The 57,671-nt window shown below is 65.6% G+C and carries 27 protein-coding genes and 2 pseudogenes (2 of these 29 only partly in view); 19 read left to right on the top strand and 10 right to left on the bottom strand.

The annotated features are described in order from the left end of the window. Together TX88_RS25235 and TX88_RS25230 are read left to right on the top strand one after the other, a co-directional pair. Positions 1 to 277: the 3' portion of an SDR family oxidoreductase gene (locus tag TX88_RS25235; protein ID WP_044520691.1), read on the top strand. Its footprint begins 503 nt before the window's first position; the window shows 277 of its 780 coding nt (coding positions 504-780); the start codon falls outside the window, past its left edge; the stop codon is at positions 275 to 277. Between the two features lie 12 nt (positions 278 to 289). Then, entirely contained in the window at positions 290 to 1,195 is a 906-nt protein-coding gene (locus TX88_RS25230) for an SDR family oxidoreductase (protein ID WP_044520687.1), read from the top strand. A gap of 118 nt (positions 1,196 to 1,313) precedes the next feature. Here the strand turns inward: TX88_RS25230 and TX88_RS25225 are convergent, their stop codons facing one another. From TX88_RS25225 to TX88_RS25195, 7 genes are all read right to left on the bottom strand, one after another. Beyond that, a complete protein-coding gene (locus tag TX88_RS25225; RefSeq protein WP_244438612.1) occupies positions 1,314 to 2,150 on the bottom strand; it encodes an NmrA family NAD(P)-binding protein in 837 nt (278 codons plus the stop codon). Positions 2,151 to 2,344: 194 nt separating this feature from the next. Further along, complete coding sequence (locus TX88_RS33540) at positions 2,345 to 3,622, bottom strand: histidine phosphatase family protein (protein WP_244438610.1); 1,278 nt, start codon at positions 3,620 to 3,622, stop codon at positions 2,345 to 2,347. A 225-nt stretch (positions 3,623 to 3,847) separates the two neighbouring features. Further along, positions 3,848 to 5,290, bottom strand: coding sequence for a histidine phosphatase family protein (locus tag TX88_RS32925; RefSeq protein WP_049925362.1), 1,443 nt, complete (start codon positions 5,288 to 5,290; stop codon positions 3,848 to 3,850). Between the two features lie 237 nt (positions 5,291 to 5,527). Beyond that, the gene (locus TX88_RS32920) at positions 5,528 to 7,009 is read right to left on the bottom strand and encodes a histidine phosphatase family protein (RefSeq protein ID WP_049925360.1); all 1,482 of its coding nucleotides are present in this window, start codon (positions 7,007 to 7,009) and stop codon (positions 5,528 to 5,530) included. A gap of 199 nt (positions 7,010 to 7,208) precedes the next feature. Then, positions 7,209 to 7,688: a nitroreductase family deazaflavin-dependent oxidoreductase gene (locus TX88_RS25205; protein WP_044520684.1), complete on the bottom strand. Its 480-nt coding sequence runs from the start codon at positions 7,686 to 7,688 to the stop codon at positions 7,209 to 7,211. Positions 7,689 to 7,698: 10 nt separating this feature from the next. Further along, complete coding sequence (locus TX88_RS25200; protein WP_044520682.1) at positions 7,699 to 8,073, bottom strand: DUF8021 domain-containing protein; 375 nt, start codon at positions 8,071 to 8,073, stop codon at positions 7,699 to 7,701. Next, on the bottom strand, positions 8,073 to 9,224 hold the full coding sequence (locus TX88_RS25195; RefSeq protein WP_044520680.1) for a steroid 3-ketoacyl-CoA thiolase: 1,152 nt from the start codon (positions 9,222 to 9,224) through the stop codon (positions 8,073 to 8,075). The genes TX88_RS25200 and TX88_RS25195 overlap by 1 nt, the downstream gene beginning before the upstream one ends. A gap of 167 nt (positions 9,225 to 9,391) precedes the next feature. On the opposite strand from TX88_RS25195, the gene TX88_RS25190 reads away from it, so the two are divergent. From TX88_RS25190 to TX88_RS25155, 8 genes are all read left to right on the top strand, one after another. Further along, positions 9,392 to 10,642 carry a cytochrome P450 gene (locus TX88_RS25190; protein WP_044520678.1) on the top strand — a complete coding sequence of 417 codons (1,251 nt, stop codon included), beginning with the start codon at positions 9,392 to 9,394 and terminating at the stop codon, positions 10,640 to 10,642. Positions 10,643 to 10,678: 36 nt separating this feature from the next. Then, positions 10,679 to 11,683 carry an acyl-CoA dehydrogenase family protein gene (locus tag TX88_RS25185; RefSeq protein WP_044520676.1) on the top strand — a complete coding sequence of 335 codons (1,005 nt, stop codon included), beginning with the start codon at positions 10,679 to 10,681 and terminating at the stop codon, positions 11,681 to 11,683. Further along, entirely contained in the window at positions 11,683 to 12,846 is a 1,164-nt protein-coding gene (fadE29, locus tag TX88_RS25180) for an acyl-CoA dehydrogenase FadE29 (protein WP_044520675.1), read from the top strand. Before TX88_RS25185 ends, fadE29 begins: the two co-directional genes overlap by 1 nt. A 14-nt stretch (positions 12,847 to 12,860) precedes the next feature. Continuing rightward, positions 12,861 to 13,832, top strand: a complete 972-nt coding sequence (locus TX88_RS25175; protein ID WP_044520671.1) for a bifunctional MaoC family dehydratase N-terminal/OB-fold nucleic acid binding domain-containing protein — start codon at positions 12,861 to 12,863, stop codon at positions 13,830 to 13,832. Next, complete coding sequence (locus TX88_RS25170) at positions 13,829 to 14,236, top strand: MaoC family dehydratase (protein WP_044520669.1); 408 nt, start codon at positions 13,829 to 13,831, stop codon at positions 14,234 to 14,236. Before TX88_RS25175 ends, TX88_RS25170 begins: the two co-directional genes overlap by 4 nt. After that, the gene (locus TX88_RS25165) at positions 14,236 to 15,393 is read left to right on the top strand and encodes a 17-hydroxy-3-oxo-4-pregnene-20-carboxyl-CoA lyase (RefSeq protein ID WP_044520668.1); all 1,158 of its coding nucleotides are present in this window, start codon (positions 14,236 to 14,238) and stop codon (positions 15,391 to 15,393) included. The genes TX88_RS25170 and TX88_RS25165 overlap by 1 nt, the downstream gene beginning before the upstream one ends. 75 nt (positions 15,394 to 15,468) lie before the next feature. Continuing rightward, the gene (locus TX88_RS25160) at positions 15,469 to 16,566 is read left to right on the top strand and encodes a hypothetical protein (protein ID WP_044520667.1); all 1,098 of its coding nucleotides are present in this window, start codon (positions 15,469 to 15,471) and stop codon (positions 16,564 to 16,566) included. Positions 16,567 to 16,587: 21 nt separating this feature from the next. Further along, positions 16,588 to 17,379 (top strand): hypothetical protein, encoded by a 792-nt coding sequence (locus TX88_RS25155; protein WP_044520666.1) that lies wholly within the window; start codon positions 16,588 to 16,590, stop codon positions 17,377 to 17,379. 176 nt (positions 17,380 to 17,555) lie between these two features. On the opposite strand, the gene TX88_RS25150 is transcribed toward TX88_RS25155, so the two are convergent. Further along, positions 17,556 to 18,416 carry an enoyl-CoA hydratase ChsH3 gene (locus tag TX88_RS25150; protein ID WP_044520662.1) on the bottom strand — a complete coding sequence of 287 codons (861 nt, stop codon included), beginning with the start codon at positions 18,414 to 18,416 and terminating at the stop codon, positions 17,556 to 17,558. Beyond that, the gene (gene kstD, locus TX88_RS25145) at positions 18,417 to 20,096 is read right to left on the bottom strand and encodes a 3-oxosteroid 1-dehydrogenase (RefSeq protein WP_044521935.1); all 1,680 of its coding nucleotides are present in this window, start codon (positions 20,094 to 20,096) and stop codon (positions 18,417 to 18,419) included. It lies immediately after the preceding gene. Positions 20,097 to 20,169: 73 nt separating this feature from the next. Between kstD and TX88_RS25140 the strand changes: the two genes are divergently transcribed. Genes TX88_RS25140 through dmpG form a run of 3 tightly spaced genes read left to right on the top strand, consistent with a single transcriptional unit; the run spans position 20,170 to position 22,932 of the window. Beyond that, complete coding sequence (locus TX88_RS25140; protein WP_044520660.1) at positions 20,170 to 20,955, top strand: 2-keto-4-pentenoate hydratase; 786 nt, start codon at positions 20,170 to 20,172, stop codon at positions 20,953 to 20,955. 10 nt (positions 20,956 to 20,965) lie between these two features. Further along, positions 20,966 to 21,883 carry an acetaldehyde dehydrogenase (acetylating) gene (locus TX88_RS25135; RefSeq protein WP_044520659.1) on the top strand — a complete coding sequence of 306 codons (918 nt, stop codon included), beginning with the start codon at positions 20,966 to 20,968 and terminating at the stop codon, positions 21,881 to 21,883. Continuing rightward, positions 21,880 to 22,932 carry a 4-hydroxy-2-oxovalerate aldolase gene (dmpG, locus tag TX88_RS25130; protein WP_044520658.1) on the top strand — a complete coding sequence of 351 codons (1,053 nt, stop codon included), beginning with the start codon at positions 21,880 to 21,882 and terminating at the stop codon, positions 22,930 to 22,932. Before TX88_RS25135 ends, dmpG begins: the two co-directional genes overlap by 4 nt. Here the strand turns inward: dmpG and TX88_RS32915 are convergent. Continuing rightward, entirely contained in the window at positions 22,929 to 24,665 is a 1,737-nt protein-coding gene (locus TX88_RS32915; protein ID WP_049925356.1) for an alpha/beta hydrolase, read from the bottom strand. The two genes, dmpG and TX88_RS32915, sit on opposite strands and share 4 nt — an antisense overlap. A gap of 229 nt (positions 24,666 to 24,894) precedes the next feature. On the opposite strand from TX88_RS32915, the gene TX88_RS25120 reads away from it, so the two are divergent. The 6 genes and pseudogenes from TX88_RS25120 to TX88_RS34000 all read left to right on the top strand — a co-directional run. Continuing rightward, a complete protein-coding gene (locus TX88_RS25120; RefSeq protein WP_044521928.1) occupies positions 24,895 to 26,970 on the top strand; it encodes a RecQ family ATP-dependent DNA helicase in 2,076 nt (691 codons plus the stop codon). Positions 26,971 to 28,142: 1,172 nt separating this feature from the next. Further along, positions 28,143 to 28,373 (top strand): MbtH family protein, encoded by a 231-nt coding sequence (locus tag TX88_RS25110; protein ID WP_044520656.1) that lies wholly within the window; start codon positions 28,143 to 28,145, stop codon positions 28,371 to 28,373. Positions 28,374 to 28,422: 49 nt separating this feature from the next. Next, positions 28,423 to 29,667, top strand: a pseudogene (locus TX88_RS35845) (condensation domain-containing protein); the annotation flags it as partial. A 12-nt stretch (positions 29,668 to 29,679) separates the two neighbouring features. Beyond that, positions 29,680 to 31,461 (top strand): annotated as a pseudogene (locus tag TX88_RS35840) (non-ribosomal peptide synthetase); the annotation flags it as partial. A 75-nt stretch (positions 31,462 to 31,536) separates the two neighbouring features. Further along, positions 31,537 to 47,982: a non-ribosomal peptide synthetase gene (locus tag TX88_RS34005; protein ID WP_457920631.1), complete on the top strand. Its 16,446-nt coding sequence runs from the start codon at positions 31,537 to 31,539 to the stop codon at positions 47,980 to 47,982. Continuing rightward, positions 47,979 to 57,671 carry the 5' portion of a non-ribosomal peptide synthetase gene (locus tag TX88_RS34000; protein WP_049925352.1) on the top strand. The gene runs 2,568 nt beyond the window's last position, so the window shows 9,693 of its 12,261 coding nt (coding positions 1-9,693); it begins with the start codon at positions 47,979 to 47,981; its stop codon lies beyond the right edge, outside the window. Before TX88_RS34005 ends, TX88_RS34000 begins: the two co-directional genes overlap by 4 nt.

Genomic DNA, 57,671 nt, shown 5'->3' with positions numbered 1-57,671 from the left:
CCTGGCCGTCGAATGGGCGCCGAAGGTCCGCGTGAACTCGGTGATCGTGGGCATGGTCGAGACCGAGCAGTCCGAGCTGTTCTACGGCGACGCCGAGTCGGTCGCCGCCGTGGCCTCCACCGTGCCGCTGGGCCGGCTGGCCAAGCCCGCCGACATCGGCTGGGCCGCAGCATTTTTGACCTCTGACGCGGCGTCCTACATCAGTGGGGCGGCGCTGCAGGTGCACGGCGGTGGTGAGCCGCCGACCTACCTCGACGCCTCAAGCGCCAACAAATAAGGAGAAACAGCTATGGGATTGCTCGACGGCCGGGTGGTCATCGTGACGGGTGCCGGTGGCGGTATCGGGCGTGAGCATGCGCTCGCGTTCGCCGCAGAAGGTGCCCGCGTCGTGGTCAACGACATCGGGGTCGGCCTGGACGGTTCGCCGGCCGGTGGTGGCAGCGCGGCGCAGAATGTCGTCGACGAAATCGTCGCCGCCGGAGGCGAAGCCGTGGCAAATGGTTCGAACGTCGCCGACTGGGGGCAGGCCGAGGCCTTGATCCAGCAGGCCATAGAGAGTTTTGGCGACCTTCACGTTCTCGTCAACAACGCCGGCATCGTGCGCGACCGGATGTTCGCCAACGCCACCGAAGAAGAGTTCGACGCCGTCACCGCCGTGCACCTCAAGGGGCACTTCGCCACCATGAAGCACGCCGCCGCGTACTGGCGGGCCAAGTCCAAGGCCGGCGAAACCGTCGACGCGCGCATCATCAACACGAGCTCAGGCGCGGGCCTGCAGGGCAGCGTCGGCCAGGCCACCTACAGCGCCTCCAAGGCCGGTATCGCCGCGCTGACCCTGGTGGCCGCCGCCGAGATGGGTCGTTACGGCGTCACGGTCAACGGTATTGCGCCGTCGGCCCGGACCCGGATGACCGAGACCGTGTTCGCCGACATGATGGCCACCCAGGACCAGGCCTTCGATGCCATGGCCGCGGAGAACATCTCCCCGCTGGTGGTGTGGCTGGGCAGCGTCGAGTCAAAGGACGTCACCGGCAAGGTTTTCGAGATCGAGGGCGGCAAGATCCGCGTCGCCGAGGGCTGGGCCCACGGACCGCAGATCGACAAGGGCGCGAAGTGGGATCCCGCCGAGCTGGGCCCGGTCGTCAACGACCTGCTGGCCAAGGCTCGCCCCGCGGTCCCGGTGTACGGCGCCTAGTTTCTCCCTGTTTCGCCGAGACTGCGCTCAGATCGTGAATCCGCCGGATTCGCGATCTGAGCGCAGACTCGTTGTCCTAGAAGCAGGCTCGCCCTTTCCAAGTGAAAAGGGGGACTGCTCACGTCTGGTCGGCGAGCCAATCGCCGAAGCGCTGCCATCCGACCTGCGGGTAGCTGTGGCGCAGACCGTCGATGTCCGCGCTGTAGCCGTGTTCGGTGAGATAGGTGAACATCGCCCGCATGTCGGGGGAGCTGATCTCGGCCGGGTCGGTCGTGACGAGTTCGAACTGGCGACCCAGCGTTTCCTGAAGTGTGGCGGCCATCTGACGCGGTGTCGGCGCGTCGGACGCGACGTCGATACGCGCTCCGATGAAGCGATCCGGAGCGCGCAGAACCGTCGCGGCGAACCGGCCGAAGTCCCGGCGGGAGAGCTGCTGCAACGGGGTGGCGGCCGGAATCGGCAAGCTGAGTATCCCGGACTGTAGTTCGTCGACGCCGCCGAGCATGTTGTCGTAGAAGTAGGTGGGGCCGAGGATTGTGTAGGGCACGCCGGAGTCGACGAGTGCTGCTTCGATCTTCGCCTTGCTGTCGAAGTGGGGGATCCCGGTGTGCCGGTCGGCATTGGCCACCGAAGAGAACACGAGATGCGGTACCCGGGCTTGCGTGGCGGCGGTGATCATGTGAAGGCCCTGCTCCACCTCGGCGTCGGGGCCCTCCTCGAACGGCGTGGTGATTGCGAAAACCCCGGCGACCCCGCTGAACGCGCGCGTCAGTGCGTCCACGTCGTCGAGGTCGGCGGCCGCGACGTCGATTCCAGACTGCAAAAGCTGTTGTGCCCGTGTCGAATTCGGGTTGCGGGCGATCGCACGCACCTGTGATTGGTCATCCGCGAGGGCGGCGGCGACGGCGCCGCCGGTCGCTCCGGTTGCGCCGACGACGGCATATGTGGCTGACACGTGAATGTTCCTTTCGACCGGCCCGCCGGCGTCTCTGCTCAGCGCAGGGGTGGATCCTGCAATCTTGCCGCGCCGCTACTGACAGAGGACGTGGTTCTCCGATCGCCGCCGTCATCGGGCGGTGCTTCGGCCCCCGCAATCAGCGGATTGCGGGGGCCTTCGCGCCTGCTCGTCGGTCAGATGAGGCGGTATCGCTAGGCGGCGTTCTTCGGGGCGGTGTGCCTCTTCTCTGCCTTGTCCTTGGCTTCAACCCGGTCAGAAGCCTTCTTGACCGCGTCCCTGATACTGCGCACCGAGGACGAGACCCGATCACGCGCGTTCTCCACCGCCGCGCGTACCTTGTCACCCGACTCGGTGGCCGCCTTCTTCAGGCCCGGAGCCGCCTTGTTCCCGTCGCTGAGATCCGTTGCGGCAGGACGTGTCTTGGTGACGGTCCGCATTCCAGTAGCGGCCGCACTGACTTGTTGAGTGGCCGTGTCACCGGCGCCCTGAACGTCGTCGGCAGCCGTCTTGACGATGTCGCTCGCTGCGGTCTTGACGTCCTCGATGTCTGACGACACGTTCTCGCGTAATTCGTTCTCGCTCTTCGGGAATGCCTTGTTCACCCGATCGATTACCTCGGCGCCGATCGCCCGGTTGAACTTGGTCACCGAGAAGCTCGCGTCGGCGATGCTCCGGTTGATCGCCGTGGCGATGGCCGCCGGATCACGGGTGGCGAAGGCATCCGTCACCTGCTCGGCCGCGGCGTTGAGCTGCCTCGACAGGGTCCGCACCTGGCGCAGGACCTCGACGTGGAACGGAGTTTCGGGGCCGATCTCGGTGCCGTTCCAGTGCACGACGCGCCAGCCGTCCTCGGGATTTCCCTCCACCACGACGTAACCGGTGTTTCGCAGCGGATTGGTCATCAGCCACATCGGGTCTGCATTTTCCGCATTCAGGAAAACCCAGAACATGATGGCGCCGCCGTGCGAAAATGCCGCCACGTTCCGGTCCCCGTTGTCGTACATGGTCTGAATTGCGCCATCCATACGCGCATCGAATTCCCGCCCGTTGACAGACCCGGGAATGCGGGCGTCGAGATCACCCTGCAGCCATTTCAGCGGCGCCTGCAGGTAGCCTTTGACGGCATCGGATTCCGGGGTTCCCTCGTAGATTCCTGCCTCAATTTCCTGGAGGCCGGGAACGACCTGGATCGGCAGGCCCAGGTACTCCGCCATCGGTGCGGCGGTCAGCTGGGTCCGGACCATCGTGGACGCGTAGATCGCGTCGTAGTTGTTGTCGCCCAGCACGTTGACGATGTCACGGGCCTGCTGCCGGCCCTTCTCCGTGAGGACCGGACCCGGCACGGATGAGTCGGCGACATTCGCCGCATTCGCGGTGGACTCACCGTGACGAATGAACGTGATCCGCATGACTTCCGCTGCGTGGGCGACCGGAATGGCCAAAAGGAATGCCAGGAACATCATTCCCATGCCGGCGAACGTCGCCCGAATGCTCGAGCGTCTCAAATAATTCATATTGCTTCGTTCCTCCAATCATCGATGTGCAGGTGGAGCGAAATGAACGTATGAGTGAATTGGTTGGTCGTGTGTGGATGTCTCGTTGTCCGAGACTGGTTGTTGCACGAATTGCGAATGCGAATGCAAAAGGTGCCCCAGGCCAATTGGCCTGGGGCACCCTTGAACAATGCCGACTGGTTAGGCGGCGTCCTTGTTGGAGGCGGTGTCGCTGCCGGCACCGTCGTTGGCAGCAGCGGTCTTGCCGGCCTTGCTGGTCTGGCCGGTCTGGCCGGTGGCCTTCTTGACCGCGTCGCCGAGCTTCTTGATCGACGACGTCACCTGGTCCTGGGCATCCTTGACGGCGGTCTGAACCTTCTCGCCGGTACGGCTGAGCGACTTCGCGACGCCCGGCACCGCCTTGTTGCCGTCGGACAGATCGGTCGCGCCGCGGGGCTTGACGATGCCGTCGACAGTGGCCTTGAGCTTCGACTTCGCCCCCGCGAGGGATGCGGAATCGGCCGGTTCCGTTGTGTCCGAGACGGTCTCCGTCTCCGGAGCGGACTGGACCTTCTGCTCGACGCTGTCCGTGGTCACCTTCAGCGTGCTCTTGACGTCCTCGACCCCGGTGGACACCTTGTCCTGCAGATCGCTGGTAGTGCCCTGGATTGCATTGCTGACGCGCTTGATGATCTGAGCGTTGACAGCGCGGTTGAACTTGGTGACCGAGAAGGTCGCGTCGGCGACACTGTGGTTGATGGCCGTCGCAATGGTGACGAAGTCACCCGTCTTGAAGGCCTCCTTGACCTGGTCCGCGGCGGCGGTCAGTTGGCGCGACAACGTCCGGAGCTGGAGATTCACCTCGTGCCCGAAGGTCGGTTCCGGGCTGAACTGCTTGCCGTTCCAGTTCACCAGGGTCCAGCCGTCCTCGTTGTTGCCCTCGATCACGACGTAATCGGTGTTGTTCAACTGGGCTGTCTGCAGCAGTTGGAGCTTCTCCATCACGGTGAGGTTCTGAACGTTCATCAACGTCCAGAACATGATGGTGCCGCCGTGCGAGAACACCACTGCGTTGCGGTCGCCGTTGTCATACATTGTCTGCAACGCGCCCCGGACCCGCTCGTCGAACACGTAGCCGTTGAGGTTGGTACCCGGCATGTACGTGCTCTTGTCGAACGGGATCTGCGGGATCACGCCCGGGAGCGCCCATGCGATCGGATACAGGCCGTACCCGCTGGCAGCGTTCGCCTCCGGGGTGCCCTCGAAGGCTCCCGCCTCGATCTCCTGCAGGCCGGGCAGAACCTGGATCGGCAGGCCGAGGCGCTGCGACATCGGTGCGGCGGTGAGCTGGGTCCGCACCATGGTCGACGCGTAGATGGCGTCGTAGTTGTTGTCGCCCAGCTTGTCGGCCACGGCCTGGGCCTGCTGCTGGCCCAGCGGGGTAAGAACCGGACCCGGGGTCTTGGTGTCGATCAGGCCGGAGGCGTTGCCCTCTGACTGCGCGTGACGCACGAATGTCACGCGCATGACCTCGGCGGCATGGGCCACTGGCATCGCCAGGAAGAAGGCGAGGAATGCCAGGGCGACACCCCCTAGTAGACTTCGATACCGTGACGCCGGCGCGTCACCTCTGCGGCGGTTCATGTGCTTCCTCCATTGTGGCTGTTGGGATTTCACGTGACCTGCCGGTGACACTGCGTTGGCCGGCCAGAAATATTGTCTGGCGAATTGCTGTGGGGGCGAGCAGTTATCCCGTTGAGCGGGAAGGTATTTGACAAATTTCAGGCGCTGCTCTAAATCGGGTCAGATACAGGTCGATCCCCCTCCTCATGCGAGGAGGGGGATCGAGCCGGTTGGTATTACCTTGCTGTGACGCCTATTTCACGCAGCGTCCTTCGATGCGGCTTTCGGCTTGCCTGCACTGTTGTCCTTGGCTGCCTTGTTGGTCTTGTCGGCACCCGCGAGCTTCTTGACGGTTTCGCGTGCCTGCTTGACCGAGGACTCGACCCCGCTGCGCACGTCGTCCGCGGCCTGGTTGACCCGGTCGCGAACTGCCGAGACAGCCTTACCCGGCTCCGCCTTGTTGCCATTGGTCAGCTTGGTGGCGCCGTTGGCGGTACGGGCGGCGGTGATCTTGGCCTGTACCGGCTCGGTCACCTTCTCGACTGCCGATGTGGCGTCCTCGGCGACGTTTTCGACGGCGGCCTTGGCGCCATCGGTGGCGCCCTCGACGGCGGTCTTGGCCTTCTCGGCGAGATCGCCCGCTGCCGGGGTGCCGCTGTCGGCGACGACGTTGAGGGTGTTGACCTTCGACACCTGCGATGTCGACTGACCCAGCGAGCCGGGGATACCGGTGATCGCGTTGACGGTGTCGGTGATCGAGTCCTTGACGAACTTCACGCCGGCCCCGGCGACGTCCTGCACACCCTGCGCCCCGGTGGTGACGATGGCTTCCGGATCCAGGGAGAGAACCGGAATGCGCATGTTGTAGACCGCCTTCTGCGGGGCCACGATCAGATCGCGCACGTTGACGAACATCTTGGTCGCGTAGTCGGCGTCGCCGACCTCCTGGCCGTTCCAGCTCACCAGATGCCAACTGCCGTCATCGTTCTTCTTGACCACCACGGTGTCGGTGTTGTCGAGCGTGTTCGCCAGGAGCGCCAAGCTCGGATTGTCGACGTTCATCAACGTCCACATCATGATGGTGGCGCCGTGGGAGAACACTGCGGCGTCGATCTCGCCGTCACCGTTGGTGTCGGTGGTGCCGGATTCAACATCGGCCAGCGCATTCGTGACGCGCTCGTTGAACTCGAGACCGGTCTCGCCACCGGGGATCGGGACGAACTGCAAGCCCATCGTCCACGCCAATGGGGCGAGGATGTAGCCGATGCGGCCGATGCCCTCTTTTTCGGAAAGGCCCTCGAATATGCCGGCACTGATTTCCTGCACGCCGGAGTTCCGCTGCGGGTTGTTCGGATCGTAGGAGCCCAGGATCGTGACCGGCAGCCCGGTCTTGTCGGACAACGGCTTCGCGGTCTCTTGGGTGCGGATCATGGTCGAGGCGTAGAGAGCGTCGAACGGCGCGGCCGTTCCGGTGCAGGAGGTGGCACACAGCGCGTCAGCGAAGTTCTGCGCCTGCTGTTCGCCGGTCAGTCCGCCAGTCTGGTCCACCTCGTCATTGGTCAGGTGGGGTCCGGGCGTGCTCGTGTCGATGTATCCGGAGGCGTTGGCCTGTGACTCGGCGTGCCGGATGAACGTCACGGTCAAGGCGGAGGCGGGCAGGGTTGCGGCGGCGAACAGCGAACACGCGGTCAGCGCGGTCGCGGCGGCGCCGGCAGCCCGGCGGCGGGTGGGTCGTTGCATAGGGTCTCCATCGAGTTCACGAAACTGTGGGCTGCCGCTCACCTGCCGTTCACTGTGGGCGCGCTCACAGAACATAATCGAAAAACTGTTAACCCGTCAATTCTGCTACCGAGAGTTGCGTAATTGGCCAGCTCCAGGACACCTGGCAACGCAAAGCGCCCCCGACCTCGAGGTCAGGGGCGCTTTGGGTGAACGTTTGTTATGCCGGGTCGCAGATCACGATCGGGATCTTGCGGTCGGTGTAGGACCGGTAGTTCACGAAGTCGGCGTACATCGCGTCCAGCTTGGGCCAGTACTCGTCGCGCTCGGCGTCGGTGGCGTCGCGCGCGGTGAGCTCCAGGGTCTCGTGCTTGGTCTGGAACTTCACCCGGGGATTGGCCACCAGGTTCAGGTACCACATCGGGTTGGTGGCCCGGCCGCCCTGCGAGGCGACCAGCACGATGCGTTTGCCCTCCTGGAGGAACAGCAGCGGGCTGTCCCGCTCCTCGCCGGACTTGCGTCCGATCGTGGTCAGGATGCCGACTTCGGCGCCGCGCAGGAACTTGTCCCCGAAGCGTCCGCCCGTCTTCTTGAAGATCCAGGTCTGGGCGCGCGACATCCACTTGATGGCGGTGCCGGTCGATTTCGCGTTGAGGCGCTCGACCTGTTTGGCGTTGAGCGGGCGGGGGGTGTTGGCCATGCGGAGGACCTTAGCGGCTGATGAACGGGGTAAGGGAGGCGCGGATGTGGTGGATCTTTCCGTCCGACGCCGGGATCAGGAACGTCTCGTCGACGTGTGAGCACACCCGCCGCCCGAACAGGCGCGGTTTGGTGAGCACGTCGAAGCGGGCGCGGACATGATCACCGTCGACGGTGAACTCCGGCGGCGTCGTCTCCTCGATCAACTTGAACTGCGGACCGTTGTTCAGACTGCGGCGCAGGTGATCTCCGGAGCGTCCGGTCTTCAGCCCCATCTCGATGCGGATGCAATCCGGCGTGAACGGGACGGCGTCGGCCTGATGGGTCACCAGCGCATCGATGTAGGCCTGTGCGGCCGCGATGCGCTCCGCGTCACTGAAGGTCACTAGAGGCGCTCGATGATCGTGCCGGTCGACAGCGCGCCGCCGGCACACATCGTGATCAGTGCGGTGCTCTTGTCGGTGCGCTCCAACTCATGGAGGGCCGTGGTGATCAGGCGGGCGCCGGTGGACCCGACGGGATGGCCGAGGGCGATGGCACCGCCGTTGACGTTGACCTTGTCCATGTCGGCGCCGTGCACCCGGGCCCAGGACAACACCACCGAGGCGAACGCCTCGTTGATCTCGACGAGGTCGATGTCGCCAATCTTCATGCCGGCCTTTTCGAGGACCTTCGCGGTGGACTGCACCGGGCCGTCGAGGTGGTAGTAGGTCTCGGCGCCGACGTTGGCCTGGCTGATGATGCGGGCGCGCGGCTTGAGGCCGAGGGCCTTCGCCTTGTCCTCGTCCATCCACAGCACCGCTGCAGCGCCATCGGAGATCTGCGACGAGGTACCGGCGGTGTGGATACCGCCCTCCATGACCGGCTTCAGCGCGGCCAGGCCCTCGAGGGTGGTGTCGCGCAAGCCCTGGTCACGGCTGACCGTGTTCCATTCGGCGGTCGGCTGCTTGTTCTCGTCGATGACCGGCGCCTCGATCGGGGAGATCTCGCGGTCGAAACGGCCCTCGGCCCAGGCCTGCTTGGCCCTGGCCTGCGAGGCGAAGCCCAGTGCGTCGATGTCGGCGCGGGTGATGCCGCGGCGCTTGGCGATCCGCTCGGCGGCTTCGAACTGGTTGGGCAGGTCGATGTCCCACGACGCGGCGCGAGCCCCGCCGCCGTTGGCGCCCAGGCCGACCCGGCTCATCGCCTCGATGCCGCAGGCGATGCCGATGTCGATGGCGCCGGTGGCGATCAGGCCCGCGACCAGGTGGTTGGCCTGCTGGGCGCTGCCACACTGGCAGTCCACGCTGGTGGCGCCGACGTGCTCGGGCAGTCCGGCGATCAGCCAGGACTGACGGGTGACATTGTTGGCTTGCTCGCCGTACTGGGTGACGCAGCCGCCGATGACCTGCTCGACACTGCCGGGGTCGATTCCGGCCTTCTCGATGAGGGCCTTCTGGACGGCTCCGAGAAGCTCGGTGGCATGCAGGCCGGACAACCAGCCGTTGCGCTTGCCGATGGGGCTGCGGGTGGCTTCGACGATGACAGGGTTACCCATGAAGCCAGGCTAGAACACGTTTCATTACTCTGACAAGCGCGGATGCATCACTACCTTTGATCTGCGGTCAAGGCGTGTTTCAATGGTCTCAATTGGTACTAGACCACGTTGTTTCAAGCATTGCTGGCTACGCGCACGGCTTGCTACAGACACTAGGAGTTAGACACATGGGCTGCCCGAACATCCCCAAGGATTTCGACTTCCTCGATTCCGAGCTCAACCTCAGGGGCCTGCCGGTCGAAGAGCTCGCCGAGCTTCGTAAGGCCGAGCCGGTTCGCTGGGTCGACGTGCCCGGCGGCACCGGAGGCTTCGGCGACAAGGGCTACTGGTTGGTCACCCGGCACGAGGACGTCAAGGACGTCTCACTGCGCAGCGAGGTGTTCTCCAGCGCGATGAACGGTGCGATCCCGGTCTGGCCGCAGGAGATGACCCGTGAAGCGGTCGACCTCCAGAAGGCCGTCCTGCTCAACATGGACGCCCCCCACCACACCCGGCTGCGCAAGATCATCTCCCGTGGCTTCACCCCGCGTGCCCTGGCGCGGCTCGAGGACGAGCTGAACAACCGCGCTCAGCAGATCGCCAAGAACGCCGCGGCGTCGAACACCGGCGATTTCGTCGAGCAGGTCTCCTGCGAGTTGCCGCTGCAGGCCATCGCCGAACTGCTCGGCGTGCCCCAGGACGATCGCGACAAGCTGTTCCGCTGGTCCAACGAGATGACCGCCGGCGACGATCCCGAGTACGCCGACGTCGATCCGGCCATGTCCTCGTTCGAGGTCATCACGTACGCCATGAAGATGGCCGAAGAGCGTGGCAAGAACCCGACCGACGACATCGTGACCAAGCTGATCCAGGCCGACATCGACGGCGAGAAGCTCAGCGACGACGAGTTCGGCTTCTTCGTCATCATGCTGGCAGTCGCGGGCAACGAGACCAGCCGCAACTCGATCACCCACGGCATGATCGCGTTCTCGCAGAACCCCGACCAGTGGGAGCTGTTCAAGCGGGAGCGGCCGAAGACCGCCGTCGACGAGATCATTCGTTGGGCCACGCCGGTGTCGGCCTTCCAGCGCACCGCCAGCGAGGACACCGAGATCTCGGGTGTCAAGATCAAGGCCGGCGAGCGTGTGGTGATGTCCTACCGCTCGGCGAACTTCGACGACGCGGTGTTCGAGGACCCGTTCACCTTCAACATCCTTCGCGATCCCAACCCGCACGTCGGCTTCGGCGGCACCGGGGCGCACTATTGCATCGGAGCCAACCTGGCTCGCCTGACGATCAACCTGATCTTCAACGCGGTCGCCGATCACATGCCCGACCTCAAGCCGGTCGGTGATCCCGAACGGCTGAAGTCCGGCTGGCTCAATGGTATTAAGCATTGGCCGGTCGACTACACGGGCACTTGCCCCGTCGCACACTGAGCGCACTGTCGTCTAAACGGATCAAGGAGGATTCGGGTGGATTTCACACCGAACCCAGAGCAGCAGGCTGTCGCCGACGTGGTGACCTCTGTTCTGGAACGCGACAACACCTGGGATGCACTGGTTTCCGGTGGTGTCGCGGCGCTGGGAGTGCCGGAACGACTCGGTGGTGACGGTCTGGGCCTGCCCGAGCTGTCGACGGCGTTGACCGAGATCGGCCGGCACGGCACGACCGGTCCGGCGCTGGCCACCGTCGGCCTCGGTCTGGTGACGCTGCTCGACCTGGCTTCTGACGCCCAGCAGGACCGCTACCTCGCCGGTGTGGCGACGGGCGCGGTGCTCTCGGCGGCGCTCAACGAGCCCGGGCAGTCACTGCCGGAACGTCCCGCGACCAACTTCGCGGAAGGCAAGCTCAACGGCACCAAAATCGGTGTGCCCTATGCCGAGTCGGCCAAGTGGCTGGTGGTCACCGCCGACAACGCGGTGGTGGTGGTCTCGCCCGAGGCCGACGGCGTGACGGTCACCAAGACCCCGACCTCCAACGGTTCCGACGAGTACGCGGTCACGTTCGCCGACGTCGCGGTCGACGCCGCCGACGTGCTCGACGGCGCGAGTGCGCACCGGGTCAACCAGTTGGCGCTCGCCGCCACCGGGGCGTTCGCCGCCGGGCTGGTGGCCGGCGCACTGCGGTTGACCGCCGACTATGTGGCCACCCGTGAGCAGTTCGGCCGTCCCCTCTCGACGTTCCAGACGGTTGCCGCACAGCTGTCCGAGGTCTACATCGCCTCGCGGACAATCTCTTTGCTGTCCACTTCGGCTCTGTGGCGGCTGTCCGAGGGGCTCGACGCCGACGAGGATCTGGCAATTCTGGGCTACTGGCTCACCTCGCAGGCCGCGCCGGCCATGCGGCTGTGCCATCACCTGCACGGCGGTATGGGTATGGACATCACCTACCCGATGGACCGCTACTACTCCTCGATCAAGGATCTGACCCGGCTGTTGGGCGGTCCGTCGCATCGCCTCGATTTGGTGGGAGCGTAATGTTCATCGATCTGACGCCCGAGCAGCGCGCGCTGCAAGCCGAACTGCGGGAATACTTCTCGACTCTCATCACGCCCGAAGAGGCCGCGGCGATGGAGTCCGATCGGCACAACGAGGCCTACCGTGCGGTGATCAAGCGCATGGGCAGCGACGGCAAGCTCGGCGTCGGCTGGCCCAAGGAGTACGGCGGCCTGGGCTTCGGCCCGGTCGAGCAGCAGATCTTCATCAACGAGGCCAACCGCGCCGACATCCCGTTGCCGATGGTCACGCTGCAAACCGTGGGACCCACCCTGCAGGCACTCGGCACCGAGGCGCAGAAGAAGAAGTTCCTCCCCGGAATCCTTGCCGGCGAAGTGCATTTCGCGATCGGCTACTCGGAGCCCGAGGCTGGTACCGACCTGGCTTCTCTGCGCACCACCGCCGTCAAGCACGGTGACGAATACATCGTCAACGGGCAGAAGATGTGGACCACCGGCGCCCATGACGCCGACTACATCTGGCTGGCCTGCCGCACCGACCCGGAAGCCGCCAAGCACAAGGGCATCTCGATCCTGATCGTCGACACCAAGGATCCCGGCTACTCCTGGACCCCGATCATCCTGTCGGACGGGGCGCACCACACCAACGCGTCGTACTACAACGACGTGCACGTTCCCGCCGACATGCTGGTCGGCGAGGAGAACGGCGGCTGGAAGCTGATCACCACCCAGCTCAACCACGAGCGGGTCGGCCTGGGCCCGGCCGGCCGCATTGCCGGAATCTACGATCAGGTGCACGGCTGGGCTTCCAAGCCCGGCTCGGACGGCGTCACGCCGATCGAGCACGACGACGTGAAACGCCTTTTGGGGCAGATCAAGTCGATCTGGCGGATCAACGAGCTGCTCAACTGGCAGGTGGCCGCCTCCGGCGAGACCATCGCCGTGGCCGATGCCGCTGCCACCAAGGTGTTCTCCACCGAGCGCATCCAAGAGGTCGGCCGCTTGGCCGAGGAGATCGTCGGCAAGTACGGCAACCCGGCTGACTCGGAGACCGCCGAACTGCTGGTCTGGCTGGACAAGATGGCCAAGCGCAACCTGGTGATCACGTTCGGCGGTGGCGTCAACGAGGTGATGCGCGAGATGATCGCGGCGTCGGGTCTGCGGGTGCCGAGAGTTCCTCGGTAGAGCGAAGGGTTGAGATGAGCGCGAATCTTCAGGCAGGGATCGACCAGATCATCGCGTCCGGGACGAGCCAGCCGACGGTTGCTCGGGACCCGGTGAATCAGCCCATGATTCACCACTGGGTCGACGCGATCGGCGACAAGAACCCGATCTACGTCGACGCGGAGGCCGCCAAGGCTGCGGGCCATCCCGGCATCGTGGCGCCGCCGGCGATGATCCAGGTCTGGACCATGATGGGCCTGGGCCGCACCCGGTCCGACGATGATCCGCTGGGCCGGGCGATGAAGTTGTTCGACGATGCCGGGTACGTCGGCGTCGTCGCCACCAACTGCGACCAGACCTATCACCGCTACCTGCAGCCCGGCGAACAGGTGGTGATGAGCGCCGAGATCGTCGGCATCGTCGGTCCCAAGCAGACCGCGTTGGGTGAGGGCTACTTCATCAATCAGAAGATCCGCTGGCACGTCGGTGACGAGGAAGTCGCCGACATGGACTGGCGCATCATGAAGTTCCTCCCGGCCGCCAAGCAGGCAGCCGCGGAGGCCGCCGAAACCGAGGCGATCCCGGAGGATCTCGACCCGGACAAGCTGATGCGACCGTCCTCGTCGCGGGATACCAAGTTCTTCTGGGACGGCATCAACGCCCACGAGCTTCGGATCCAGCGCCGCCCCGATGGCACATTGCAGCACCCGCCGGTGCCCGCGGTGTGGGCCGACAAAGATGCCCCGGCCGATTACGTCGTGGCGTCCGGCAAGGGCACGGTCTTCAGCTACGTCGTGCACCACGCGCCGAAGGTGCCCGGCCGCAGCCTGCCGTTCGTGATCGCCCTCGTCGAACTCGAGGAGGGGGTCCGGATGCTGGGCGAGCTGCGCGGGATCGCCGCCGATCAGGTGAAGATCGGAATGCCGGTCTCTGCAACCTATCTCGACTTCCCGGACAGTGAGATCAGCCCGGCCTGGACGTTGTACGCATGGGAGCCACAAGCATGAGCCTGACTGTCTCCGACGTTCGAGTCGGCACCACACTTCCCGAACTCAAGATCTACGGCGACCCGACGTTCATCGTCTCCACCGCCATCGCGACGCGTGACTACCAGGATGTGCACCACGACCGGGACCTGGCGCAGGCCAAGGGTTCCAAGGACATCTTCGTCAACATCCTGACCGACACCGGCCTGGTCGGTCGGTACGTGACCGACTGGGCGGGTCCGAACGCGTTCGTCAAGTCGATCAAGCTGCGCCTCGGGGTGCCGTGGTACGCCTACGACACCATCACGTTCACCGGTGAGGTCACCGAGATCGAGGGCGACCTGGTGACACTGAAGGTGGTGGGCAGCAACAGCCTGGGCAACCACGTCATCGCCACGTCCACACTTACTTTGGGGGACAACTGATGCTCTCCGGCAAGGCAGCCATCGCCGGTATCGGCGCCACCGATTTCTCCAAGAATTCCGGTCGCAGTGAGCTGCGGCTGGCCGCCGAGGCCGTGCTCGACGCCCTCGACGATGCCGGCCTCAAGCCGTCTGATGTCGACGGCCTGGTGACGTTCACGATGGACTCCAACCTTGAGACCGCCGTGGCGCGGTCCACCGGGATCGGGGACCTGAAGTTCTTCAGCCAGATCGGCTATGGCGGCGGCGCCGCAGCCGCGACCGTGCAGCAGGCGGCTCTCGCGGTCGCCACCGGTGTGGCCGAAGTCGTTGTGGCATACCGGGCTTTTAATGAGCGCTCGGAGTTCCGGTTCGGTCAGGTGATGACGGGCCTGACCGTCAACGCCGACTCGCGCGGCGTCGAGTACAGCTGGTCCTACCCGCACGGGCTGAGCACCCCGGCCGCTTCGGTGGCCATGATCGCCCAGCGGTACATGCACGAATACGGCGCCACGAGTGCGGATTTCGGTGCTGTGTCGGTGGCCGACCGCAAGCACGCCGCGACCAACCCGAAGGCGTTCTTCTACGGCAAGCCGATCACCATCGAGGATCACCAGAATTCGCGGTGGATCGCCGAACCGCTGCGGCTGCTCGACTGCTGCCAGGAGAGCGACGGCGGCGTGGCCATCGTCGTCACCACGCCCGAGCGGGCCAAGGATCTCAAGCACCGGCCGGCGATCATCGAGGCTGCCGCCCAGGGTGCAGGCACCGACCAGTTCACCATGTACTCGTACTACCGCGACGAGCTCGGTCTTCCCGAGATGGGCCTGGTCGGCCGTCAGCTCTGGGAGCAGAGTGGTCTGTCGCCCGACGACATCCAGACCGCGATCCTGTACGACCACTTCACGCCGTACACGTTGATACAGCTCGAGGAGCTCGGCTTCTGCGGTAAGGGCGAGGCCAAGGACTTCATCGCCGGCGGCGCCATCGAGCTCGGCGGCCGGTTGCCGATCAACACCCACGGCGGTCAGCTCGGCGAGGCCTACATCCACGGGATGAACGGCATTGCCGAGGGCGTCCGCCAATTGCGGGGTACCTCGGTCAACCAGGTCGACAACGTCGAGCATGTGCTGGTCACCGCGGGAACCGGGGTGCCGACTTCGGGATTGATCCTCGGATAAAGGTGCATCGCCACCCCCGATCGGCACGGTAATGTTTGCTCCGGATGTGCATCACGCGTAGAAGGGGGCCGTGGCATGGGGATGCCGCGCGACAGCAGCCCGTACGGGTCGCAGACGTTGCAGGGACCGGCTTGGCCGAATATCGATGAAGACCAGTTGACCGCTGCTGCGGCGTCGTACACGAAGGTCGCGACCAAGATCAGCGGCCACGTCGTCCCGCAGCAGACCAACCAGCTCTCGAAGCTGACCGGTGAGTGGCAGGGCGGCGCATCGGTGGCGGCATCGGGTGAGGCGACCACGATGATCGCCGGCCACGAGGCGAATGCAGCTCAGGCGCAGGCCATCGCCACCGCGTTGACCACGATGGCGGCTTCCGTGGTGCAGACCAAGACAACGCTCAACGCGGCCGCCGAAGAGGTCCAGCAGGAGGTCACCGCCCTGCAGGCGTTGCCGTTCAGCAACAAGCAGGAGCTGATCGAGAGCCGGATCAAGATGGGGCTGTCGCAGAACATCGCGACGGTCTCGGCCGCCAGCAGTGAGATGGCCAGCAGCCTGGGCACGATAGCCAACCTCCCGCAGGTCGGCACCCCACCGACGGCTCAGGCGACACAAGCGGCCCAAAAGGGCAGCGAGCAGATGATGCAGATGATCAGCCAGCTCCCGCAGATGCTGGGCCAGATCCCGCAGATGCTCGGGCAGATTCCCCAGCAGCTCTCCCAACCGCTGCAGCAGTTGTCGCAGCCCCTGCAGCAGCTCACGCAGATGCTGGGCTCGGGCGGCAAGGGCACCGGCGGCGGGCCCAGCCCGTTCTCGGCGTTCTCGAACCACCCGCTGGCCGGGGGTTCCGGGCCGAGCAGCGGCGCGGGGATGGTCAAGGCGGCGGGATTGCCCGGTGGCTCGGGTGGCGGGAGTCCGCAGACACCCCTGCTGTCGAAGATGGTCGGTGGCGGTACCGCACCGGTTTCCGTCGACGCCGGGGCCAGTGCCGCCGTTATCGGCGGCGTCGCGCCGGTGGCTGCCGCCAACGCGGCGGGCGGCATGGGCGGTGGCATGGGCATGATGGGCGGCGGCCAGCGCGCCGGTGGCGGCGGCGGGACGACGTCCGGACTGGCCGTCCCGGCCCCGCTGGAACACGAGTTGGGCGATGGCGATGATGACTTTGACGACTGGTGATCTGACGCGAGGAGGGGACCGATGACCGCACCGATGCAGACGCCCGGCGCACTCAACTGGAGTGCCGCTGGAATCGAGCTACCGGACATGCCGCCGATCCAGGCCGGCGAAGACGCCATGAGCATGACCATCGCCGGCATCTTGCCGACCCTGGCGGCGTCGCTGACCACGAACGTGACGGCCCTGTCGGCCAAAGAGAACATGTTCAACGCCAAGCTTTCCGACGCCCAGGGCGCCTACGAGAAAGCCGACGAATCCGGTGGGCAGGGCGTCGGTCAGCTCGGCCAGATGATGGGTCAGCTGGGCCAGATGGGCCAGATGGCCGGCCAGCCCGCCCAGATGGCGGGTCAGATGGGCGGCCAGTTCGGCTCGCTCATGGAGCCGCTGATGAAGGCCATGGAGGGCGCCAAGGGCGACGGTGCGGGGAAAGACGGTGCGCCAGGTGCCGGCCAGCCCGGCGGCCCGGGTGGCCCCGGCGGTCCGAACCCGCAACAGCAGCAGGAAGAGCGCGAGGCCAAGCTCAACGACCGGGACAAGCAGCAGAACGATCGGGAGACGGCCCAGAACGACCGCGACGCTGCGCAAGACCGGCGTGAAGCGGGCCTGGATGCTCGTGAGACTCAGATGACCGACCGCACCGGTGGGGCTGCGTCGTCGGCGCCGCATTCGGCGCCTCCGGTCACGCATTCGGCCCCGCCCGCTGCGTCTGCACCGCCCGCTGCCGCACCGAGCCAGCCGGCTCCCGGCCCGGTTCCGGTGGCACCCGAGGCCCCACGTCACTCCGGTGGCGACGATCTCTGGAAGCGGATGTAGCGAAGTTCTTCACTGTGCTGCGGGCGTCGGTGTGAACCGGCGCCCGTTGTGCGTTCTCTGGCCGCATTCGGCGATTACGAATCCCGTTGCCGCCCAATGCCCCAAAACGACGATGGAGTGGCTGTCGAGGTCGACAGCCACTCCATCGTGACAAAGCGGGTGGAGAAAGAAGAAGGCTAGGCCGGGACGAGCTCCACGCCCGACAGCACGACGGCGTTGTCCCGCGACGGTGCGGTCAGCACGCCGATGAACTTGCCGTCTTCCTTCCAGATGTTGGCCTGCAGGGTCTCGCCTGGGAACACCACGCCGGCGAACCGCGCGCCGTAGGACGCCACCTGCGAGACATCGCCGTCGAGCAGGTTGTCGACGATGGCCTTGCAGCCGATGCCGTAGGTGCACAATCCGTGCAGGATCGGCCGGTCGAAGCCCGCCGCCGCGGCGAAGGCCGGGTCGGAGTGCAGGGGATTACGGTCGCCACACAACCGGTACAGCAGCGCCTGCTGCGGCAGCGTCGGCAACGAGATCTCGATATCGGGTGCGCGGTCGGGCAGTTCGGCCGAGGTCGCGGGTCCGCGCTCGCCGCCGAATCCACCCTCGCCGCGGGCGAAGATCGACCGCTTGGTGGTCCACAGCACGGTGCCCGACGGGTCGGTCACCGTGGACTCGCTGACGATGACGGCGGCCTTGCCCTTGTCCCAGATCTCGGTGAAGCGCTGCACCGACTTCGCGGTTCCGCTGGTGGGGATCGGACCGGGCACGCTGACGGCCTCGCTGGCGTGCAGCACCTTGGACAGCTCGATGTCGATGCCGGGGAACTGCACCTTGGGCGGCTCGGTCATGTGGAAGCTGACCGCGACATTGCCGAACGTCGGCAGCACCTGTGGGGTGTCGTCGACGAGGTAGCTCAGCTCACGCGAGTCCATCGGGTCGGCGCCGGCGCCGAGGCCCAGGTGGTACAGCTGGATGTCGCTGCTGGTCCAGGAGAACTCGATGGGTTCCAGCTCGGCGCCGAGCGCCTTGTCGAGATCGATGGGCATCTACTTCTTCCCCGCAATGTCTAGTGCCGCCAGGTAACCCCAGGTCATGGCTGGTCCGATGGTCCCGCCCGGGCCGGGATAGGTATGACCCATCACCGGTGAGCTGACGTTACCCGCGGCATAGAGACCCTCGATGACCGAGTCGTCGTCGCGCAGCGCGCGACCCTGCAGATCGGTGCGGATGCCGCCCTTGGTGCCCAGATCGCCCGGCACCATCTTGGCCGCGTAGTACGGGCCGTGCTTGATCTCGCCGAGGTTCGGGTTGGGCTTGTTGGTCGGATCGCCGTAGTAGCGGTCGTAGGCGCTGTCGCCGCGCTTGAAATCCTCGTCCACCCCGGAGCGGGCGAACCCGTTGAACCGGTCGATGGTCGCGGCGAACGCGTCGGCGGGCAGGCCGGTCTTGGCGGCCAGCTCCTCGAGGGTGTCGGCCTTGACGATGACGCCCGATTCCAGCCACTTCTTCGGAATGCGTTGTCCTGGCTGCAGGCCCGCGAAGATGAAGCGGTCGCGGTACTGCTGGTCGAAGATCAGCCAGGCCGGGATGTTCTCGCCCGGGCCCGCGCCCTGGCCGTATTCGCCGCCGTACATGTGGTGGCAGGCCTCGACGTACGGCATCGACTCGTTCATGAACCGCTTGCCGGCCATGTTGACGATGATCGAGCCGGGGGAGTTGCGCTCCGACAGGGCGAACCACGGCGAGTCGGTCAGCGGGACCGTCGGGCCCCACCACGAGTCCTCCATGAATTCGAGTGCGGCGCCCTGCTTTTCGGCGGCGAGGATGCCGTCGCCGGTGTTGGCCACCGCGCCCACGGTCCACTCGGTGGTGATGGGTGCGCGCTGGTACTTCACCCGCATCTGCTCATTGTGCTCGAATCCACCGGAGCCCAGGATCACGCCGCGGCGCGCCCGGATCAGTTGCGGCTCAGCGGAACTGTCGCGGGGGTCGACAACGTAGACGCCGCGGACAACGCCGTCCTCGACGTAGAGATCGGTCAGCGCGGTGTTCAGCTGGACCGGGACGCCGGCCTGCTGCAGGCCGATGCGCAGCGGCGCGATCAGCGCGCGGCCCATGCCGACCAGGTTCTTGCCGGTGGCGTTGGCCCATACGGAGCGCACGCCCACCTTGATGCTGCGCAGCACGCCGCGGGGATGACGCTTGAGCTGGTTGAGCCGCACGTAGTCCTGCTGCATCACCACCATGTTCATCGGCACCTTGCCGTACGGCGGCTCCAGGCCCTTCTCGTCAGCGCCGAGCTTCTTGGCGTTGAACGGCTTGGGCTCCACCGAGCGGCCGGTGGGCTTGCCGCCCGGCGTCTCGGGGTAGTAATCCGAGTACCCGGGCACCCAGCACAGCTTCAGCGGCGAGTTCTTCAGGACGAACGACAGCATCTCCGGCGAGCGGTCGAGATAGGTGTCGATCTTCTCCGCGGGCACCACGTCGCCGATGATTTTGTGCAGGTAGGTGCGGGCCGCGTCGGGGGTGTCCTTGACCCCGTCACGCTTGAGAATCTCGTTGTTCGGGATCCACACCCCACCACCTGACCGCGCAGTGGAACCTCCATAGTGCGGCGCCTTCTCTACGACTACTGTCGAGAGGCCCTGGTGGGCTGCGGTGAGGGCGGCGACCATGCCGGCAGCGCCGCTGCCGACCACGACAACGTCGTACTCCTGTCCAGTCATGTAGAACACGTTATAGAATTGACCGGCAATCCAACAACCGCCCCGGTCAAAGAAGTGAGGGGAATTCACCAGAATGCTTAGCGACGAGGTGCGTGCCCAGCTGGCCGCCGACCTGGCCCAGGCCGAGCGCAGCCGGGTTCCGATGACCCCGTTGACCGACGGTAACCCCGACATCGACGTGGTGGATGCCTACGAGATCCAGCTGATCAACATCCGGCAGCGGGTCGCCGAGGGTGCACGGATCATCGGCCACAAGGTCGGCCTGTCCAGCAAGGCCATGCAGGACATGATGGGCGTCGACGAGCCGGACTACGGACATCTCCTCGACGAGATGGAGGTGTTCGAGAACGTCCCGGTGAAGTCGTCGAACTTCCTGTACCCGCGGGTCGAGGTCGAGGTCGGGTTCATCCTGGCCGACGATCTGCCGGGGGCCGGATGCACCGAGGAAGACGTGCTCGCCGCGACAGCCGCGTTCGCCCCGGCGATCGAGTTGATCGACACCCGCATCACCAATTGGCAGATCAAGTTGTGCGACACCATCGCCGACAACGCCTCCAGCGCCGGTTGGGTGCTCGGGGAAGCGCGGGTCTCGCCCAAGGACATCGACATCTGCAACATCGACGCGGTGTTGACCAACCACGGCAAGGTCGTGGCGGAGGGGCGCAGCGATGCGGTGCTGGGAAATCCGGTCACCGCGGTGGCCTGGTTGGCCCGCAAGGTGGAGAGCTTCGGGGTGCGTCTGAAGGCCGGTGACATCGTGTTGCCGGGCTCGTGCACACGTGCGATAGATGCACCTCCCGGCAGCGATTTCGTCGCTGACTTCGCCGGGTTAGGTTCAGTAAGACTGAGTTTCGAATAAGGGAGCCGATATGGCTGAAAAGGCATCAGTTGCCATTGTCGGGTCGGGCAACATCAGTACCGACCTGCTGTACAAGTTGCTGCGGTCGGAGTGGCTCGAGCCACGCTGGATGATCGGTATCGATCCACAGTCCGAAGGTCTGGCACGTGCCCGCAAGCTGGGCCTGGAGACCTCGCACGAGGGCGTGGACTGGCTGCTCGCCCAGAGCGAGAAGCCGGACATGGTGTTCGAAGCGACCAGCGCCTACGTGCACCGCGATGCGGCCCCGCGCTACGCCGAGGCCGGCATCCGCGCCATCGACCTGACCCCGGCGGCCGTCGGCCCCGGCGTGATCCCGCCGGCCAACCTGCGCGCGCACCTCGATGCGCCGAACGTCAACATGGTCACCTGCGGTGGCCAGGCCACCATCCCGATGGTGTACGCGGTGAGCCGCGTAGTGGACGTGCCTTACGCCGAGATCGTCGCTTCGGTGTCGTCGGCCTCGGCCGGTCCGGGCACCCGCGCCAACATCGACGAGTTCACCAAGACCACCAGCGCCGGCGTGCGCGACATCGGTGGGGCCCGCGACGGCAAGGCGATCATCATCCTCAACCCGGCCGAGCCGCCGATGATCATGCGCGACACCATCTTCTGCGCGATCCCCGAGGACGCCGACCACGCCGCGATCACGCAGTCGATCAAGGATGTGGTCGCCGAGGTGCAGACCTACGTCCCGGGCTACCGCCTGCTCAACGAACCGCAGTTCGACGAACCGTCCGTGGTCAACGGTGGAAACCACCTGGTCACGGTGTTCGTGGAAGTGGAGGGTGCCGGTGACTACCTGCCGCCTTACGCTGGAAATCTGGACATCATGACCGCGGCGGCGACCAAGGTCGGCGAGGAAATCGCGAAAGAGTCGCTCGCGGTGACTGGAGGTGCTCAAGCATGAGTGACATTTTCTTCAACCCCGCGTGGGACGTCCGGATGACGGACACGTCGCTGCGCGACGGGTCGCACCACAAGCGGCACCAGTTCACCAAGGACGAGGTCGGCGCGATCGTCGCCGCCCTGGACACCGCCGGTGTCCCCGTCATCGAGGTGACCCACGGTGACGGCCTGGGCGGGTCGAGCTTCAACTACGGGTTCTCCAAGACCCCCGAGCAGGAGCTGATCAAGCTGGCCGCCGAGACGGCCAAGGAAGCCAAGATCGCGTTCCTGATGCTGCCCGGTGTGGGCACCAAGGAAGACATCAAGGAAGCCCAGGGCAACGGTGGCTCGATCTGCCGTATCGCCACCCACTGCACCGAGGCCGACGTGTCGATCCAGCACTTCGGGCTCGCCCGTGAACTGGGCCTCGAGACCGTCGGGTTCCTGATGATGAGCCACACCATCAGCCCGGAGAAGCTGGCCAAGCAGGCCCGCATCATGGCCGATGCCGGATGCCAGTGCGTCTATGTCGTGGATTCCGCGGGTGCCCTGGTGCTCGAGGGTGTCGCCGACCGGGTGGCGGCTCTGGTCGCCGAATTGGGATCGGATGCCCAGGTTGGTTTTCACGGCCACGAGAACCTCGGCCTGGGCGTGGCCAACTCGGTCGAGGCTGTGCGCGCGGGTGCCAAGCAGATCGATGGCTCGTGCCGTCGATTCGGCGCGGGCGCGGGCAACGCACCGGTCGAGGCGCTGGTCGGAGTGTTCGACAAGATCGGCGTCAAGACCGGTATCGACTTCTTCGACATCGCAGATGCCGCTGAAGAGGTCGTCGCCCCGGCGATGCCGGCCGAGTGCCTGCTGGACCGCAACGCGCTCGTGATGGGCTATGCGGGGGTGTACTCCAGCTTCCTCAAGCACGCGGTGCGCCAGGGTGAACGCTACGGGGTGCCCGCCCACGAGCTGTTGCTCCGCGTCGGCCAGCGGAAGCTGATCGGTGGTCAGGAAGACCAGCTCATCGATATCGCGCTGGAGATCAAGCGCGAGCAGGAAGCCGCGGCCGCCAAGGCCTAGAGACTGGTTGTCTCGTCGGCGTTGTCGTTGATGCCGAGCTGTCGGTAGACGTCGTCGCGGTAGTTCGCCGACTGTGAGTTGATCGGGATGGGACCGCCCTGGGCCCAGTCGTGGATCTGGCCCATCCCGATCACCACGGTGACATCGGCATTCGGGTCGGCATCGACCATTCTCTCGGCGTAGAGCAACGCGCCCGGTGCGGCCTGCTCGCGCGAACCCACGTAGATCGTGGTCGGCGGCATTCCCTCGGTCGGCCCGATCATCGGGTTCCACAACTCCTCGGGTCCGGCGGCCCACGAGCCGTAGTACTCCTTGTCCTCCTCGGTGAGCCACACGACCGGGTCGTTGACCAACGCCACGTTCGGGTCGGTGTAGATGTCTGATCCTTGGAGCCCGGGAGACAGCAGCACCATGCGGGACGGGACCCGGGTTTCCAGACAGTCGGAATCACCGTTGCAGTCGCGGACGATCTTCTGCACGGCAAGCATGGACAGGGTGCCGCCGGCCGAATCCGCATACACACTGACGTTCTCGGCGCCGTACTCCTCGACCTGTGCCGCGATGAAATCGGCCATCGGCGGGACGGAATTCTCCGCGGTGCCGCCGTCGGGGATCAGCGGATATCTGGGGACGACGACCGTGGCGCCGGTCTCGCGCGCCATTTGTGCGTAGTCCATCCAGTGAATGATGTTGGGGTTGTAGACGAATCCGCTGCCGTGCACCGCGATGACCCGCTCACCGGTCGGGTTCGGTGGGGTGATCACCCAGACGTCACCGCCCTCGTACGTGTCTTTGGTGACGGTCAGTCCGATGGTGGTGAACCACGGCGGGGTGGGGGTGGTGATCAGCTCGCCCAGTTTCATCGTGATGTTGACGCCGATGACCTGGGAGACCCGCTTGAGGGCTTCCATCCCGAACACCGTGATCTGGTCGGTCAGTGACGGGCCGGGGGTGGTGATCACGTGGCCGGCGAGTTCAGGTGGCACGACGATTCCCGGGGCCAGAGCCACCGGTCCCTGCGCGGTGACGGTGCTGGTGAGGGTGCTGACCTGAGTCAAAAGATCTTGCGGCCTGCGGAACACCTGCTCGAACTCGCGGCGTGCGAATGCCAGCATGGCCCACGCTCCCGGGGGTTCGGCCGGGGAGTCGGGTGTGGGATTCACCGAGAACGGATTCAGCACGGTGTTCACCACCGTGGACACGGCCCCGGTCACCGCGTCTTCGAACTTCTCGATCTTCGGCGGGGCCGGCACCTTCGGGCCCGGATCGGGCGCGAGCGCCGACAACGCCCGCACACCGGAGGTGAGTGCAGACGTCGGGATCGCGGTGATCGCTTCGACGTTGACCGCGATGGGTGCTTTGGGTTCGGATGGTTCGGCGTTGCCGACTTCGGGATCGTCGTCGGTGACGGCTGCGAGCCGCGGCTGTTTACCCGCCTTGTCCGGTCCGGGTAGCAGGCGCTGGACGGTTCGGGCCGCACGCTTCGGGGGAGCTTTGGTGCCGGGCCGGCTGAAGTCCACCGAATCCAGGGCGTCGTGCACTGCGGTGCGAAGTTTGGCGCCCACCTTGTCGACGGCGTCCCTCGCTGTGGCAGGTGTGCCGTCGGTTGCAGTGCGGGGTTTCGACGCGGTCTTGGGTTTCGGCTTCGTCTGACGGGGTTTCTCGGGCGCGGTGTCCTTGGTTGTGGACGAGTCTGTCGGGCCGGCCGCGGCCACCCCGCATCCCATCCCCATGGCCACGGCAGATCCAACTCCCAGGGCTACCGCCAAACCACCGACGCGCCCTGCATATCCCCCCGAATGCATGTGCTCACGTCTACCGGATCGACATGTTGCTCGAAGGTGTTTGGCAAAAGTTGACACAGTTTCATGTTTAAGCGGATTGCTTAGTGCCCCTTCGGTTTCGGCGAGTGAGCCGTTGGCGCGGTGAGTGGTGTCAGTCGAGACGGGCATGATTGGGGCCATGGCAACCCGCGAGCAGGCCCAGTCGATCCTCGAACAGCTGGCCGGGTCCGAGGCGGTCCTGCGAGACGACCAGTGGGCCGCCATCGAGGCCCTGGTGGTCGAGCGGCGCCGGGCACTGGTCGTGCAACGCACGGGGTGGGGCAAGTCCGCGGTCTACTTCATCGCGGCCAAGCTCCTGCGCGCCTCCGGTCGTGGGCCGACGGTGATCGTCTCGCCGCTGCTGGCGTTGATGCGCAACCAGGTGGCCGCTGCCGAGCGCGCCGGGGTGCGGGCCGCGACGATCAACTCCGGCAATGTCACCGAGTGGGACGCGATCCATCAGCACGTCGCCGAGGGGGAACTCGACGTGCTGCTCGTCAGCCCCGAGCGGCTCAACAATCCAGACTTCCGCGACAACGTCCTACCCTCGCTGGCCGCTGATGCGGGCCTGGTGGTGGTCGACGAGGCGCACTGCGTTTCGGACTGGGGGCACGACTTCCGGCCGGACTACCGCCGCATCCGTACCTTGATCGGCGAATTGGGTTCGCAGATACCGGTTCTCGCCACCACTGCGACCGCCAACGACCGGGTGGTCGGTGACGTCGCGGCCCAGCTGGGAGTCGGCGGGTCGGACACCCTGGTGCTGCGCGGCGGCCTGGACCGTGAATCGTTGCGGCTGTCGGTGGTGCAGGTGGGCACGCCCGCACAACGTGCCGCCTGGATTGCGGCGCAACTGGATTCCCTGCCCGGCTCTGGCATCATCTACACCCTGACGGTCGCCCAGGCGCACGACGTCGCTGCACTCCTCGCTGAGCGCGGCCACAAGGTGGCGGCCTATACCGGGTCCACCGACACCACCGAACGCGAACAACTCGAAGCCGACCTGCTCGACAACCGGGTCAAGGCACTGGTGGCGACGTCCGCGCTGGGGATGGGGTTCGACAAACCCGACCTGGGGTTCGTCGTGCATCTGGGGGCGCCGTCGTCCCCGATTGCTTATTACCAGCAGGTGGGCCGCGCCGGGCGTGCCACCGACAGCGCCGAGGTGATCCTGCTTCCCGGCACCGAGGACCAGGACGTCTGGAGGTATTTCGCGTCGGTGGCCTTCCCGTCTGAACCCATGGTGCGCCACGTCATCGGGGCACTGGAGACCGACCGCGCACAGTCCACCCAGGCGCTCGAACCGCAGGTCGATCTCAACCGGTCCCGCCTCGAGATGGTGCTCAAGGTGCTCGACGTGGATGGTGCGGTCCGCCGGGTGAAGGGCGGCTGGATCGGCACCGGAGTGCCCTGGAGCTACGACGAGGCCCGCTACCGGGCGCTTGACGAGGCGCGGCGCCGGGAGCAGCAGGCGATGCTGGACTATCAGGCCACGGACGGCTGCCGGATGGTGTTCCTGCGTGGTCAACTCGACGATCCCGATCTGGCGCCGGACGCACGGTGTGGACGATGTGACAATTGCACCGGCCGGCGTTACCAGGCCGCGGTGGCGCAGGACATCCTCACCGATACCGCGCAGCGGTTGTCCCGGCCCGGCGTCCTGGTGGCCCCGCGCAAGCAGTGGCCGTCCGGGCTGGCGGCTCTGGGCGTGACGCTGTCCGGCCGAATCACCGAGGGCGCCGCGCCGGGCCGGGCGATCGGCAGGTTGACCGATCTCGGCTGGGGAGCGCGGCTACGGCGCCTGCTCGCCGAACCCGACGGCGAGGTGCCCGACGACGTGATCAACGCGGCCATCGAGGTGCTGAAGGCGTGGGATTGGGACCAGCGGCCGGCAGCGGTGATGGGGCTGGACTCTCGGACACATCCGGTGTTGATCTCCTCGACGGTGCAGCGCCTGGCACAGATCGGACGCCTGACGAATCTGGGCGTCTTGCCCTACACCGCGCAGCACCGGCCTGTCACCGCAGCGAATTCGGCCTATCGGGTGGCTGCATTGAGTGATGCCTGGGAACCGCCGCAGCTTGATGTCGACGGGCCGATGCTGCTGGTCGATGACATGACCGATACGGGATGGACACTGACGATGGCCACCCGGGTGTTGCGTGACGCTGGAGTGCCTGATGTGCTGCCGTTGGTGTTGGCAAGTGTCAGCTGAGGTGCGTGGCCAAGCGTGACCGATGTCCTCATCGAGCGAACTTCTTGAGCGTTGTTTGGCGTGATCGGAACGCACCGTCAGATGGCGCTGCCAGCAATTAAGCCCTGAGTTTGTTTCACTAGTCAAATAACGGCGTTTACTACTTCTGCAAGTGGGTGCACTTTTCGCGTCAATGGAGCCTGGTTTGAAACTGCCCGTCGGCCGCGCAGGAAGCGGTGTTGAAGATCAAGCGGGCGCCCCTCTGATGCGGCGGATTCCACGCCAATTATTCGCTGGCTTTTGCGATCGAAAACTTTGAAATCAATCGATCTTGATAAATCGTCAGGGATTGGCTGGCTAACTGTCGCTCCTTGGTTCGGATCGTGATCCGCAACCGGTCGCACCCTACGGCTGTGTCGCTCCGATTTTGCTGAAACCCTGATTCCGCGGGGCGCAGGACCTATAGGCGGGGCTGGGGCCTCGTCGGTGCGCCGGCGCGATTGGGCTCTGCTTCGCTAGATAGAACTACACGCATGTGCTTGATATCGGCCGTGAACATGGTGTCGCCGTCCATCCCGGGGGTGGCCCAGATCTGTTCTGGATCACGCGGGCCCCCGCCCGTGCCCTCTGTCTGGCTGTCGATCAGAGGGATCTCATACGCAGCGGGCATCCAGTATTTCCGCTGGGAACCGCCTGTGTGTGATCGGCGGGGGCGCCGTGCCATGGGCCGGGCCTGTTCTCGGTACGGTGCTGACCACGCCTCGCACCCGATGCACTCCCCGGGCGGCGCCGGCGCCAACTGAGGCGGCAGGTCATTGCGCTGAAGAAATTTTGAGGACGGCTTTCACTCAGGGATGAGTGTCGACGAATCGATCCCCGAGGTCGCCGAAAGTTCGCGAGTCGACATGCCGCCGGGATCGTCGCTGCGAATGCGGAGCGCATTTGCTCGCTATCGGCCAGGCTGGCGAGTGAGAGAATGAATACCCTCGATGCAGCAACAGATAATTCCTGGATCGCTAATTTCTGCACCCCCGTCAAGAAGATCTGGATATGCTGGCGCTCTGCAACTAGACACGTCATAGCTGGAGTGGGCCAAAAAAACAGACATCGTGAGGACAAGGTGCGGGGCTGGATGTCGTGCGTCGGATTCCTGAGCGATCTTTACTGGTCAACTCGACGGTGGGGAGGACCAGGTGAGCATCAACCCGTTTGACGACGACAACGGCCGTTTTCTCGTCTTGATCAATGACGAGGAGCAACACAGTCTGTGGCCGACCTTCGCGGACGTTCCGGCCGGCTGGAAGGTGGTGTTCGGCGAAGCCGATCGCGCTGCGTGTCTGGACTATATCGAGCAGAACTGGCCGGATATCCGGCCTAAGAGCCTGCGTGATCGATTAGCGCAGAGCCAGGGGTCCGACAGGTAAATAAGGGGGCCGGGGGGGCTCGCATTACATCTCGCGGTGGGAGAGTCCGATGCAGCATGGTGAACAGGCGCTGCCGGTAACACGTGCGCAGCTAGACATTTGGCTTGCGCAAGACGTCGCCAGCTCCGGTTCGGAGTGGCAACTCGGTTTGTTCGTGAAGATCGCAGGTGCGGTGGATCGCGACGCCCTTGAGTGGGCGATCTACCGTGTGGTCCGGGAGGCCGAGCCTATACGGGCCACGTTCTTCGAGGTAGACGGGCAGGTTTTCCAGCAGCCGGTCGACTACCCGAAGGTTGAGCTGGCATTCCATGACCTGACCGGCGCGGCCGATCCTGAGCAGGAAGCCCGGGACATGGCGGCGGCGATCCAGCGCACGCCCCTGCCTCTGGCAGGACCGCTGTTCAAATGCGCACTCTTCAAGACCGGTGCCGACGAGCATTTCCTGCTGGCGTGCTGCCACCACATAGTTGTGGACGGAACGGGTATCGCACTCATCGGAGCCCGGCTCGCCTCGGTCTACTCGGCAGTTCTCACCGGCGCGCCGATCCCAGGGGCGATCTTCGGCTCGCTGTCGGATCTGATCGACGGTGAGTCTGACTACGAAGCATCTGGCGACTATCTCGATGACCAGGCCTATTGGCATGGGCATCTGCCTCCGGAAAGCGATCGGCAATACGCTTCTGCCGACGCTACCGACATCCAAGACGGCAATTGGCCCTCGGCCGCAGTGCAATTGGACTCTGATCTGCTCCGCAGTGTTGACAAGTTGGCCCACTCGCTGAACGTTCCCCGCTCATCGGTCGTCACCGCGGCGTGTGCACTTCTCGTACACGGATGGTGTGCCGATGGCCCAGATGTCGTGCTCGACTTCCCCGTCAGTCGTCGCGTGCGTCCCGAGGCCCGGACGCTTCCCGGGATGGTTGCGGGAGTCGTGCCCCTGGTGTTGAAGGCATCGCCGGCATCGTCGATTTCCGAGTTCATCGGTCATGTCGAGACTCGCATACAAGAAGCCGTCCAACATCAACGATTCCCGGTGCATGCCCTTGAGCGCAAGGTCAATCCGCGCGCCGCGGGACAGATGGCCAATCGGGTGAGTGTGAACTTCCTCCCGTCCACGTTCACGCTGGACTTCGGTGGTGTGCAGGCATCGGCGTCGTTGACCAATGCGGGTGTTGTCGGTGGGTTCGGTCTGATCTTCTCCAGTGCGGGAGAGGAGCTGCTTCTCAGCACCATGGGATCCGGTCAGCCGTTCTCCAGCTTTGAGGTCCCCGACCTCGCGGCACGGTTGGAGCGGGTGTTGGGGGCGATGGCGGCCGACCCGGACGGGTTGTTGTCGTCGGTCGACGTGCTGGAGGTCGGTGAGCAGGGTCGTCTCGATGAAGTGGGTCATCGGGCGGTGTTGGCGCAGCCGGTGTCTGAGGTATCGATTCCGGAGGCGTTTGCGGCGCAGGTGGTTCGGGATCCGGATGCGGTGGCTGTTCGGTTTGATGGCCGTTCGATGTCATATCGCGAGCTGGATGAGGCGTCGAACCGGTTGGCGCGGTTGCTGATCGGTGAGGGCGCGGGTCCGGGCGCGTGTGTGGGGTTGCTGGCGGGCCGTTCGGCTGATGCGGTTGTCGCGATACTGGGTGTGTTGAAGTCGGGGGCGGCGTATCTGCCGATCGATCCGGCGGTGCCGGATGCGCGCGTCGAGTTCATGCTCACCGATGCGGGGCCGGCGGCTGTGCTGACCACGGGTGCTCTGGCAGGTCGGCTCCACGGGTACGGCGTGCCGGTGATCGAAGTCAGCGATCCCCGCATCGATTCTCAACCGAGTACCGCGCTGGCACTTCCTGCGCCGGACGATGTCGCGCACATCATCTATACGTCGGGAACGACGGGTGTGCCGAAAGGTGTTGCGGTTACCCATCAGAACGTGACCCGTCTTTTCGATGGTATGGACGTGGGTATCGAGATGGGTCCCCAACAGGTGTGGACGCAGTGTTCGTCGTTGGCGTTCGACTATTCGGTGTGGGAGATCTGGGGCGCTCTGTTGTTCGGCGGGCGTCTGGTCGTAGTGCCCGAGTCAGTGACGCGGTCGCCTCAGGAGTTGCAGGCCTTGCTTGTCCAGGAGCGGGTGACGGTGTTGAGTCAGACACCGTCTGCGGTAGGGGTTTTGGACCCCGCAGTTCTGGACTCGGTGTCGGCGTTGATGGTGGCGGCTGAGGCATGTCCATCGGATGTGGTGGATCGTTGGGCGCCGGGCCGGGTGATGATCAACGGTTACGGTCCGACCGAGACGACGGTGTACGCCACGATCAGCCGGCCCCTGCAGCCTGGTTCGGGTACCGTCCCGATCGGAGTGCCGGTGCCGGGCGCGGCGTTGTTCGTCTTGGATCGGTGGCTACGCCCGGTGCCGCCCGGTGTGGTGGGCGAGTTGTATGTGGCCGGCCGCGGGGTGAGCGCGGGATATCTGCGCCGCGCCGGGTTGACGGCGTCGAGGTTTGTACCGTGCCCGTTCGGGGCACCAGGGGCCCGCATGTATCGCACCGGGGACCTGGTGTGGTGGGGCCCGGATGGGCAGTTGCGGTATGCGGGGCGCGCTGATGAGCAGGTCAAGATCCGCGGCTACCGCATCGAATTGGGTGAAGTCCAAACAGCTTTGGCTGATCTCGATGGTGTGCAGCAGGCGGTGGTGATCGCTCGGGAGGATCGCCCGGGTGACAAGCGCCTGGTCGGTTACATCACCGGCACCGGCGACCCGGCAGAAGTACGGACTGCCCTGGCCGAGCGGTTGCCGGCCTACATGGTGCCCGCGGCGGTCGTCGTCCTCGACGCGTTGCCGCTGACTGTCAACGGCAAGCTCGACAAGCGTGCGCTGCCCGCACCGGAATACACCGGCGACCGGTACCGGGCACCGGGCACCGCGGCCGAAGAAGTCTTGGCCGGCATCTACGCCCAGGTACTCGGACTGGAACGGGTCGGGGTCGATGACTCCTTCTTCGATCTCGGTGGGGACAGCATCATGGCGATGCGGGTGGTCTCCGCGGTCAACACGACCTTGGATGCCGGGCTGTCGGTGCGCACACTGTTCGATGCACCGACCGTCGCGCAGTTGGCTCCGCGGCTTGGTGAGGGATCTGACAGACGTGCGCCACTGACCGCAGGCGAGCGTCCTGCGGTAGTGCCGCTGTCGTATGCGCAGAACCGGATGTGGTTCCTCAACCGATTCGAAGATGGCGCCGCGACTTACAACATGCCGATGGCTTTCCGCATCGACGGTGCGCTGGATGCCGAGGCTCTGGGATCCGCGCTCGACGATGTGATCGCCCGCCACGAATCTCTGCGGACGGTGTTTCCCGATGTCCAGGGTGTGCCCTTGCAGCAGGTAGTTCCCGCGCAGCCGGGTCTCTGGCGGCGCGGAGGGCCCGTGGTGGTGCAGCTCCAGGATGCCGATGTGGTCGACGAGCTGATTTCGTTGGCCGAGTATCGTTTTGACCTGTCGGCTGAGATCCCGTTCCGGGCGGAGATCTATGAGGTAGGGCTTGACCGGTACGTCCTCGGAATCGTGCTGCACCACATCGCCTTCGACGGATGGTCGATGGCGCCGATGGCCCGTGACGTGGGCGACGCGTACCGGGCGCGGGTGCAGGGTCAGGCCCCCGACTGGGTGCCGTTGCCCGTGCAGTACGCCGATTACACCCTGTGGCAACAGGACTGGCTGGGTTCAGAGTTTGACGCCGACAGTGTGATCGCCCGCCAGCTGGCTTACTGGCGGCGAGAGCTGGCGGACCTTCCCGAGGTGTCGTCGTTGCCGGGGGATCGTCCCCGGCCACCGGTGCCGAGTTATCGCGGCGATGCGGTCGATCTGCGTATCGATCCGGAGTCATGGGCGGGAATCAAGGCGGTTGCCGCGGAACACAACGCCACGGCGTCGATGGTCTTGCAGGCCGTGATGGCGGTGGCTTTGCACCGCGCCGGGGTCGGCGAAGACATCGCGCTGGGAACCCCGATCGCGGGTCGCACGGACCAGGCCCTCGACGAGCTGGTCGGGTTCTTCGTCAACTCCTGGGTGCTGCGGGTAGGAGTCGACCCCGCACTGCCGTTCAGTGAGTTGCTGGAGCGGGTTCGACAAAAGGCGCTCGATGCCTACGCCAACCAGGACGTGCCATTCGAACTACTCGTCGAGAGGCTCAACCCGACCCGCTCCACTTCTCATCATCCGCTGTTCCAGGTGGTGCTGGCATTCCAGAACAATGTCCGCCCCGAGATCGAACTCGACGAACTCGACGTCGAGCCGCTGGCGGCAGACATTCGCACCGCCCGATTCGACCTGGAATTCGATCTCCGAGAGATACCGAGCGGCGATGCCAGTGCGCTCTTCGACATGAAGGCAGTGCCGGCCGAAGGGCGTGGCGCGCTGATGGCCGCAGGCACGGTCGCCTACGCCACCGACCTGTACGACCGCTCCAGCATCGAGCGGTTGGTGAGTTGGTTCGGCCGGGTGGTCGAGGTCGTGGTGGCTGATCCGTCGGTGGTGGTCGGCGAGGTGGGCCTGCTCGATCATGACGAGCAGGAATTGCTGCTGCACAAATGGTCTGGAGCCGAGGTCGGCGCGCCCATGGGGTTGGTACCACAGCTGCTGGCGGCGGCGGTGGCCGCAGATCCGGATGCCCCGGCGGTGGTGGACGGGTCCAGAGAGCTGTCGTACCGCGAGTTGGACGAGGCATCCAATCGACTGGCACGCGCGTTGGTGGAAGCCGGAGTGGGTCCGGAGCGCGCGGTCGGCGTGGCGATGGGCCGGTCCGCTGAGCTGGTGATCGCCTGGTGGGCCGTGCTGAAGGCAGGCGGTGTGTACGTGCCCGTCGATCCGGGACACCCGGCCGAGCGGATCGCGACGGTGCTGGACGCCGCCGAGGCGGTGTGCGTACTGACGTGCGGTGTCGATCTGGTCGAGGGCACCGGCGGTCGACTCGTGATCCCGCTCGATCTGGTGGACCTGTCCGACCACAGTGCGGATCCTGTCACCGACGCGGATCGGTTGGCGCCGTTGAGTCTTGATGATGCGGCGTATGTGATTTTCACGTCGGGTTCCACGGGCACGCCGAAGGGTGTGGCGATCAGTCATGCCGGTGTGTTGGGTGTGGCTGCGGCGCATCGTGAGTTGTTCGGGGTGGGTGCTGGTGCGCGGGTGTTGATGGTGGCCGCGCCGACCTTCGATGCCTCGGTGTTCGAGTGGTTGTGGGCAGTGGCCTCAGGTGCGGCGTTGGTGGTGGCCCCACCGGACGCCTATGCCGGCGAGGCGTTGACCGAGATCCTGTCCGGCCAGAACGTCAGTGCCGCGTTGATCACTCCGACGGTACTGGCGACGCTGGATCCGGCGCGGGTCGACGGACTGAGCACATTGGTCACCGGTGGTGAGGCGTGCCCGGCGGAGTTGGTGGCGGCCTGGGCGCCGGGGCGGCGGATGTTCAATGCCTATGGCCCGACCGAGGTCACCATCTGGGCCACATGGAGTGCGCTGTCGGCCGGACAGCCCGTCCGGATCGGTGCCCCGGTTCCGGGGACGTGTGTGCTGGTGCTGGATGGGAGGCTGAACCCGGCCCCGGTTGGGGTGGTGGGCGAGCTGTACGTGGCCGGTCCGGTGCTGGCCCGCGGCTATGTGGGCCGACCGGAGTTGACGGCGGACCGGTTCGTGGCCAATCCTTTTGGCGCTCCGGGGTCGCGGCTGTACCGCACGGGTGACCTGGTGCGCTGGACCCCGGCAGGGAGTCTGGAGTATCTGGGTCGCGCCGATGCGCAGATCAAGCTGCGCGGGCAGCGCCTGGAACTCGGCGAGATCGAGAACACCCTGCTGGCCTGCCCCCAGGTCACGCGTGCGGCCGCGGCTGTTCATCGAGGCAGCACCGGTGTCGATCATCTGGTCGGCTACATCGCTCTCGAACAGACCAGCACCGCCGACCACGACGCCGAAGTCGTCGATCAGTGGCAGGACATCTACGACGAGCTGTACGACGCCGACATGCAGGTGGCGGAGTTCGGTAGCGACTTCCGCGGTTGGAACAGCAGCTACACCGACGAGCCGATTCCGCTGGATGAGATGCGGGAGTGGCGCTCGGGTGCAGTCGACCGCATCCTGGCTCTGAAGCCGCAGCGGGTGTTGGAGATCGGTGTAGGTTCGGGCCTCGTTCTCTCACAGGTCGCGCCGGAATGCGTGGAGTACTGGGGGACAGACTTTTCCGCGCCGACCATCCGGAAGCTGCAGGCAGCAGTCGCCGGGCAGCCGTGGGGAGAACGGGTTCATCTGCTGACCCGACCGGCGCATGTCACCGAAGGACTGCCGGAAGGCCAGTTCGACGTGGTGGTGATCAACTCGGTGATCCAGTATTTCCCCAGCGCGGGGTATCTGGCCGAGGTCATCGACAAGGCAATGGAGCTGCTGGGTCCGGGCGGGGCATTGTTCGTCGGCGATGTGCGCAATCACAGCCTGCAGGGTGCGTTCCAGACCGGGATCGCGCTGGCGCGCAGTCGCGCCGGGACCGATACCGACGAGGTCCGCCAACGGATTCAACGTGCGACCGTGGGTGAGCACGAATTGCTGCTATCCCCAGAGTTCTTCACCAGCTGGGCGGCTGACCACCCGGCGGTGGGGGGTATCGGGGTCTTGGTCAAGCGCGGCGAGGCCGACAATGAGCTGACCCGGTACCGCTACGACGTCATCGTCCACAAGTCTCCGACCCAGGTGTGCTCGCTGGCCGGTGCACCGAACTGGGCCTGGACCGACTGCGCCGGCCTGAGTGGGCTACACGCCGAGTTGACGGCGCAGCGCCCACAGACGGTGCGGGTCAGTGCGATTCCGCGAGCGGGTGTGGTCGCCGATGTGGTCACCGAACAGGCCCTGGCTGCCGGTCTCCCGCTCGCCGAGGCCCTCGACCATGCCGACTCTGTTGCCGCCTCCGAAGATGCCGTCACGCCTGAACTCTTGTATGGACTCGGCGAGGCCGCCGGGTACCACGTCGCGGTCACATGGGGCGCACAGCCCGGCACGCTGGACGCCGCCTTCATCTCGGCCGCCGACGGCGGGGCGATGCCGCCGCTCACCGATCTCTACCAACCCACCACCGACTCGCGTCTGCACGGCGGGTACGCCAACGACCCACACACCAACGCCAAGGTGAGCGAGGTGCGCCAGTGGTTGGCCGAGCAACTGCCCGAGTACATGGTGCCGACACAGATCATGGTGCTCGAGGAGTTCCCCTTGACCTCCTCGGGCAAGATCGACCGAAAAGCGCTGCCGGAACCGACGTTTGCCGCCACCTCCTTCCGGTCCCCGCAGAACGACACCGAAAAGATCGTTGCCGAGGTGTTCACCGAGGTGCTGGGGCTCGGCAGAGCCGGCCTCGATGACGACTTCTTCGCACTGGGCGGTGACTCGCTGATCGCCATCCGGGTGAGCGCCAGGCTGCAGTCGGCACTCGGCAGGGACGTGCCGGTGCGGTATCTGTTCGACGCACCCACTGTCGGAGGACTTGCCGATTATCTGGACCGGCATCAGGACGGCATAGCCCGCCCACCGCTGACGGCGCGCCACCGTCCCGAATCTGTGCCGCTGTCCTATGCCCAGCAACGGTTGTGGTTCCTGGAGCAGTTGCAGGGGCCGTCGCCGATCTACAACATGGCCGTCGCATTGCGGCTGCGGGGACGCCTGGACGCAGATGCGTTGGGGGCCGCGCTGGCGGATGTCGTGGCCCGGCAGGAGAGTCTGCGCACAATCTTCGGATCGGTCGACGGGGTACCCCACCAACTGGTCGTGGACGTCGAGATGGCTGACTTGGGTTGGCAGGTGGTCGATGCCGGAGGATGGTCGGTAAGCCGGCTCGACGAGGCCATCAGTGAGACAGCGCGCCACAGCTTTGACCTGTCGCGCGAGATCCCGATCAAGGCAACGCTCTTCCGGGTCGACACGGACGAGCATGTGCTCGCAGCTGTGGTGCATCACATCGCTGCAGACGGTTGGTCGGTCACCCCGCTGGTGGCGGATCTGGGAGCGGCGTACGCCAGCCGGAGTGCCGGGCAGGCCCCTGAGTGGGAGCCGTTGCCGGTGCAGTACGCCGATTACACATTGTGGCAGCAGGATTGGATGGGCTCGGTCGCTGATCCCGACAGCGTGATCTCCGGCCAATTGGCCTATTGGAAGGATGCGCTCGCCGGTCTGCCGGAGCAGTTGGAGTTGCCGACCGATCGTCCCTACCCGCCGGTGGCCGACTACCAGGGTTCGAGCGTCGCGGTGGAATGGCCGGCCGAACTGCAGCAGCAGATTGCCCGGGTAGCCCGTCAGCACAATGCGACCAGCTTCATGGTGGTGCAAACCGCGTTGGCGGCACTTCTCGGCCAGTTGAGCGCCAGCACCGATGTGGCCGTGGGCATCGCATCCGCCGGCCGCGGTGAGCCCGCGCTGGACAATCTGGTGGGATTCTTCGTCAACACTCTGGTGCTGCGGGTGGACCTGTCCGGCGACCCCACGGTTTCCGAGTTGCTGGCGCAGGTGCGCCGGCGCAGCCTGGGGGCCTTCGAACATCAGGACGTGCCCTTCGAGATCTTGGTGGATCGGCTCAATCCGACCCGCAGCCTGACCCATCACCCGCTCGTACAGGTGATGCTGACCTGGCAAAACCTGCCATGGCAGCACAGTGATCCTGCCGCCGGACTGGCGCTGGGCGACGTCCAGGTAACCCCGTTGGAGGCGGGAACCCATTCCGCTCGTATGGATTTGGTGTTCTCACTGGCCGAACGATTCAGCGACACCGGTACGCCGGCCGGCATCTCGGGAATGGTGGAGTTCCGCACCGATGTTTTCGACGCGGCCGGCATCGAGACACTGATCGACCGGTTGGTGCGGGTGTTGGTGGCGATGGTCGCTGATCCAGATGGGTCGTTGTCGTCGGTGGATGTGCTCGATGCCGCCGATCGTGCGCGACTGGATGAGGTCGGTCATCGGGGAGTCCTGGGCCGGCCGGTGGTGGAGTCCTCGATTCCGGCGCTGTTCGCGGCACAGGTGGCGCAGGCTCCGGACACGGTGGCTGTCTGTTTCGATCGCCGTTCGATGTCCTATCGGGAATTGGACGAGGCGTCGAATCGGTTGGCGCGCTTGTTGGTCAGTGAGGGTGCGGGTCCGGGTAGGTCAGTGGGTTTGTTGACCGGCCGGTCGCTTGATGCGATCGTCGCGATCTTGGGTGTGCTGAAGTCGGGGGCGGCGTATCTGCCGATCGATCCGGCGGTGCCTGACGCGCGCGTCGAGTTCATGATCACCGATGCGGAGCCCGTGGCGGTGATCGCCACGGCCGAGTTGGCGGAGCGGCTTCGCGGACGTGACGTGCCGGTGGTCGAGATTGACGATCCCCGTATCGATGCTCAGCCGGGAACTCCATTGGCGGTGGGTCCTGCAGCCGATGATTTGGCGCACATCATCTACACGTCGGGGACGACGGGTGTGCCGAAAGGTGTTGCGGTCACCCATCAGAACGTGACCCGTCTTTTCGACGGTATGGACGTGGGTATCGAGATGGGTCCGCAGCAGGTGTGGGCTCAATGCTCGTCGTTGGCGTTCGACTATTCGGTCTGGGAGATCTGGGGCGCCCTGCTGCACGGTGGGCGCCTGGTGGTGGTGCCCGAACACGTCACACGTTCACCAGAAGACCTACACGCGCTTCTGGTCAGCGAGCACGTCACCGTCTTGAGCCAGACCCCTTCGGCAGTGGGGATGTTGGCTGCGGAGGGGCTGGAGTCGGCAGCGTTGATGGTCGCCGCTGAGCCGTGCCCTGCCGAGGTGGTGGACCATTGGTCCCCCGGTCGGGTGATGATCAACGGCTACGGTCCGACTGAGACGACGGTGTACGCCACGATCAGCGCGCCATTGGTTCCTGGCTCGAACAGTGTCCCGATCGGTGTGCCGGTGCCGGGTGCGGCGTTGTTCGTCCTGGATCGGTGGCTGCGTCCGGTGCCGCCCGGTGTGGTGGGTGAGTTGTATGTGGCCGGCCGCGGGGTGAGTGCCGGGTATCTGGGCCGCGCCGGATTGACGGGGTCACGCTTTGTGCCGTGCCCGTTCGTGGCACCGGGGGCCCGCATGTATCGCACCGGAGATTTGGTCTCGTGGGGCGCCGATGGGCAGTTGCGGTATGCGGGGCGCGCTGATGAGCAGGTCAAGATCCGTGGCTACCGCATCGAATTGGGTGAAGTCCAAACAGCTTTGGCCGACTTGGATGGTGTGCAGCAGGCCGTGGTGATCACCAGGGAGGACCATCCCGGCGACAAGCGCCTGGTCGGTTACATCACCGGCACCGCCGACCCTGCGGAGGTACGGACTGCGCTGGCCGACCGGTTGCCGGCCTACATGGTGCCCGCCGCGGTCGTCGTCATCGACGCGTTGCCGTTGACCGTCAACGGCAAGCTCGACAAGCGGGCCCTGCCGGTACCGGAGTACATCGGCGACCGGTATCGGGCGCCCAGTACTGCCACCGAAGAAATCTTGGCAGGTATCTATGCCCAGGTACTCGGGCTGCAACGCGTCGGGGTCGACGACTCCTTCTTCGATCTGGGCGGCGACAGCATCACGGCGATGCGGGTGGTCTCTGCGATCAACACGACCTTGGAAGTCGGACTCGTGGTGCGCACACTGTTCGATGCACCGACTGTGGCGCAGTTGGCTCCGCGTCTGAGCGAGGGATCTGACAGGCGTGCGCCACTGACCGCAGGCGAGCGACCCGCGGTGGTACCGCTGTCGTATGCACAGAACCGCATGTGGTTCCTCGAGCAGCTGCAGGGACCGTCACCGATCTACAACATGCCGGTCGCGCTGCGGCTGACCGGAGGTCTCGATGCTGGTGCGCTGGGAGCAGGTTTGGCCGATGTCATCGCCCGGCAAGAGAGTCTGCGGACGTTGTTCGTTGCGGTCGAAGGTGTGCCCCGGCAGGTGGTGGTGCCGGCCGAGCAGGCCGATTTCGGGTGGCAGGTCATCGATGCCAGTGGTTGGTCGGGCGAGCGGTTGGAGGAAGCCGTCGGTGACGCTGTGCGGCACTGCTTCGATCTGGCTACTGAGATTCCTTTGCGAGCAACGCTTTTCCGAGTCGCTGAGGATGAGCATGTTTTGGTGGCGGTGGTTCACCACATCGCTGCCGATGGCTGGTCGGTCACACCATTTGTGGCGGATCTGGGCAAGGCCTACGCCAGCCGCTGTGTCGGCCAAGCTCCGGAGTGGGCGCCGCTCCCGGTGCAGTACGTGGATTACACGTTGTGGCAACAGGACTGGCTGGGGGATGAGGCTGATCCGGGCAGTGTGATCGCCGAGCAGGTGGCGTACTGGGAGCAGGCGTTGGATGGCCTGCCGGAGAGGTTGGAGTTGCCGACGGATCGGCCGTATCCGCCGGTGGCCGACTACCGGGGTTCCAGTGTGGCGGTGGAATGGCCACCAGAGTTGCAGCAGCAGATCGCTCGTGTGGCTCGCGAGCACAACGTGACCGGTTTCATGGTGGTGCAGGCTGCGCTGGCAACGCTGCTGTCGAGGCACAGTGCCAGCTCTGATGTCGCGGTGGGATTTCCGATAGCGGGTCGCGGTGAGTCCGCTCTGAATGAGCTGGTCGGGTTCTTCGTCAACACATTGGTATTGCGGGTCGATCTTGCAGGCGATCCCACGATCGCGGCGTTGTTCGAGCAGGTGCGCCAGCAGGCCTTGGGCGCCTACGAACACCAGGATGTGCCGTTCGAGGTGCTGGTCGACCGCCTCAACCCCACCCGTAGTCTGACCCACCACCCGCTGATCCAAGTCATGCTCGCGTGGCAGAATTTCGCCGGAGATCCCGCGACGGATGTGGCGCTGGGCGATATTCGGATTACACCCCTGTCGGCGGAAACAAACACCGCACGTATGGATTTGGCGTTTTCCCTGTCCGAGCAATGGACTCCGGATGGCGCGCCCGCCGGCATCTCGGGAGCGGTGGAGTTCCGCACCGACGTGTTCGACGCAGATACGATTCGGACCCTGACCGAGCGGCTGCAGCGGGTCCTGGTGGCGATGACCATCGACACCACTCGGCGACTGTCGACGGTGGACGTGCTCGACGAGAGCGAGCATCTCCGATTGGACGAGATCGGTAATCGGGTTGTCCTGGGCCGGCCGGAGACCGAGATCTCGATTCCGGTGCTGTTCTCCCAGCAGGTTGCTCGAACCCCTGATTCGGTCGCGATCACCGCCGAGGGGTGCTCGTTGACCTATCGGCAACTCGACGACATATCGAATCAGTTGGCGCATGCGTTGGTTGACCAGGGCGCAGGCCCCGGCGACGTGGTAGCGCTGGCGCTGGAACGTTCGCCGCACGCGGTTGTCGCGATGCTTGCTGTCCTCAAAGCCGGGGCGGCATACCTCGCGATCGATCCGGCGGTACCTGATGAGCGGATCCAGTTCATGGCTGCCGATGCGGAGCCGGTGGTTGCACTCACTTCCGCCGGGTTTGCAGAACGACTGCGCGGGTGTGCTGTGCCGATCCTCGATATCGGCGATCCCCGCATGGCGGCTTACCCAGCGACGCCGCTACCGTCACCGGCCCCTGATGACATTGCCTACCTCATCTACACCTCGGGTACCACCGGCACGCCGAAGGGGGTTGCGATCACTCACCGCAACCTCGCGCACGTCGCCGCGTCCATGCCCGCATCCCTTCCGGCGGAACAGGTATGGACGCAGTGTCACTCGTACGCGTTCGACTTCTCGGTATGGGAGATCTGGGCCGCACTGCTGTCGGGCGGGCGATTGGTGGTGGTCCCCGAAGCGGTGACGGTGTCGCCTACCGATTTCCATGCCCTGTTGGTGGCCGAAGAGGTCAACGTGCTGACCCAGACCCCGTCGGCGGTGGCGGCACTGTCGCCCGAGGGGTTGGATTCGGTGGCGTTGCTTCTCGGTGGCGAGGATTGCCCAACCGAGTTGGTGGATCGGTGGGCGCCGGGCCGGGTGATGATCAACGCCTACGGCCCGACCGAGGCGACGATCTACGCGTCGATGAGTGCGCCCTTGACGCCGGCCGGAAGCGACGGGCCCAGTGCGGTGCCCATCGGTGCTCCGGTGCCGACCGCGGCGTTGTTCGTGCTGGACGACCGGATGCGCCCGGTGCCTCCGGGCGTGGTGGGGGAGTTGTATGTCGCCGGCCGGGGTGTCGCATGCGGGTATGCGCGCCGCCCGGCGTTGACCGGGTCGCGGTTTGTCGCCTGCCCGTTCGGTGGGGCCGGAACTCGCATGTATCGCACCGGCGATCTGGTGTCGTGGGGTGCTGACGGGCAGTTGCGGTACCTGGGCCGTGCGGATGAGCAGGTCAAGATCCGCGGGTACCGCATCGAACTCGGCGAAGTACGAGCGGCACTGTCTGAGATGGCCGGCGTCGACCAGACCGTGGTGATCGCCCGTGAGGACCGCCCGGGCGACAAGCGTCTGGTTGCCTACATCACCGGCACTGCCGATCCGTCGCAGGTGCGTGCGGAGCTGGCCCAACGGCTACCGAACTACATGATCCCCGCAGCGGTGGTGATGCTCGAGGCATTGCCGCTCACCGTCAGCGGCAAGCTGGACACGCGGGCCCTGCCTGCGCCGGAATACCAGGACGCCGCCGTCTACCGGGCTCCGTCGAGCCCCACCGAGGAGATCCTGGCCGGCATCTATGCGCAGGTTCTGGGATTGGAGCGGGTCGGGGTCGATGACTCGTTCTTCGACCTGGGTGGTGACTCGCTGCTGGCAATGCGCGTGATCGCCGCGATCAACACCAGCCTGGATTCCGGACTTGCCGTGCGTACCTTGTTCGATGCCCCCACGGTCGCCCAACTCGCACCGCGCATCGGTGAGAATTCCAATTCGCGCAAGCCACTTGTGGCGGGTGAGCGACCCGCGGTTGTCCCGTTGTCGTACGCCCAGAGCAGGTTGTGGTTCCTCAACCGTTTCGAGGGCGGGGTCGCCACATACAACATGCCGACCGCTTTCCGGATCAACGGTGAGCTCGACGTCGAGGCGTTGGACAAGGCTCTAGATGATGTGATCGCCCGGCATGAGTCGCTGCGGACCGTCTTCCCCGACATCGACGGTGAGGGATACCAGAAGGTGCTGCCCGCGGAGCCGGGGTTGTGGCGGCGTGGCGGGCCGGCGCTGCTGTCGCTGGCGGAAGCCGACGTGGCAGACGAGTTGATCGCGCTGGCCAAATATCGGTTCGATCTGTCGGCCGAGATTCCGGTGCGGGCGCAGATCTACGAGGTGGGACCGAACCAGTACTTACTGGCAATGGTGCTGCACCACATCGTCTTTGACGGCTGGTCGATGGCGCCGATGGTGCGCGACGTCGGGGTTGCCTATGCCAGCCGGTGCGCCGGTCAGGCTCCCGAATGGGTGCCGTTGCCGGTGCAATACGCCGATTACACGTTGTGGCAGCAGGATTGGCTGGGATCAGAGTCTGATCCGGACAGCGTGATCGCGGCCCAGATGGCGTACTGGCGTCAGGAGTTGGCGGATCTTCCCGAGGTGGTGTCGCTGCCTGCGGATCGGCCGCGGCCGCCGGTGCCCAGTTACCGCGGTGAAGGCGTTCCGATACGTATCGATCCGGAGTTGTGGTCAGGTGTCAAGGCGGTGGCCGCAGCACACAACGCGACGGTATCGATGGTGTTGCAGGCTGCGATGGCGGTCGTGCTGCACCGGGCCGGTGTCGGTGAGGACGTCGCGTTGGGCACCCCGATCGCCGGACGGACTGACGCGGCGCTCGATGAACTGGTGGGCTTCTTCGTCAACACGTGGGTGCTGCGAGTGAGTGTCTCGTCGGGCCTGCAGTTCAGCGATGTAGTGGCGCAGGTCCGGCAGAAGGCGCTGGACGCCTACGGCAATCAGGACGTGCCATTCGAGCGCCTCGTGGAGCGGATCAACCCGACGCGTTCCACCTCGCACCATCCGCTGTTCCAGATCGCGATGGTCTTCCAGAACAATGTGCGCCCGGAGGTCGCGCTGGAAGGTGCCAGCGTCGAGGCATTGGTGGCCGATACCCACACCGCCAAATGGGATTTGGACATTGATCTCAGGGACGTGCCCGGCGAGGGTGCTGCCGGCACGGTGACCTACGCCACGGATCTGTTCGACCGCTCCAGCATCGAGCGGTTGGTCGGTTGGTTCGGCCGGGTGCTCGAGGCTGTGGTCTCCGACCCGTCGGCAGTCGTCGGTGAGGTGACGCTGCTCGATGGTGACGAGCAGGATCTGGTGTCGTACGAATGGTCTGGCGCCGGAGTCGGCGCTCCGGTGGGTCTCGCCCCTGAGCTGTTGACTGCTGCGGTGACCGCCGATCCGGATGCCGTCGCAATCATCGACGGGTCCCGTCAGCTGTCATACCGCGAGTTGGACGAGGCCTCGAACCAGTTGGCTCGGGTGCTGATAGGAGCCGGCGTCGGTCCGGAGCGTGCGGTCGGTGTGGCGATGGGCCGGTCGGCTGACCTGGTGATCGCCTGGTGGGCTGTGCTCAAGGCCGGCGGTGTGTACGTGCCGGTGGACCGGACCCACCCGGCCGAGCGGATCGCGACGGTACTGGACGCCGCCGAGGCGGTGTGCGTTCTGGCCCGTGGCAGCGACGCCGTCGAGGGATCAGGGACGCGCCCGGTCATGGATGTGGTGTCACTGGACCTTTCGGCGAGCTCCGCGGAGCCGGTGACGGATGCGGATCGGTTGGCGCCGTTGAGTGTTGACGGTGCGGCGTATGTGATTTTCACGTCGGGGTCTACGGGTGTTCCCAAGGGTGTGGCGATCAGTCATGCCGGTGTGTTGGGTGTGGCTGCGGCTCATCGTGATCTGTTCGGGGTGGGTGCGGGTGCGCGGGTGTTGATGGTGGCTGCGCCGACGTTTGATGCGTCGGTGTTCGAGTGGTTGTGGGCGGTGTCTTCGGGGGCGGCGTTGGTGGTGGCCCCGCCGGATTCCTATGCCGGTGACGCACTGACAGCGGTGATCGAGGACCAGAAGGTCGAGGCGGCGTTGATCACCCCGACGGTGGTGGCAACTCTGGACCGCAGCCGTCTGCCCGAATTGAAGACTCTGGTCACCGGTGGGGAGGCGTGCCCGGCGGAGTTGGTGGCGGCGTGGGCGCCCGGTCGGCGGATGTTCAATGCCTACGGTCCCACCGAGGTCACCATCTGGGCCACCTGGAGTGCGCTGTCGGCCGGACAGCCGGTGCGGATCGGTGCCCCGGTTCCGGGAACGTGTGCGCTGGTGCTCGATGCCCGGCTGAACCCGGCTCCTGTCGGGGTGGTGGGCGAGTTGTACCTGGCCGGCCCGGTGTTGGCCCGCGGCTATGTAGGCCGACCCGATCTGACCGCGGATCGCTTCGTGGCCAACCCCTTTGGCGCCCCGGGGACGCGCCTGTACCGCACCGGTGACCTGGTGCGCTGGACCACCGAGGGCAACCTGGAGTACTTCGGCCGTGCCGACGCCCAGGTGAAGTTGCGCGGGCAGCGCCTGGAACTCGGCGAGATCGAGAACACCCTGCTGGCCTGCCCACAGGTCAATCGCGCTGCGGCCGCGGTCTATCACCATGAAGCCGCCGACCATCTGGTCGCCTACGTCGCGTTGGAGCGTGCCAGCAGCGCCGACCACGATGCCGAAGTCGTCGATCAGTGGCAGCACGTGTACGACGAGCTCTATGACGCCGATCTCGAAGCGGTGGAGTTCGGCAGTGACTTCCGCGGATGGAACAGCAGCTACACGGGGGATCCGATTCCGCTGGATCAGATGCGGGAATGGCGCGCGGGAGCCGTGAACCGGATCCTGGCACTGCGCCCGCAGCGGGTGCTCGAGCTCGGTGTGGGTTCGGGTCTCGTGCTCTCCCAGATCGCCCCCGAGTCCGTGGAGTATTGGGGGACAGACTTTTCCGCGCCGACCATTCGGAAGCTGGAATCCTCGGTGGCCGGACAACCATGGGGGGATCGGGTCCGGTTGCGGGTACAGCCGGCCGATGTGGCCGACGGACTGCCCGCCGGATACTTCGACACGGTCATCGTCAACTCCGTGATCCAGTACTTCCCGAACTCGGCGTATCTCGCCGAGGTCATGGACAACGCCGTGGAGCTGTTGGCCCCGGGCGGAACGTTGTTCATCGGCGATGTGCGCAATCACAGCCTGCAGGGCGCGTTCCAGACCGGTATCGCGCTGGCCCGCAGCGGTGAAGGTGCCGACAGCGACGAGATCCGTCAGCGAGTGCAACGCGCGATCCTCGGCGAGCCCGAGTTGCTGCTGGCCCCAGAGTTCTTCACGAGCTGGGCGGCCGGCCACCCGTCAGTGGGCGGAATAGGCATCCAGGTCAAGCGCGGAGAAGCCGACAACGAGCTGACCCGGTACCGGTATGACGTCATCATTCACAAGTCGGCCGGCCGGGTCCATTCACTCGCGGACGCACCCGTCTGGGAGTGGGCTGATTGTGCGGGACTGAGCGGGTTGCATGCCGAGCTGGCTGCGCAGCGACCAGCACAGGTGCGAGTCAGCGGGATTCCGCGGGCGGGCGTGTTCGCCGATGTGATCGTTGAACGGGCGCTGGCAGACGGGCACTCGTCCGCCGACGCGCTGGCAGAGGCAGAGATTGCCGCCAACCCCGCCAACACGGTCACGCCCGAACGGTTGTACCAGCTCGGTGAGTCCGCCGGATACCAGGTTGCCGTCACGTGGGGCGCTCAACCGGGGACCGTCGACGCGGTCTTCCTCGCCGCCACCGGCGAGGGGGAGACTCAGGTACTGACCGATCTGTATCAGCCCCCGGCTGATTCGCACAAGCGCAGCGCCTACGCCAATGACCCTGACACCAACAGCAAGGTGAGCGAGGTGCGGCAGTGGCTGGGTGCCCGTCTGCCGGAGTACATGGTGCCGTCCCAGATCGTTGTGCTCGAGGAGTTCCCGCTGACCTCCTCGGGCAAGATCGATCGCAGGGCGCTGCCTGAGCCGGTGTTCGCAGCCGCCACGTTCCGGTCACCGCAGACACCGTCGGAAAAGACAGTCGCCGAGGTCTTCGCCGAGGTGCTCGGACTCGATCGGGTCGGCCTCGACGACGATTTCTTTGCCCTGGGCGGAGATTCGTTGATCGCCATCCGGGTCAGCGCGCGGCTGCAGCTGGCGCTGGGCAAGGACGTGCCGGTGCGTTATCTGTTCGACACGCCCACGGTCGGCCGGCTGGCCGCCTCCCTGGACCGCCAGCAGGACGAGGCGGTACGTCCTCCGCTGCAGACGATGCTGCGCCCGCAGAACGTGCCCTTGTCGTATGCGCAGCAGCGGTTGTGGTTCTTCGATCAATTGAACGGCCCGTCACCGGTTTACAACTTGGCCGTGGGGTTGCGCTTCAGCGGAGAGCTCGACTCCGTCGCGCTCGGTCAGGCACTGGTAGACGTGGTCGGTCGCCATGAGAGCCTACGCACCCTGTTCACTCTGGCCGACGGGATGCCGCAGCAATCGGTGGTGCCGGCCGAGAGTGCACGCACGTGTTGGGAAGTGGTGGATGCGGTCGGTTGGCCGGAGGACCGGTTGGCCGAGGCCGCCGGCGAGGTCGCGCGTCACCCATTCGACCTGTCGACCGAATTGCCCTTGAGGGCCACACTTTTCCGTGTTGCCGAGAACGAGCACGTCCTGGTGGCGGTCGTGCACCACATCGCCGCCGACGGTTGGTCGGTCACCCCCTTGGTGGCTGATCTGGGCTCGGCATACGCGGCCCGGTCTGCGGGCCGGCCCCCGGAATGGCTGCCGCTGCCGGTTCAGTATGTGGATTACACGCTGTGGCAACGGGGGTACCTGGGTGATCTGGCCGATCCGGACAGTCGCATTTCCGCCCAGCTGGCGTACTGGGAGCAGGCTTTGGAGGGGCTGCCCGAGCGGTTGGAGTTGCCGACGGATCGGCCGTACCCACCGGTGGCCGACTATCGCGGGGCCAGTCTGATGGTGGAGTGGCCCGCCGAGCTCCAGCAGCGGATTGCCCGGGTGGCTCGTGAGCAGAACGCGACCAGTTTCATGGTGGTGCAGGCCGGGCTGGCGCTGCTGCTGTCGAAGCTCAGCGCGAGTTCAGATGTAGCGGTTGGGATATCGACCGCGGGACGCAATGACCCCGCGCTCGACAACCTGGTCGGGTTCTTCGTCAACACAGTGGTACTGCGCGTCGACTTCGCCGGAGATCCGACCATCGGTGAACTCCTGGAGCAGGTGCGTCAACGCGGTCTGGCGGCCTTCGAGCACCAGGACGTGCCGTTCGAGGTTGTCGTGGATCGGCTCAACCCGACGCGCAGCTTGACCCATCACCCGCTCGTGCAGGTGATGTTGTCCTGGCAGAACCTGGCCTGGCAACACAGCGCAGACGCCGCGGGAGGCCTGACGCTGGGAGATGTGCGGGTGACCCCGCTGCCCGCGCAAACCCACACCGCGCGTACTGATCTGACCTTGGCTTTGGGTGAACGGTGGACTGAGACCGGCGAACCCGCCGGGATTGGGGGGACTGTGGAGTTTCGCACCGATGTCTATGACGAGAGCAGCGTCGTGCGGTTGATCGATCGATTGCGAAAGGTGTTGATGGCGATCACCGCCGAGGTGGAGGCGTCGTCGTGACCGCCGACCTGAGTCGGCGGTTGTCGTCGATGGAGTTCCTGGATGCCGACGAGCACGCGGAGCTGTTCGGATGGGGTAACCGGGCTGCTTTGACCGAGCCGGTTTCGCCATCGGCCTCGATTCCGGATTTGTTCGCGGTGCAGGTGGCGCGTACGCCAGAGGCGACAGCGGTGACACTCGACGGTCGCTCGATGTCGTATGCGGAGTTGGACGAGGCTTCGAATCGTCTGGCGCACGAGTTGATCAGTCATGGTGTTGGGCCGGGCAGTCGGGTGGCATTGCTGTTCCCCCGCTCTGTCGAGGCGATCGTTTGCATCGTCGCGGTGCTGAAGTCGGGTGCGGCTTACCTGCCGATCGATCCGATGCACCCTGAGGCTCGGGTCCAGTTCATGCTCGCTGACGCGGAACCGGCAGTGGCAGTCACGACCACGGAGTTGCTGGACCGATTCGCAGGGTGCGATCTGAAAGTCATCGATTTCAACCAGCTCGGTCAGAACGACGGGCAGAGAAAGGATTTGCCGACGCCGACAGCTGACGACGTCGCATATTTGATTTACACGTCGGGGACGACGGGTCGCCCGAAGGGTGTGGCGATCACCCATGCCAATGTGGTGCGGCTGCTGGACACGCTGGATGCGGAGTTGGGTCTGGCGGGTCAGGTGTGGACACAGTGCCATTCGTTGGCGTTCGACTATTCGGTGTGGGAGATCTGGGGCGCTCTGCTGTTCGGTGGCCGGCTGGTCGTGGTGCCGGAGTCGGTGACGCAGGCGCCAGAAGAGCTGCATGCCCTGCTGGCTGCCGAGCAGGTCACCATGTTCAGCCAGACGCCGTCGGCGTTCTATGCGTTGCAGGCTGTGGACGCGTTGCAGGCCGGGCCGGATGGTCAGTTGAAGCTGGAGTCGGTGATCTTCGGCGGGGAAGCGCTTGAGCCGCAGCGACTTCGGGGGTGGTTGCATCGCCATCCTGGTTCGCCGCGGTTGATCAACATGTACGGCATCACCGAGACAACGGTGCACGCGTCGTTTCGCGAGATCGTGGTCGGTGATGCCGAGGGCAGTGTCAGCCCGATCGGTGTGCCGTTGTCGCATCTCGGGTTCTTTGTGCTCGATTCGTCGCTGCAGCCGGTCCCGGTCGGTGTGGTGGGTGAGCTGTATGTGGTCGGTGCCGGGCTGGGGTGTGGTTATTGGCGTCGTGGTGGGTTGAGTGCGACGAGGTTTGTGGCGTGCCCGTTCGGTGGGGGCGGGGCGCGGATGTATCGGACCGGTGATTTGGCGTCGTGGGGTCCTGACGGTCAGTTGCGGTACGGCGGGCGTGCCGATGAGCAGGTCAAGATTCGTGGCTATCGGATCGAGTTGGGGGAGATCCAAACCGCTTTGGCGGAGGTCGACGGGGTAGACCAGGCGGCGGTGATCGCCCGGGAAGATCGCCCCGGCGACAAACGCCTGGTCGGCTACATCACCGGCAGTGCCGATCCGGTCGCGGTTCGTGCGGCATTGTCGGAGCGGTTGCCCGGCTACATGGTGCCCACCGCGGTTGTGGTGCTCGATGCGTTGCCGTTGACGGTCAACGGCAAGCTCGACCGTCGAGCGTTGCCGGCCCCCGAGTACATCGACGCCGATCGGTACCGGGCTCCGAGTACACCTTCCGAGGAGATCCTCGTCGGGATCTATTCGCAGGTGCTCGGTCTGGAACGAGTCGGGGTTGATGACTCTTTCTTCGACCTGGGTGGGGATTCGCTGTCGGCGGCGCGGTTGATCAACGCGATCAATGCCGGTCTGAGCGCTGATCTACCGGTACGGGCGGTGTTCGAGACCCCCACCGTTGCCGAGCTTGCGGCTCGCGTCGGTGAGAGTTCGGGTGGACGTGAACCGTTGGTCGCCCAGCAACGCCCCGCGGTCATCCCGTTGTCGTACGCCCAGCAGCGACTGTGGTTCCTCGATCAATTGGAGGGACCGTCACCGACCTACAACATGGCGGTGGCATTACAGATCACCGGGCAGCTGAATACGGACGCGCTCGGTGCGGCGCTGGCCGATGTGGTGGAGCGCCACGAATCTCTGCGCACGGTGTTCCGGTCGACCGAGGGCGTCCCGGAGCAGGTGGTGATACCTGCCGAGGAAGCCGATTGCGGTTGGAGAGTGGTTGACGCCGGCGGGTGGTCGATGACCGAATTGCGTGAAGCCATCGGAGGCATGGCCGGCCATGCCTTCGATCTGGGCAGCGAGATACCGTTGCGGGCGGCGCTTTTACGGCTGACCGAGGATGAGCATGTCCTGGTGGCCGTGGTTCATCACATCGCTGCCGACGGCTGGTCCGTGGCCCCGTTGATCGCCGATCTGCAATTGGCGTATGCCGGCCGGTCCGCGGGACGAGCGCCGGGCTGGACACCGTTGCCGGTGCAGTACGTGGATTACACCCTGTGGCAGCGCAGGCATCTGGGCGACCTGGGGGACACCGACAGCCGCATCTCGGAGCAGGTGGCGTATTGGGAGCAGGCGCTGGCCGGGCTGCCCGAACGCCTGGAACTTCCCACCGACCGCCCGTACCCGCCCGTGGCTGATCACCGCGGCGCAAGCATGCCGGTCTCATTGCCTGCCGAACTGCACAAGCGGATACGTGAAGTTGCGCGGGAACACAACGCCACGACGTACATGGTGGTCCAGGCCGCGCTGACGACGTTGCTGTCTAAGCTCAGTGCGACTTCTGATGTGGCCGTGGGGGTTCCGATCGCGGGCCGTGGCGATGCGGCGCTCGATCAGTTGGTGGGATTCTTCGTCAACACACTGGTGCTGCGAGTGGATCTGGCCGGCGACCCGACTGCTGTCGAGCTGCTCGCCCAGGTGCGCCGGCGCAGTCTGGCCACACTCGAGCACCAGGATGTACCGTTCGAGGTACTGGTGGACCGGCTCAAGCCGACCCGGTCGCTGGCCCATCACCCGCTGGTCCAGGTGGCGCTGGCATGGCAGAACTTCACTGCCGACACGGCGACCGAATCGACTCTGGGTGGGGCACAGGTCAGTCCGCTGCCGGTGGACACGCACGTTGCCCGGATGGACCTCACGTTCGCACTGGCTGAACGGTGGGACGACGCAGGCAACCCCGCAGGTATCGGCGGCACGGTGGAGTTCCGGACCGACGTGTTCGACGCGGCCGGCATCCAGACCATGATCGACCGGCTGGTGCGCGTCGCCGAGGCGCTGATCGATGATCCGACCCGGCGGCTGTCGTCGGTCGATGTGCTCGATGTCGTCGAGCATGCCCGCCTCGACGATGTCGGTAACCGAGCCGTGTTGGCCGAACCCCCGGTTCCTGTGATGTCGATTCCGGGGCTGTTCGCCGCTCAGGTGGCTCGCGCGCCTGAGTCGCTGGCGGTGAGTTTCGATGGTCGGTCGATGACCTACCGCGAGCTCGACGAGGCGTCGAATCGCCTGGCGCACTGGCTGGTCGGCTTCGGCGCGGGCCCGGGCAAATGTGTGGCGGTGCTGGTGCCTCGGTCGGTTGAGGCGATCGTCGCGATTCTGGGAGCGTTGAAGTCGGGGGCGGCATATGTGCCGGTCGATCCGATGCATCCCGATGCGCGGATCCAGTTCATGCTCGGCGACGCGGCTCCGATTGTCGCGGTGACCACCGCCGGATTGCGGACGCGGCTGGAAGGGATCGACCTGACCGTCGTCGACGTTGCCGATGCCGCGATCGACGCGCAACCGAGTACCGCACTGCGGGGGCCCGTTTCAGACGATGTCGCGTACTTGATCTACACCTCAGGGACGACGGGTGTTCCCAAGGGCGTGGCGATCAGCCATCGGAACGTAGCTCGGTTGTTGGGAACCCTGGATGCCGAGTTGGGTCTGGCGGGTCAGGTCTGGACGCAATGTCATTCGTTGGCATTCGACTATTCGGTGTGGGAGATCTGGGGGGCGCTGCTGTTCGGCGGCCGGCTCGTGGTGGTGTCGGAATCGGTGACACGATCTCCGGAGGACTTGCTGAGCTTGCTGGTTGCCGAGCAGGTGACGGTGCTGAGTCAGACGCCGTCGGCTTTCTACGCCTTGCAGTCGGTTGACGCGTTGCAGCCTGAACTGGGCCGTCAGCTGAAGTTGGAGACGGTGATCTTCGGTGGGGAAGCGCTTGAACCGCAGCGCCTTCGACCATGGTTCGAGGGGCATTCAGGTTCCACTCGGCTGATCAACATGTATGGCATCACCGAGACGACGGTGCACGCCTCGTTCCGGGAGATCGTGGCCAGTGACGTCGAGGGCAGTGCGAGCCCGATCGGTGTGCCGTTGGCCCACCTCGGGTTCTTCGTGCTGGATTCTTCACTGCAGCCGGCGCCGGTTGGTGTGGTGGGCGAGTTGTACGTGGTCGGCGCCGGGTTGGGGTTTGGTTACTGGCGTCGCGGTGGATTGAGTGCGACGAGGTTCATGGCGTGCCCGTTCGGTGGGGCAGGGGCCCGGATGTACCGGACAGGCGATCTCGCGTCGTGGGGTCCCGACGGCCAGTTACGCTACCTCGGGCGTGCCGATGAGCAGGTCAAGATTCGCGGGTACCGCATCGAACTAGGTGAAATCCAGTCAGCTCTGGAAGATCTGGACGGGGTGCGACAGGCCGAGGTCATAGCGCGAGAAGACCGCCCCGGCGACAAGCGCCTGGTCGGTTACATCACGGGCAGCGCGGACCCGGTCGCGGTTCGTGCGGCATTGTCCGACCGGTTGCCCGGTTACATGGTCCCCGCGGCGGTGGTGGTGCTCGACGCATTGCCCTTGACGGTGAACGGCAAACTCGACAAACGCGCTCTGCCTGCCCCCGAGTACGCCAACGGTCAGGAGTACCGCGCTCCGGCGACTCCCGTCGAGGAAATGCTGGCCGGCATCTATGCGCAGGTGCTCGGTCTGGAACGCGTCGGGGCGGATGATTCGTTCTTCGACCTGGGTGGCGACTCGCTTTCGGCGATGCGGTTGATCAACTCGGTCAACGCAAGTCTGGATACCGATCTCGCAGTGCGGGCGGTGTTCGAGGCGCCCACGGTGGCAGAACTTGCGACATGTGCTGGTGAGAGTTCCGGTCGGCGTGAACCTCTGGTGGCACAATTACGCCCGGATGCCCTTCCGCTCTCATATGCCCAGCAGCGGCTGTGGTTCCTCGACCAGCTCGAGGGACCGTCACCGATCTACAACATGCCGACCGCGTACCGGATCACCGGTGGGCTGGATGTCGACGCCCTCGGCCAGGCACTGGCCGACGTGGTGGAGCGCCACGAGTCTCTACGCACGGTTTTCCCGGCCGTCGACGGTCTACCCCTGCAGGTCGTGGTGCCTGCGGGGCAGGCCGAACCGGGGTGGCAGGTCGTCGACGCGGAGGACTGGTCCGCGGACCGACTCCACGACGCGATTCACGCGACCGTCGGATACAACTTCGACCTGTCCGCCGAGATCCCGTTGAGAGCGACCCTTTTCCGAATGGGCGAGTGCGACCATGTGCTGGTTGCGGTCGTCCATCACATTGCCGGGGATGGCTGGTCGATCGGTCCGCTCGTGCGTGACATCGGGATGGCCTACGCGAGCCGGTGCGCGGGTCAGGTTCCCGACTGGGCGCCGCTGCCGGTGCAATATGCGGATTACACGCTGTGGCAGCGGTCGTATCTGGGTGAACTGTCCGATCCCGACAGCCGGATCTCCGGTCAGTTGGCGTACTGGGAGCAGGCGCTGTCCGGGCTGCCCGAGCGACTGGAGCTTGCCACCGACCGGCCGTATCCGCCGGTGGCCGACTACCGCGGGGCCAGTCTGACGATGGAGTGGCCGGTCGAGCTGCAGCGGCAGATCGCGCGGGCAGCGAGTGAGCACAACGCGACCAGCTTCATGGTGGTTCAGGCCGCCCTGGCCGTGTTGTTGTCGACTCTCAGCGGGAATTCGGATGTCGCAGTGGGATTCCCGATCGCAGGGCGTAACGATCCCGCATTGGATGAGTTGGTCGGGGTCTTCATCAACACACTGGTGTTACGCGTCGAGCTCGACGGTGATCCGTCCGTAGCCGACCTGCTGGCCCAGGTGCGGAGACGCAGCCTGGCTGCCTACGAGCACCAGGATGTGCCCTTCGAGATGGTCGTCGACCGGCTCAACCCGGCCCGTAGTTTGACCCACCACCCGCTGGTCCAGGTGATGATGGCGTGGCAGAACCTGACCGCGCAGGACGATGACGAAACCGCGTCGACGAGTTTGGGCGGCATGCAAGCCACCCCGCTGGAAGCGGACACTCAGACCGCCCGCATGGATCTGATGATCTCGTTGGCAGAACGCTGGAGCGCCGGTGAGCCCGCCGGCGTCACCGGAGCGGTGGAGTTCCGCACCGATGTGTTCGATGCCGCCACCATCCAGAGCTTCGTCGAGCGACTCACCCGCGCGGTCGAAGCGCTGACCGCCGATCCATCAGCGGCGTTGTCGTCCATAAACCTGCTCGAGCCAGGCGACCACGCCCGACTCGACGGATGGGGCAATCGGGCGGTGCTGTCCGAGTCGGTCGCCGCCGTGTCGATTCCTGCGGTGTTCGCCGAACAGGTGGCGCGGGACCCCGCTGCGGTGGCGGTGGTGTGCGGCGAGAGTTCGTGGACCTACCGCGAGCTTGACGAGGCATCGAATCGCTTGGCGCACCTGCTTGTTGACCAGGGCGCCGGAGCAGGAGAATGTGTGGCGCTGCTGCTCAACCATTCGGCCGAGGCGATCGTCGCGATCCTGGCGGTGCTCAAGTCGGGAGCAGCGTACCTACCCATCGACCCGATGGTGCCGGACGCGCGGGTCGAGTTCATGCTGGCCGACGCCGGCCCGGTAGCCGCGGTCACCACGTCCGAGTTGCGGGCACGGCTGGACGGGTGCGACCTGACCGTCATCGACATCGCCGACACGCGCACCGAGACGCGGCCCAGCACCGCATTGCGAGGACCGGCCGCCGATGACCTCGCCTACCTGATCTACACCTCGGGAACCACCGGCGTTCCGAAGGGCGTGGCGATCACACACCAGAATGTGACGCAGTTCCTCGGCGCCGTGGACCCGGCGCTGGTGGGACCGGGAACCGTGTGGTCGCAATGGCATTCGCTGGTGTTCGACGTCTCCGTGTGGGACATCTTCTGCGCCCTGCTGCACGGCGGCCGGTTGGTGGTGGTGCCGGAGGAGGTGGCCCGTTCGCCGCAGGATTTGCATGACTTGTTGGTCAGCCAGAAGGTCAGCGTCTTGAGCCAGACACCGTCGGCGGCGGGGATGCTCTCACCGGACGGCTTGGAGTCCACCACGTTGGTGGTGGCCGGGGAAGCCTGTCCGACCGAGCTGGTGCAACGTTGGGCGCCGGGACGGGTGCTGATCAACGCGTATGGGCCGACCGAGGCCACGGTGTACGCCGCGATCAGTGCGCCCTTGAAAGCCGAAGCGGCGGTGCCGAGCATCGTTCCGATCGGATCGCCTGCACCCGGGGCCGCGTTGTTCGTGCTCGATCGCTGGCTGCGGGAGGTGCCTCCGGGGGTTGTGGGGGAGTTGTATGTGGCCGGCCGTGGCGTCGGAGTGGGATATGTCGGCCGGGCAGGGTTGACCGCATCTCGTTTCGTCAGTTGCCCGTTCGGCGGCGCGGGGGCGCGGATGTACCGGACCGGCGACCTGGTGCGCTGGGGCAGCGATGGGCAGATGCAGTATCTCGGCCGCGCCGACGAGCAGGTCAAGATTCGCGGTTACCGGATCGAACTCGGCGAAATCCAGGTCGCACTGGCCGATCTGGCCGGTGTGGAACAGGCTGTCGTCGTCGCCCGCGAGGACCACCCGGGCGAGAAGCGACTCGTCGGCTACGTGACCGAGACGGCGCCGGGCCTGGTCGACTCCGGTAAGGCCCGAGCCCACCTGGCTGAGCACCTTCCGACTTACATGGTGCCCGCTGCCGTGGTGGTCGTCGACGCAATACCGCTGACCGTCAACGGCAAGTTGGACCGACGCGCGCTACCGGCACCGGAATACGTCGATGCCGACAGCTATCGGGCCCCGACCACCCCCACCGAGGAGATCCTGGCCGGCATCGTCGCTCAAGTATTGGGCTTGGACCGGGTCGGAGTCGACGACTCGTTCTTCGATCTGGGTGGTGATTCCCTGTCGGCCATACGGCTGATCAATGCCGTCAACACCGCATTCGACACAGATCTGGCCGTCCGCGCGGTATTCGACGCGCCGACTGTGGCGCAGCTCGAACCGCGAATGGCCATGGGTTCGAGCGGGCGGACCCCGTTGGCGCCCATGCCTCGGCCTGCAGCGGTGCCGTTGTCGTATGCCCAGCAGCGGCTGTGGTTCCTGGACCAATTGCACGGTCCTTCCCCGATTTACAACATGCCGATGATGTATCGGGTCACCGGATTGGACGTCGATGCGCTCCGCGCGGCCCTGGCCGATGTAGCTGCCCGGCACGAGAGTCTGCGCACGGTCTTTCCCGAGGTCGACGGTGTCCCCCGGCAGCTGGTCATTCCTGCCGACCAGGCTGATTTCGGGTGGCAGGAGGTGGACGCCGCGGGTTGGCCAGCGGAGCGGTTGGCAAGCGCCATCGATGCAGCCGTACGGCACCCCTTCGATCTAAACAGCGAGATCCCGATCTGGGCAAGGCTTTTCCGCGTTTCCGAGAATGAACATGTGCTGGTCGCGGTCGTGCATCACATCGCAGGGGACGCGTGGTCCTTCGCTCCACTGGCCCGTGACGTGGCCGTGGCCTACGGGTCCCGCTGCGACGGTCGGGCGCCGGAGTGGTCTCCCCTGCCAGTGCAGTACGCGGATTACACATTGTGGCAGCGGGAGCAGCTCGGCGAGTTGTCCGACCCCGAGAGCCGCATCGCCGGGCAGCTGGCCTACTGGCAGGACGCGTTGGCGGGCCTACCTGATCGCCTCGAGTTGCCGACCGATCGTCCGTACCCGGCGGTCGCCGATCACCGCGGAGCTGTCGTCGAGGTGGCCTGGCCGGCGGAGCTGCAGCGGCGGGTGGCGGCGGTGGCGCGGGAGAACAACGCGACCGGTTTCATGGTGGTACAGGCTGCGTTGGCTGTGTTGCTGTCGACCTTGAGCGCCAGCTCTGATGTGGCGGTGGGTTTCCCGATTGCCGGGCGTAATGATCCGGCATTGGATGAATTGGTCGGGTTCTTCGTGAACACCTTGGTGTTGCGAGTCGACCTGGCCGACGACCCCACTGTAGGCGAGCTGGTCGGGCAGGTGCGTCAGCGCAGTCTGGCAGCTTATGAGCATCAGGATGTGCCCTTCGAGGTGCTGGTGGACCGGCTCAACCCGACGCGCAGCCTGAGCCATCACCCGCTGATCCAGGTGATGCTGGCCTGGCAGAACCCCGCCTCTGCATCCGGCGCCGAGTCGACGCTGGGCGGCGTGCACGCCGCGCCACTGATGGCCGAGACCCACACCGCGCGTATGGATCTGGTTCTCGCCCTGGGAGAGAAGTTCGACACCGAAGGCGGGTTCGCCGGCATCGGTGGTTCGGTGGAGTTCCGGACTGACGTGTTCGATGCCGAGACCGTCTCGTCGATGGTCGAGCGCCTGGCACGGGTGCTGGCGGCGATGACCGAGGACCCGGCGCAGCGCTTGTCGTCGATCGACGTACTCGGCACCGCCGAGCACGCCCGCCTCGACGAGGTCGGAAACCGGGCAGCGCTCACCGCGCCGGCGATGGCG

Origin of the sequence: Mycolicibacterium septicum DSM 44393, assembly GCF_000455325.1 — a bacterium.
GTDB classification, from domain to species: domain Bacteria; phylum Actinomycetota; class Actinomycetes; order Mycobacteriales; family Mycobacteriaceae; genus Mycobacterium; species Mycobacterium septicum.
The sequence above is the reverse complement of the archived record's forward strand: the minus strand, read 5'-3'. Positions and strand labels throughout refer to the sequence as shown.

What these genes read in the sequence shown, in the direction of transcription:
- TX88_RS25230 (WP_044520687.1), top strand. Translation starts at nt 290, where the DNA reads ATGGGATTGCTCGACGGCCGGGTGGTCATCGTGACGGGTGCCGGTGGC.
- TX88_RS33540 (WP_244438610.1), bottom strand. Translation starts at nt 3,622, where the DNA reads ATGGGAATGATGTTCCTGGCATTCCTTTTGGCCATTCCGGTCGCCCAC.
- TX88_RS32925 (WP_049925362.1), bottom strand. Translation starts at nt 5,290, where the DNA reads ATGAACCGCCGCAGAGGTGACGCGCCGGCGTCACGGTATCGAAGTCTA.
- TX88_RS32920 (WP_049925360.1), bottom strand. Translation starts at nt 7,009, where the DNA reads ATGCAACGACCCACCCGCCGCCGGGCTGCCGGCGCCGCCGCGACCGCG.
- TX88_RS25205 (WP_044520684.1), bottom strand. Translation starts at nt 7,688, where the DNA reads ATGGCCAACACCCCCCGCCCGCTCAACGCCAAACAGGTCGAGCGCCTC.
- TX88_RS25195 (WP_044520680.1), bottom strand. Translation starts at nt 9,224, where the DNA reads ATGGGTAACCCTGTCATCGTCGAAGCCACCCGCAGCCCCATCGGCAAG.
- TX88_RS25190 (WP_044520678.1), top strand. Translation starts at nt 9,392, where the DNA reads ATGGGCTGCCCGAACATCCCCAAGGATTTCGACTTCCTCGATTCCGAG.
- fadE29 (WP_044520675.1), top strand. Translation starts at nt 11,683, where the DNA reads ATGTTCATCGATCTGACGCCCGAGCAGCGCGCGCTGCAAGCCGAACTG.
- TX88_RS25175 (WP_044520671.1), top strand. Translation starts at nt 12,861, where the DNA reads ATGAGCGCGAATCTTCAGGCAGGGATCGACCAGATCATCGCGTCCGGG.
- TX88_RS25170 (WP_044520669.1), top strand. Translation starts at nt 13,829, where the DNA reads ATGAGCCTGACTGTCTCCGACGTTCGAGTCGGCACCACACTTCCCGAA.
- TX88_RS25165 (WP_044520668.1), top strand. Translation starts at nt 14,236, where the DNA reads ATGCTCTCCGGCAAGGCAGCCATCGCCGGTATCGGCGCCACCGATTTC.
- TX88_RS25160 (WP_044520667.1), top strand. Translation starts at nt 15,469, where the DNA reads ATGGGGATGCCGCGCGACAGCAGCCCGTACGGGTCGCAGACGTTGCAG.
- TX88_RS25155 (WP_044520666.1), top strand. Translation starts at nt 16,588, where the DNA reads ATGACCGCACCGATGCAGACGCCCGGCGCACTCAACTGGAGTGCCGCT.
- TX88_RS25150 (WP_044520662.1), bottom strand. Translation starts at nt 18,416, where the DNA reads ATGCCCATCGATCTCGACAAGGCGCTCGGCGCCGAGCTGGAACCCATC.
- kstD (WP_044521935.1), bottom strand. Translation starts at nt 20,096, where the DNA reads ATGACTGGACAGGAGTACGACGTTGTCGTGGTCGGCAGCGGCGCTGCC.
- TX88_RS25140 (WP_044520660.1), top strand. Translation starts at nt 20,170, where the DNA reads ATGCTTAGCGACGAGGTGCGTGCCCAGCTGGCCGCCGACCTGGCCCAG.
- TX88_RS25135 (WP_044520659.1), top strand. Translation starts at nt 20,966, where the DNA reads ATGGCTGAAAAGGCATCAGTTGCCATTGTCGGGTCGGGCAACATCAGT.
- dmpG (WP_044520658.1), top strand. Translation starts at nt 21,880, where the DNA reads ATGAGTGACATTTTCTTCAACCCCGCGTGGGACGTCCGGATGACGGAC.
- TX88_RS32915 (WP_049925356.1), bottom strand. Translation starts at nt 24,665, where the DNA reads ATGGGGATGGGATGCGGGGTGGCCGCGGCCGGCCCGACAGACTCGTCC.
- TX88_RS25120 (WP_044521928.1), top strand. Translation starts at nt 24,895, where the DNA reads ATGGCAACCCGCGAGCAGGCCCAGTCGATCCTCGAACAGCTGGCCGGG.